The sequence below is a fragment of the Lentzea rhizosphaerae genome, assembly GCF_042649515.1.
GTDB lineage: Bacteria > Actinomycetota > Actinomycetes > Mycobacteriales > Pseudonocardiaceae > Lentzea > Lentzea aerocolonigenes.
Genome location: NZ_JBHRZI010000052.1, coordinates 1 through 55,725, shown reverse-complemented (window position 1 = coordinate 55,725; position 55,725 = coordinate 1). Strand labels below are relative to the sequence as shown.

The following is a 55,725-nucleotide window of genomic DNA, read 5'->3' as shown; positions in this document are numbered from 1 at the left end:
GGAGCCGCGGTGCACGTGCTCGGCGGCCGCCGGATCCACTGCCGCCACCAGCGCGGTGAAGGCCGGGACCAGCGCCACCACGGGGTTCGCCGCCGCTCGTGCGGCCCGTGCCAGCGCGACGACGTCGAGACCACCCGCCGCGGCGACCTCGGTGATCACCTCGGCGTGCTCGGCGGGCATCAGCCCCAGCCGGGCCTGGCTGCGGGCCAGCGCCGCCTCCACCTCCAGCATCGCGCTCAGCCACGCCTCGTCGCACGTGGCGGCCTCGACCGGCGTACCGGCCCACGTCGGGGCGAGCAGGCCGGAATCGGTGCGGCTCATGCGTTCACGCTCCTGTGCTGGGAGTGGACGGTCAGCACTGCTCTGGCGATGGCGTCGGCGTCCTCCAGCGTCACCGAGCCGACGCCGGGACGGATGCCCGCCGCCGTCACCCAGTGCACGCCCTCGGTGGGCACGCCGAACGCGAACCTGGTGGGGTGCGCGAGACCGGCGCGGTCGATCAGCCGGTACGGGCGTTCGGTCACGGCCAGGCCACCGCTCTCGTAGCCGCCGACGCGGTAGGGCTGGGACTGGCCGGTGGTGAGCAGGTAGCGCAGCAACGGGTTGGCGCTGCGCCGCAGGTCGATGTCCGGCAGCCGGGCCTCGATGAGGCCGCGGCAGCGCACGGGCGGGCCGGGAACCGCCTCGGAATCCACCAGGAACACGCCTTCGGTGGTGTGGCGGCGGATCCGGATCCGCGGACCGACCACGTGTAGCACGCCCGCCTCGACCAGCGCGATCATCTCCTCGATCCGCCGCACCGGTGGGCCGATCGAGGTGAACGCGTTGAGCGGGTTGTACCAGCCCTCCAGTTCGTGACGGTAGGAGTCGCCGCTGATCCCGCTGTGGTCGACCACGAGCCGGATCTCGTTGCGCAGGTCCCGCAGCACGTCCAGCGCCGACTTGAGCGGGCTGGACAGGTTGCCCCGCCTCGCCTCCCGCACGTCGTCGCGCAGGTGGTCGAGCAGCCAGCCGCAGAACTCGGCGCGGTCGGCGAACACCCGGTCGCCCTGAGGCCGCTCGATGCGGTCCCAGTCCCACCGCTCGGTGACCCCGTACTGGTCCAGCAGCCGTTCGTCGTCGTCCGGGATGCCTTGCACGAACGACTGGAGGAACGCCTGCGACGCCGTCTCGCCGCGCCCGGCCTTGACGACCAGGCTGTAGTAGACGGCGCGGACCTCTCGATCCACCAACGGCCACACCGCTTCGCGGAAGCCGACCGGTTCGCCGGAGTCGGCGCGCTTGCGCAGGTTCGCGATGACCATGTCGGTGAGGAAGTACGGGTGGTGCCTGCCGTGCGCGCCCTTCTGGTTCTCGCCGCGTGCGTGGTACGGCATGCCGCGGCGGGAACCCGCGTACAGCACCGGTTCCAGGCCGGACGGGAGGTAGCGCAGACCTTCCTCGGCCTGTTCGAACGTGCCACCACGGCCAATCGTGAGCAGCGCCAGGTAGTCGAAGAAGTTCAGGCCGACGCCGCGGACCGCGACGGCCGTGCCCGGCGCGATCGGGCTCAGGTCGACGTCGGCCGGGTTGGCGGGCTCGATGTGGCAGAGCCTGTGCCGCAACGCGAACCGGCGGTTCTCGCCCTGCTCGCGGCTGCGCGCGAGCGGACCGTGGCCGAGTGCCAGCACGACCGCGTCCATCCCGGTCAGGCGGGTGCCGTCGAGCAGCGTGACGGTCTGCTGTCCGTCGGCGTCGTCCAGGGCGACAGCAGTGCCGGTGTGCACGACAACGCTGATCGACTCCGGCGCGGTGGTGACCAGCCGGTGGAACACCCAGCGCAGGTACCGGCCGTAGAACGCCCTGGTCGGGTAGTCGTCCGGACCGAGGACCAGGGCCTCGTCGCGGCCTGTCGTCTGCGCCCACTCGTACAGGCTGGGCCCCGGTACCACGGGCCCCTCGCACGGCACGCTGTCGTCGGTGAACAGGCTGATCTGCGAGGCGACCGTGTTCATCAGCAGATGGCCGGACTGCCCGGTGCGCCACACCCCGCCCGGTCCCGGCGGGAACGGATCCACGACGTGCACCTCGACCGCGCGGCCGTCGGCGTTGGCGCAGATCCGTTCCAGCACGGAGGTTCCCCGCGGCCCGGCCCCGACCAGGCAGATCCGCAGGGCGCTCACCCGGAGGCCAGGCCGTGGCGCCAGGACACCGTCGGCTTCCAGCCCAGTTCCGTGCGCGCCCGGTCCGTTCGCGCGCCGCGCATGGCGGTGAGCTGGTAGTTCGCGAACCACCCCAACACCTTCTCGGCCAGGTCGGACGGAATCGGGCGCGGTGGCGGGCCGCCGAGCAGACGCGCGTACTCGGGCAGCCACGTCGCACCCTCCGCCGGTTCGTCGTCGGCGATGTTGAACACACCCGTGACGTCACTGTCCACAGCGGACAGAGCGGCCAGTGCGGCGTCCTGGACGTGCAGGAACGACGTCACTCCCGTGGCGGTCGACGGGATCGGCAGCTGGCCCCTGCGGATCACGGCACCGAACGGGCCGGCGGGGTCGTACTGCGTCTGCGCGCCGAACAGCGTGCCGTAGCGCAGGATCGTGCCCGCGATGTCCGGTGTGCCGAGCACCAGGCGTTCCATCTCGGCCACGGCCTGAACGGTCCTCGACCACCCCGGATCCGGTGCGTCCAGGTACAGCGGCGCGTCCTCGGACAGGACGGGGTCGCCGAGTGGGGCCGTGGCGAAGGAAATGCTCTGCACCACCAGCTTCGCGGCCCCGGCCTCCCTGGCCGCCGTGATCAGGTTCGCGGTGCCCTCGGTACGCAGCCGCGCCGTGGTCTCGAACGCTTCCGCGCTCATCTGCCGCAGCGCGGTCAGCTGGTGCACCACGACGTCCGGCCGGGCGGCGAGCAGCGCGTCGCGCACGGCTGCCGGGTCGAGCGCGTCCGCGACGACGGTGTCGGCGGACACCGTCTTCGACTCGTCACGTACGAGTGCGGTCACGTGGTGGCCCCTGGCCTGCAGCAGCGGAAGCAGTGCGGTCCCGATGAGTCCGGTGGCACCGGCGACGACGACCCTCAAGACTGGACTCCTTCTGGCTTGAAGCGGATTAGCAGACGGCATGCCGGGTCGCCGAAGCGCAGGCATCCGGTCGAGCAGTTCTCCACGAGCGGCACGCCCAGCCCGTCCGACCATCCGGCGTGCACCTCGGTGCACGGGCACTCGTAGTCCTCCAGCGAACCCGCCATCCGGACCATCGTGACCGCGAAGTTCTGCCGCATGACGACCTCGATCACGTCGTCGTCGAGCACCACCGCCTGGAGGTCCCGCAGCTCGCGCGGGAACGTCCGGTCGGCGCACATCTCGTAGCGCTGCCGCAGTTCTTCCACGTCCCGCGCGGGTTTTCCGCCGAACTGGCGCGCGACCTTCCGGCCGATGCTCGTCGCCACGAACCGCAGCGCTTCCGCGTTGATCTCGTTCGCGACGGCCGATCCGAACCGCTTCGCCACCCCCTGGTACCAGCGGGCGTCATGCAGCCACCACGAGCGGTAGACGTCCATCAGCTCCGCGCGGGTCGTGGTGTCCGGGTCGTTCATCGTGGTCATCCGCGTCCTCCGGCGAGCTGTTCGGAGAACCGCTCGCGCATGAGCCGCTTGAGCACCTTGCCGGTCGCTCCCTTGATCACGTCGGCCGCGTCCATCCGCAGTGCTCGCGTGACGGGCGGGAAACCCCTGGCGCGCAACGCATCGTTGACCAGCTCCGTCCACTTGGCATCGTCCGGGCCGTCGTCCGTGACCTGAAGGAGCGCGTACGCGTCCGCCAGGCCGTCGCCCTCCCAGTCCGCACGCACACCCTCCGGCGCCACGCCGACCACCGTGCAGTCGGCCAGCTCGGGGAGTTCGGCCAGCAGCAACTCCTCGGTGCAGGTGCTGAAGACGATGCCCTCACTCGTCCGGATCGCGTCCGGCACGCGGTCGAGGTGGTAGAAGTTGCCCTCCTCGTCCCGCACGGCCAGGTCACCGGTCAGCCAGTAGCCTCCGAGCCGCAGCTGGTAGAACGTCAACGAGTCGTTCCAGTAGCCCGGTGTCAGCGTGGGGGAGCGCACCCCGAGCCTGCCGACGACCCCGGCGGGCAGCGGCTGCCCGTCCTCGGACAGCACGGCGGCCTCGGCGAAGCTGATCGGCTTGCCGACGCACCGGCCGTAGGTCGAACTTCCCGTCCGGTGGCCGATGTGGAACATCGAGTAGCCGGCTTCCGACGAGCCGAGGCCGTCGGTGAACACCGAGCCCGGCACCCGGACGCGTTGGAAGTCCTCGTTCACGGTCACGTGGCTGCCCCGCGTGACCAGCTCGCGCACATACGCCTCATGGATCGCGTCGCCGCTGTTGTACCAGGCTTCCACGCTCTCCAGGTCGCGCGCGTCCAGGTCCTCGGCGACGATCTCGCCGTACGTCCCGGCGAATGCGAAAACGGTCGTGGGCCGGAACTCCTCGATCGCGTCCAGCACGTCGGCACCGCGTTGACTCGAGAGCAGCAACATCGGCGAGCGCAGCAGGAAGCCGAACAACATCACCGACACCGCCGAGTTGTGCGAGCCGGGCATCGCCACGAGCAGCCTGCCCATCGCGTCGCCGATCGACAGCTTCAGCCGGTACAACTGGGCGTACAGCAGGGTTTCGTGGGTGTGCGGCACGCCTTTCGGCATCCCCGTCGTGCCGGACGAGTGCGAGATGATGATCGGGTCGGTGGAGTGGTGCCGGTACGGGTAGTTCTCCGGCAGCGGTCCCGCCTCGGCGATGTCCGCCGCGGTGACCAGGAACCCGAGTTCCAGGTCGCCGCCGGCCAGGGTCCTGGCGTGCTCGTCGTCGGCCACCGCGCCGACCACGCGCTGGCGGCGGATGTACTCGCGGGCGATCTCGGGGCGCAGGTTGCCGTTCACCAGCGACGGGATCGCGCCCAGCGAGGTCAGCGCCAGGTAGTTGACGGCGAACTCGGTGCTGGACCGGGTCTGGACGGCCACGATGTCACGTGGCTTCACCCCTCGGGCGTGGAACCACGACGCGTAGACCTCGACGGCGGCGTGCAGGTCGCCGAGCGTCAGCGCCGCCGGGTGGCTGCCGTCGGGCGCCTGCCACGTGCCGTCGGTCCGCAGGACCTCCTCGTCCAACGGCCGGCCGTAGGCCTTCAACCGGTGGATCACGTTGCCCGCGCCGAGCGTCGCGTCCGCCAGCACCTGCGCGCGTTCCGCTTTGCTGATCATCGTGTTGGTCCTTCAGCCAGTCGTCGGAGGTCGTACCCATCGGAGTCTTCGAACGAGGTGTCCCGGTCGACCAGCAGGGCGACCGCGAAGTCCTCGGTGGGCGGCGCCAGCCCCAGCTCCCGGCAGAACGCGGCGGTGCGGTCGCTCCCTGCCAGTTCGACGCCGACGAGAAGAACCCTGTCCAGTTCCTCGTCGTCCAGCAGGACGTGCGCGGTGTCGAGCAGCGCGGAACCGAGGTCGGTCAGCGCGGACATCGCGATCAGCGGCCCGGTGATCCCGAACTCCTTGCTCACGTAGCCGAGGATCGCGTTCGCGGTGGCCTGCATGAACAGCAGCGGGTTGCTCACCTGCCCGCTGATCAGCAACCTGCTCGCCAGGTCCGTCGTGCCCGAGTCGCCGACCGTGCTGCCCACCAGCAGCGCGGTCCGCGTGCCGTCGCCCGGCCGTTCGGTCAGGCAGCGCCGTGCGACCTCGTGGATCAGCGGGTTGAACGGGGACTCCACGAACCCCGGTACCGGGTCCGCGCGGGTGGCGGTGATCATCTGAGGTCCTCCGAGGAGACCGGTCCTTCAGGGCGGGGAGGAAGCGGACCCCTGCGGGGCAGAGCAGGGACAGCTGTGTCGCCGTCACGGCGTCCACGACCCACCCACCTAAGGCCACACAGTGGTTCGGTATTTTGTGAACTGTGAACGGGCAGGTGAAGCGGGCGTTCCGGTACCGCTTCTATCCGAGTGAGGTGCAGGCGGCGGAGTTGTCGCGCACGTTCGGGTGTGTCCGCAAGGTGTACAACCTGGCGTTGCAGGCCCGTGCGGAGGCGTGGACGCGTGGGGAGCGGGTCGGCTATGAGGCCACGTCGGCGTTGCTGACCGTGTGGAAGCGCACCGAGGAGCTGGCGTTTCTGGCCGAGGTGTCGGCGGTGCCGTTGCAACAGGCGTTGCGGCATCTGCAGACGGCGTTCGGCAACTTCTGGGCGAAGCGTGCGCGGTTTCCGCGGTTCAAGTCGCGGAAGAAGTCGCGCGCTTCGGCGGAGTACACGCGGTCTGCGTTCCGGTGGCGTGACGGGGTGTTGACGCTGGCGAAGATGGCCGAGCCGCTGGACATCCGCTGGTCGCGGCCACTGCCCGAGGGCGTGGTGCCGTCGACGGTGACCGTGTCGCGGGACGCGGCCGGTCGCTGGTTCGTGTCCTTGCTGTGCGAGGACCCGAGCGTGACGCCGTTGCCCGTCACGGATGCGGTGGTGTGCATCGATGTCGGGCTCGATCACCTGCTGGTGCTGTCGTCCGGGGAGAAGATCGGCAATCCCCGGCACGAGCGCCGGGATCGGGAACGCCTGGCCAGGGCGCAGCGGGCGTTGTGCCGCAAGCAGAAAGGCAGCAACAACCGGGCCAAGGCCCGTGTCAGGGTCGCTCGTCTGCACGCTCGGATCGCCGACCGCCGTACCGATTTCCTGCACAAGGTCACCACTCGGCTCGTGCGCGAAAACCAAACGCTCGTGATCGAGGATCTCGCGGTGTCGAACATGGTCGGCAACCACCGCCTCGCCCGCGCCATCAATGACGCGGGCTGGCGGCAGTTCCGGCAGCAGCTGGAGTACAAAGCGGGCTGGCACGGACGGGACGTGATTGTGATCGATCGCTGGTTCCCGTCGTCCAAGCTGTGCTCGGCCTGTGGCGCACTCGCGGCGGCGATGCCGCTGCACCTGCGCACGTGGACGTGTGGCTGCGGCACGACCCATGATCGGGATGTGAACGCGGCACGCAACATTCTGGCCGCCGGGCTGGCGGCGTCGGTCTGTGGAGCCGGTGTAAGACCTCAACGGAACACTCCGGGCGGGCAGTCGGTGACGAAGCAGAAAACCCTGCGGCGCGAGCTGTAGGAATCCCTTCGTTCACGAGAGGAGGAAGTCAACTGCGCTCCAGCACGAGTGCGGTGTTGACCCCGCCGAACGCCGCGTTGACGTTCAGCGCGCGGCGCACGTCGGCGTCGCGGGCCACGTTGGGCACGTAGTCGAGGTCGCAGTCCGGGTCGGCCTCGGTGAAGTTCGCCGTCGGCGGCAGCACGCCGTCGGTGAGCGCCAGCAAGGTGATCACGAACTCCACGACCCCGGCGGCTTCCAGCATGTGCCCGGTCGTGCTCTTCGTGGAGCTGACCGGTACGTGGTCGGCCCGTGTGCCGAACACCCTGTGCAGGCCACGGGTCTCCGCGGGATCGTTGAACTTGGTGGCGGTGCCGTGCGCGTTCACGTAGTCGATGCGCAGTCCGTCCGGGTCGTCCGCGCGGCGCAGTGCCCGCAGGGCCGCGGCGGCCAGTCCGGCACCGTCCGGATGCGGCCGGGAGACGTGAAACGCGTCCGAGCCCGCGCCCCAGCCCACGACCGCGGCGAGCGGCCGTCCACCCCGGCGTCTCACCGCCTCCGCGGACTCCAGCACCACGGTCGCGACACCGTCGCCCAGCAGCATTCCGCCGCGGTCCGCGCTGAACGGCCGGACGAAGCCGTCGCGCGACATGGCCCGGCCCGAGTCGAACTTGGCGAAGACCTCCTCCTCCACGAGGTAGGCCCCCGCGCAGACGGCCGACTCCACCCGGCCGGACGCGATCAGCCCGCAGGCGTGGATGATCGCCGCCGCCGAGGCGACGCACGCGTTGGTGAACGCCAGCCGCCGCCCGGAGGAGGCGCCGATCCGCGCGGCGAGCAGGTCGGCCTGCCACGCGGGGATCGTGTCGGCCGCCTCGACGCCGGCCTCGCCGCGCCAGAACCGGGTCAGCACCGCGAAGTCACCAGACGTCCCGACCAGCACGGCAGTGTCGTCGCGCGCGGTGAACCCGGCCATCTCCACGGCTTCGTCGGTGCACTCGCCGAGCACGTCCCGCATCAGGTCGGGTTTGTCGGTCCCGGTGGTGGCGGCGAACGGCGTCCGGTACGGGCCGGTGTCGAACCGCGTGGTGGGCGCGAACGCCGGCACACCACCGAAAACTCCGCGGCGGAGGGCGTCCGCACCCCGGCCGAACGCCGTCCGCACCCCGAACCCGGTCACCACCACCTCACTCATCGCCGGATTCACCCGCCTGCACCCGGCTGAGGTACTCGGTGATGCCGCGCAGCGATCCGAACTCGGTGAGGTGCTCGTCGTCCGGCTCGACCACCAGGTCGTACCTGGTGCCGAGCTGGTGCAGGAACCACACCAGCGCCAACGAGTCCAGCGCCAGCTCGGCGTCCTCGTCGAGGTCCGCCGGCAGGTCGGGGAAGATCTTGGGATCGGAGAGCAGTTCCCGCACGACCGCGGTCGTGATCTCCACGCGCGTGGTCATGCCGTGGCGCCCCGCTCCACGGTGACGGCGGCCAGCTCGCCCAGCGTCATCGCACTGAGCGGCTCGATGTCGGTCTCCGGGAACTGCACGTTGAACCGGCGTTCCAGGCGCATGGTCAGCTCGATCAGGCTCAGCGAGTCCAGGTCGATCCCACCGCTGCCCAGAGGGCTCTCGCTGGTCATCTGGTCGGGCTCGATCGGGTGGTTCATCTCCTCCACGACCGTGGTGAGGATGAAGTCGCGGATCTCTTTCTCCAGCGTCGGCATGGGCCAACCCTTCTGCGTCGGGAAATCAGGACGGTTGGGAAACGGCTTCGCGCAGGGCCTGCGTGCGCCGGATCAACTTCCCGTTGGAGGTGCGGGGCAGTTCCGGCAGCACCCGGATCAGCCTCGGGACCTTGTAGGCGGCCAGCCGGTCGCGGCACCAGCCCGCCAGTTCCCCGGCGGCGGGGCCGTCCTCCGCCGCGGCCACGTACGCCTCGATGGACTCGACGTGGATCACCACCACGTCGGTGATCCGGGGATGCTGACGCAGCACGGACTCGACCTCGATCAGGTCGACCTTCAGCCCGCCGATCACCACCAGAGAGTCGCTGCGGCCGAGCAGTCGCACGATCCCGTGCTCGTCCTGCTCGGCCCTGTCGCACGTCCGCAGCCAGCCGGCGGAGTATCTGTCCACATCGGACCCCCGAAGGTAGGGGGTGCCGTCGGGCAGCTCCACCTCCAGCTCGCCGTGGTTGACCCGCACCACGATGCCGGGGGCGGCGGGACCGACCGCCGGCCGGGACGTTCCGCTGACGTCCATCGCGATCACACCGGTCTCGGTGGTGCCGTAGGAGTCGCCGAGGCGGAAGCCGAAGCGTTCCAGGAACGCCTCGGCGAGCCCATCGCTCATCAGCTCTCCACCCGACACCGCCGCCCGCAGGGAGGGCAGGGCGGGCACGGACTTCGCCGTGGTCAGCAGTTCGTAGTGGAAGGGGGTGCCGAAGATGACGTGCACGTCGTGTTCCTCGGCGGTGGTGAAGACGTCCTTCGCGGACAGTCGTCGGGTGAACACCACGGCCACGCCGGCCCTGAGCGAGTGCAGCAGCCCGGCTATCAGCCCGAAGCTGTGCGCGGTCGAGCTGAGCAACAGCAGCCGTTCGCCCGCCTCGGGCATCCCGTCGATCCGGGTGAACCGCTCGACCTCCGCGGCCAGCGACGCAGGTGTCCGGCCGATCACCTTCGGTTGCCCGGTCGAGCCCGAGCTGAACTGGATCAGCCGGTGCCCGGTCGTCGCCCGCTCACCGTCGCGGTGGTGCTCGGTGACCACCTCGTAGGCGGGCTGGAACGCCATCGCGAACCGCCCGCCGGCCATGGCTCGGACGGTGAACTCCGGACGGCACAACGAACGCAGCGCGTCGACTTCGGCCGGCGCCAGCCGGTGGTCCACCAGCATCACCTGCGCGCCCAGCGACCACAGCGCGAACACCACCTCGACCTGGGTGCGGCTCGGCGGCACCTGCACCAGGACGGTCGAGCCGTCCCCGATGCCGAAACCGCAGAACACCTTGGCTTCCTCGGCGACGGCCGACCGGACCTCGGCACGGGACACGACATGTCCGCCGTGCACCAGGTAGGGCAGCCCGCCGGGGTGAGCGTCGAACAGCTCTTCGAGAAGACCCCGCATCTCACTGCTCCTTGCAGAACTCGCCGATCGGGATGCCCACGTGCCGCTGGTCGGTCGCCAGGTAGCCGAGCAGCTCGTCACCCCGCTGGAGCTCGGTGACGTTGCGGACCTTGCCACCGGGGCCGAGCAGCCGGACGTGCCAGTCGTCCTGCACGGTCAGGCTGATCTCGGTGCCATCAACGGAATGCGCGGTGATGCTGAGCAGCGGTCGGGACTCCAGCTTGGACCGGCCGACCACGACCCGGCGGGTGCGGCCCTCGGAGTTGACCGCGAGGACCGTGCTGCCGGAGCGCAGTTCGCTCAGGTAGTTGGTCCGGTTGTCCGGCCCGAGCACGTAGGAGTGCAACGCGCCCGCGTTGACCCGGAACGGCCGGGTCGGCATGTAGGGCAGTGGGTGGGTTTCGCTGCAGCTCAACAGGAATCCGGTCGAAAACGAGCCGACCAGGATGCCTTCGTCCTCCTCGAAGTGCGTGCAGGTGTCGACGCACACCCGGTCGCCGAGGCCGTGGTGCTCGATGCGGTCGACGACGAGCGTCGCCAGTTCCAGCTTCGGGCTGGCCGTCTCCAGCATCCGGCTCAGCGCGAAGACCTCGGTCGCGTCCTTCGGTGCGAGCAGCACGCCCTCGGAACCGCGCTCCAGCACGTCGACGACGATCGACGCTTCTTCGAGGTCGCCGCAGACCGTGAACAGCTTGCCGGGAGCGCGGTCGGCGGAGGCCAGCACGATCTCCAGAGGGATCTTGGTCGGGTCGGCGAACCGCACCACGCTGTAGGGCAGCGCGACGGCGGCGGCGCACGCGAGTTGGAGCGTGCGGTCGTCGTGCACGTCCACCCAGGCCGCGACGTTCTCGCGGTCGCCCGCCGTCAGCACGAGCGCGTCCAGTTCGGCCTGGTCCGCGACGACGGTCGTGGTGATGCCGGTGTGGTCCTCGGCCGCGCCGACCAGGATGCTCGCGATGGTCGGGGGCAGGGTCGCGAGGGCGGCGGGGTCGTCGGACAGGATGCCGTGCAACCGGGAGTGGATGGCGGCGTCCACGACGCCTTCGACGTGTTGCGGGGCCACGGTCCGGAGATCGATCCAAGCGAGCGTCATCGAGCACCTGTCGTCATCGTCGGGATTCGGGAGAGGTCGGTCTGGTGCGCTGCCTGGTGTGCCGCCGAATTCGGCACGGTGGCATGCGGTCCGTGCACCACGGCGGCCAGCCTGGCCACCAGCGATGCCGGGTTGGAGGAGGTGAAGACCTTGCGGCCCACCGCGAGGCCCGCGCAGCCCGCCGCCATCAGTTCGGTGGCGCAGGCGATCAGGTCGGAGCCGTCGATCGGCCCGCCCGCGGCGAGCACCGGGATCGGTGAGTTCGCCACGACCTCCGCCATCCGCCGCACCGGCAGGGTGACCGAGGTCTTCACCAGGTCCGCGCCCAGATCGGCGGCGATGTTGACGACGTGGGCGAGCAGCGCCGGGTCCTTCGGGTCGATGATCCGCGGTCCCCTCGGGTAGATCATCGCGATCAGCGGTAGTCCCCAGGCCTCGCACGCCGTCGCGACCGCGCCGAGGTCGGCGAGTTGCCGCGCCTCGGTGTCGGAACCGATGTTCACGTGCACGCTGACCGCATCGGCGCCCAGCCGCAGCGCGTCCTCTGCCATGCCGACGAGCACCTTGGCGTTGGTGTCGGCGGCGTGGGCGGTGCCCGCGCTGAGGTGCACCACCAGAGCGCAGGAAGCCAGGATGGACGGAGGCACCAGCCGTGCTCGTCCTTTGTGGACGATGAGTGCGTCCGCTCCTCCCGTCACCAGGTTCCGGAGCAGGTCGTGCCATCGGTCGTAGGGCGCGATCGGACCGTCGGACACGCTGTGGTCCAGCGGGACGAACAGGTGCCTCCCGTCGTTCGCCGAGGACAACCGGCGGAGTCGGAATAGCTTTCCGGTATTCGTCATGCCGTCTGAACCCTCCTTTTCGAAAGCTGGTTCAGCGAAGAATATGAATGAAAACCTTCAAGTCGGCAGGCTAGTCACGGTCGCTGGCCGCGAACAAATAACTCTTGCGCATAACTCGGGAGTTATGCCGGTTCAGGCTCAAACAGCACTATTTTTGGCGTGGGCCGTGCGGACGCGTCGTGCCACCCGTTCGGACGGTAGGCGAACATGTCGGTGCTCTAAGAACTTTCTCATTTTCTTGTGACAGATTCTGCGGTGCCGCAGTCTCGATGAAGAGCAGGAGGTCTTGTTGAACGAGCCGACGGATCCGGTGCGCCTGGTCGTGGCGTGTCATGACGGGCGCGGGCACACCGGCAAGCTCGCCGCGGCGGTGCGGCAGGGAGCCCAGGGCGTGGCCGGTGTCGATGTCGCGGCCATCGCAGTCGACGAGATCACCTCTGAGCAGTGGTTCCAGCTCGACGAAGCGCACGCCGTGATCTTCGGCGCCCCGACGTACATGGGGTCCGCGTCGGCCGCGTTCCACCAGTTCGCGGAGGCCAGCAGTCGTCGTTGGCTGACCCGGCGCTGGCAGGACAAGCTGGCGGCGGGCTTCACGAACTCCGGTGCGAAGGCCGGCGACAAGTCCGGCACCCTCGGGTACTTCACCACGTTCGCCGCCCAGCACGGAATGGTGTGGATCAACCTGGGCCTGCGTTCCGGATGGTGTTCCTCCAACGGCAGTGAGTACGACCTGAACCGACTGGGCTTCTCGCACGGTGCCGCCGCGCAGTCCAACATCGACGAAGGCCCCGAACTGATGCACAAGGCCGATCTCGAGACCGCCGAATACCTGGGCAGAAGGGTTGCCGAGTACGCGCGGATCGTCGTCGCGGGCAAGAGGGCGCTTTCACTGTGAAAAGGGTTCCCGACGTGTCGCAGGCCGTGGCGAGGAACTGGGGGAGCACCCGGACCTGGGCGGTCGTCGCGGTCGCGGGCGCGGCACAGACGTTGCTCTGGCTGGACAACTCCATCCTCGACATCGCCGTGGAGACGCTCGCCGATCCGGTGCGCGGCCTCGGCGCGAACGCGGGGGAACTGGCTTGGGCAAGCAGTTCGTACTCGCTGGTCCTCGCCGCGGCCGTGTTCGCGGGCGGCGTGCTCGGCGACCGCTGCGAGGGAGTGATCAGTGCGCCGATCACCACCGCGATGATGGCCGTACTGCCACCGCAGACGAGCAGCGCGGGTGCGGCGATCAACAGCGCCATCCGGCGGGTGGGTGGCGCGCTCGGCACCGCCGCGCTCGGCTCCCTGCTGGCCGCGAACCACCACCGGCACATCGCGCCGTCGCTGTCGCGGCTGCCGCAAGCGGCCACTCGCGAACCGTGGCTGGTCGACGCCGCGAACCACACATTCCTGCAGGCGAGGTACACCTCCTCGATCTGGGCCACGCTGCTGTCCCTGATCGGGGTCGCGTTCGTGCTCAGATGTTTCCGATCGGACAGGTGAGGGCGTCATGGAGTTGGGACTTCGGCATCTGCAGGTCGTCGTGGCGGTGGCCGAGGCGGGCAGCGTCAGCCGGGCCGCGGCCACGTTGCAGATCGCGCAGTCCGGCCTCACCGCGCAGCTCGGCCGGATCGAGCGGGAGTTCGGCGCACCGCTGTTCCTGCGCCGCCCGCACGGGGTCGAGCCGACCGAACTGGGCACCCACGTCCTGCTCGGGGCGCGGGTGCTGATCGGTCAGTTCGAGGACCTGATCGCCGCGGCGCGCGCCCGTGCGCACGGCGGCGGGGCGGCGACGGTCCGGCTGGGAGGAGTGGACAGCCCGTGGATCTCCACCGTCGCCGCGGCGTTGCGCGGCCTGCTACCGGACCACGAGCAGATCACCTACGTGGAGGAGCACTCCGAGGCGGTCGTGGAACTGGTGCGCACCTCGCGCCTCGACCTCGCGGTGATCACCGAGCATCCGGATGCCCCGGCGCCGAAACCACGACGGCTGGTCTTCCGCGACCTCGGCGTCGAGCCGCTGCTGGTCGGCCTGCGGTTCGACCACCCGGAGGCCGACCGCGACCGGATCCACCTGGCGCAGCTCGCCGAGTACGACTGGATCGCGCCGGCCGACAAGGAGGGCGGCCTGCGGCAGAGCCTGCGCACCGCCTGCGAGCGGGCCGGGTTCGTGCCGCGGTTCCGCCACTTCGGAGCCGACCACGGCACCGCGGCCGCCATCGTCGGCTCCGGCACCACCGTCGGCCTGTTCCCCCCGACCTCGGCTTCCGTGACCGACGTGGTGTTCCGTCCCCTCGCCGACGAACCGCTCTGGCGCCGCACCATGCTGGTCTGGCAGCCCAGCTCACCGCTGGCCGGCGTCGCGACCGACCTCGTCACGATGGCGTCCGACGAGGTTTTCCGCTCTCGCAAGCCGCATCTCGTGCTGGAGGCCGATCCGGTCGACTACCGGCGCTACGTGAACTCCCCGAGGCCCACTGCAACACCTGCGTCATCGAGGCGGACGTGATGGCGGTCAACCCGATCGCGGGTCCCACGGCGGGCAGGTCCACTGTGAACACCGCGCCCGCGCCGGACCTGCCCTCGGCGGAAATCGTGCCGTGGTGAGCTTCCACGACCTCGCGGACCAGCGACAGGCCGATGCCGAACCGCTTCCCCCGCCCGGCCGTGCCGTGGTGGAAGCGCTCGAACAGCGATCGCCCGTTCGCCTGGTCGAAGCCGACCCCGTTGTCGCGCACCGACAACCGGACCGTGTCCGGGGTCGGCATCTCCAGCACGACGACGACGGTGCCGCCGGCCGGCGTGTGGCCGATCGCGTTGTCCACCAACGCGGTCACCACCCGGCGCAGCGCGGAGACCTCGCCGGACACGAGGAACGGACCCGCGTCGTGCTGAACCTCCAGCACCAGTCCCGCTTCGGTGGCTCGCACGTCCTCCGCCGCGACCACCTCGTCGGCCAGTTCCGCCAGGTCCACCAGATCCGGCTGCGACTGTTCGGCGGAGATCGCGGAGTGGAGGATGTCATCGACCAGGTCACCGAGCTGGCGGGTGCCGTTCACCAGCCGGCGCATGTCGGCGGCCAGGGCTTCCGGACATTCCATCTTGTCCGCCTTGCGTGCCAGCAGTTGCGCTTGCGTGTGCAGCCGGGTCAGTGGGGCACGCAGCTCGTGGCTCGCGTCGGCGACGAACCTCCGTTGCCGTGCCAGGGCTTCGTTCAGCGGCGCTATCGACCGCTTGTAGAGGAAACGGCTCCCAGCGGGGACGACGACGCCCACTGTCAGGGTGGTCAGCAGCAGCGCCACACCGAACGCGATCAACAGATTCTGCCGCTCCAGCAAGTGGAACCGCTCGTCGAGGACGACCTGCACGGCCTCCGCGCCGCGCCGCTGCGTGAGGACGCGGTAGTCCTGCCCGTCGAGGCGGACCCGCTCGAACAGCGGCGCACCGGCGTTGCGCAGGCTCCCCGCCAGCGGGAACCCCGCAGGCAGCCCGGTCGTTCCGGTGACCACGCCGTCGCGTGCGACGACCAGCCACGTGCACGCGGGTGGTCTGGAGATCGACGAGTTCTCCATCGCCCACATCAGGTCGCCGCGGATGTCGTTCTCGCGCATGTTCGCCGTGATGACGTAGATGACGCACTCGATGAGCAGCACGATCATCATGGTCAGCAGCGTCAGCCGAGCGGTGGTGGCGGCCATCAGACGGACCCAGCGCGGTAGCCGAGACCGTGCACGGTGCGGATGGCCTCGCGCCCGAGCTTGCGGCGCAGGTAGTGCACGTACGTGTCCACTATGGACTCCGAGGTGGCTTCCGGGAACACCTGTGTGAGCAGATCCGTGCGCCGGCAGATGACGTTGGGCGCCACGGCGAGCGTGCGGAGCAGGTCACATTCGCGGGCGGACAGCTCGACCGAACCTCCCTGCGAGGTCAGCACCTCGCGTTGACGCAGGTCGAGGTAACCCTGGCCCAGGGGGAGCAGATCGGTGTGCTCCAGGTGCCTGCGGTGCAGCGCCCGCACTCTGGCGATCAGCTCGTCCACGTCGAACGGCTTGCCGAGGTAGTCCTCCGCCCCGGCGTTCAACCCCCGCACCCGTTCGGCGACGTCGGAGCGACCGGTCAGCATCAGGATCTTCGCGGTCACCCCCACCCGCCGCAGCCGGACCATGAGATCCAGTCCATCGATCGCGGGCAGCCCCCGGTCCAACACCATGATGTCCGGCTTGCGGCTCAACGCGAGATGCACCCCCTCCTGCCCGTCCAGCGCCACGTCGACCTCGTAGCCCTCGCTCACGAACAGCTCGGCCAGCATCGCCGCCATCTCCCGGTCGTCCTCGACGACGAGCAGTCGGATCGGCTCCGGCGCCTGTGCAGGATTCGACACGGTGACACTTTGTCAGTTTCGCGCCACGCCCACATCCCCCAATCTCACGTGGAGTCGCACCGGCGGCACACACCGCGACGAGCCGGTGCGGCAGCCTTGTTGAACCTGTGGGACAGCAAAGGTCGGCCAGACGGTCTGACCTGCGTATCAGGCTGCTGCGGATTCGTACTCGTTGATCAGGCCTCTGGCAGGAGAGACTCGCGGCTTGACCTGCACGGACGCCGTTTTCGGCACGCACAACGTCGTCGGCCGGTGGTGGGAGAACCTGCTGCACAACCAGCGTGCCGTGGCAGTTGACGTCCACCACCCGTCGAGACCCTGATCGCGTGGTGCACAGCCCAGGTGAAGCGCGAAGGGGAATCGGCGCTACGAAGCGGATCCCTGCCGAGAAGGAACCGGTGTAGTGCGCGGGTACGACATCCGGCGCACCAGCACCTCCATCGGTCCGCGCTGCCCTGTGCGGCGCATCCATTCCGCCAGCAGCACCGACACGGCGAAGATGGCGGCAGCGATGCCGTAGCTGCCGGCCAAGCTCACCTCGTCGCGCAGATCGAAGGTGAACGGGTAGAACAGCGCCAGCCACACCGCGGACTGGAACAGGTAGAAGGTCAGTGACCGCTGACCCAGCGCAGCCAGTGCGGTGGTGAGCCGGCCTGGCCTGGTCCCGATCCGAGCCGACGCCAGGCCGACCGCGGCGGCCAGGCCGATGCCGCCCGCGAACCCGGTGAGGTCGTGCGCGACGGCGACCGTCCACTGCAGACTCGTGGAGTCGGTGTGCCACACCCCGGCGGCCAGCAGGGCGGCCGGCAGCCGACCGATCAACGCCAGGGTGAGCAGTCCGAGAGCGGCACGGCGCAGCGTCGAGCGGTGCTCGGCTGGCCGGTCCAGGAACCCGCGGCGGGCGGCCCAGATCCCGAGCAGCATTCCGGGCAGCACCATCACGACACCGAGCACAGCCTGCGCCGGCTTGGTCGCGTTGGCGAGCACATGCGCACCGTAGTTGGGCTCCATGAACTGCGCGAAGGTGACCGGTGTGCCGGCTTCGAGGCCGAGTTGCGCGTTGACGCTCTGCCAGGCGAGCAGCAGCGTGGCCGGCACCAGGGTCAGGGCGGCGGTCCAGCCGAGTGTCTTGTCCGTGGCGCGCACCAGCGGGGTGAACAGCAGCAGTGCGAGTCCGTAGATGGCGACGATGTCGATGGGCACGAGCAGGATGGTGTGGGCGAATCCGATCAGGACGAGCCAGATGCTGCGGCGTCGCAGCAGCGTGCGCAGCCCCGGCCAGTCGCCGCCGCGAGCGTGGTGCCGGTGGGCGAGCTGGCCCATGCCGTAGCCGAACAGGAACACGAACATCGCACGGGCCTGGTTGTCGGCGACCAGCGACTTGACCAGCAGCGTGACGTCGTCGAGCCACGGCGTCCCGGACCGCCAGGAGCTCAGGAACCCCGGCGCGTGCGCCAGCGCGATGAGCAACAGCATCAGGCCGCGCGCGAGGTCCGGGGCCAGTGAACGGCCAGCTGGGGCAGGTTCGGTTGTCATGTCGGGTCCTGTTCGGCTCGATCTTCACGTCCTGCGAAAGCTATGCAGCCTTCACAGATCGGTCAACGAGCCTGACGACCGCACATGGCCGTTTGAACTGGTCAAAGTCTTGCGATCCGTGCTTTGGTGCTGCCGATGAACGCAACGACTTGGTGTTGCGATGACCGCGTACAGTCGGGACATGTCCGAAGGCAGGCTGAGTCAGCAGGACCGGCAGCGCATCGCCGCCGGGCTGGCCGCGGGGCGTGGGTACGCCGAGATCGCCAGGAGTCTGGGGCGGTCCACCTCGACGATCTCCCGGGAGGTGGCCAGAAACGGCGGTCCCGCCGGCTACCGGCCGGGGGAGGCGCAGCGGGCTTCCGTCCGACGCGCGCGCAGGCCGAAGAACGCCTCGACGCGCTCGGCACCGGTGCCCGCAGACCCGTACGGACGCGATCCCGACGCGGTGGCCGAAGCGTTCGAGGAGCTGACCACCATGCTGGCGCAGACAGGCCTGCCGCAGATGGCAGCGAACGTGTTCGCCTGCCTGTACGTCACCGACTCCGGCGCCCTCACCGTCGCCGAACTGGTGCGGCAGCTGCGGGTCAGCCCGGCTTCGATCTCCAAGGCCGTGGCTTTCCTGGAGTCGCAAGGACTCGTCCGGCGAGAGCGCGATGCGTCGAGCCGGCGAGAGCAGTACGTCCTGGGCGGCGACCTCTGGTACCGGTCGCTGCTCGCGACCGCTCAGCGCAACACCGCGCTGGCCGAGAGCGCCCGTCGCACCGTCGCCGTCCTCGGCTCCGCCACTCCAGCGGGCGCTCGCGTCGCCGAGGCGGCGGAGTTCCTCGACCGCATCGGTGAGGAACTCGTCCAGGCGGTCGAGCGCTGGTGGCACGATCGCCCAGGGCACCAGTCCTAGCCGAGTGCCGGCAACCCGAGCACGATGCCCGAGCCCCGCCAGGCTCTCCTCGATCCGCACCCGATGGTATCGATCTTGCCCAACCTGGGCGTTCGTACCTGCCTCACGGCGATGACACCACGATCAGTCTCAGGTGCCGTGCCACTTCCTCGGATACCGCTCGACTCTGCGGTTCGGCAAGCGTGCCCGGCTGCGGGTGGGCGTGACAGGCCCGCGTCCGCAGATGTCGATTGCCGAGCGGGAACGCTCACAGCCCACCTCGGTCTGTTCCATCGAGCAGTCCTGCACGCCAGCGGCATCAGAACCGGCCGGTTACTGCATCAGGACCACCGACCGCGCATCGAACGATCGCTTGCTCCTCGCTCGATGTGAAGGCGGCCAGCAACTCGGCGGTGACCCGCTCGATCTCCGGACGCAGGGTTTGAATGCGGCGCGGTGTGAACTCCTTGCTGGACAAGCTCCTCGCGCTCGGCGTCGACTCGTGCGGTGCTCACGACCTGATGTTTCCGCCGGATCTCGCGATCCGGGCCTGGCCGGACCGTTCGGCTACGACGTCGTAACCGCGCGTCCCCGCCACCGCAACATCGCGTACCTAGCGTTGCCCCCTGGATACAGGCCTGTATCCAGCAGCTCAGAGGCGGCTTTCGACGAGCTCCGCGCTGCCTCGGCCTTCGTGAAAGGCGCATGCGGATGAACATCTCACTAGCCCGGCGGCTGGTCGCCGCGGCAACGGTGTCGGCGATGGGACTGCTCGTCGGCTGCGGCGCTCGTGTGTCCGACGACCCGTCGACCAGTGCGGCGGGTGCCGGCTGCGTCGACACCTCGGGGTCGTCGGTCAAGATCGGTTTCCTCAACTCGCGCTCGGGCACGATGGCGATCAGCGAGAACACCGTCTACAACTCGCTGAAGCTCGCGGCTGACCAGATCAACGCCGCCGGCGGTGTCGCGGGGAAGCAGCTCGCGATCGTCGCCGAGGACGGTGCGTCCGAGCCGACGACGTTCGCGGAGAAGGCCGAGAAGCTGATCCGCGGTGACTGCGTGGCCGCGGTGTTCGGCGGCTGGACCTCGTCGTCGCGCAAGGCGATGCTGCCGGTCTTCGAGTCCAACAACGCCCTGCTGTTCTACCCGGTGCAGTACGAGGGCCTGGAGTCGTCGAAGAACATCTTCTACACCGGCGCCACCACCAACCAGCAGATCGTGCCGGCGCTCGACTACCTCAAGGAGAAGGGCGCGAAGAGCCTCTTCCTGGTGGGCAGCGACTACGTCTTCCCGCAGACCGCCAACAAGATCATCAAGGCGTACGCGAAGGCGAACGGCATCGAGGTCAAAGGCGAGGAGTACGCGCCGCTCGGGCACACCGACTTCTCCACCATCGTCTCGAAGGTCAAGGCGGCCGATGCGGACGCGGTGTTCAACACCCTCAACGGCGACTCGAACGTCGCGTTCTTCAAGGAGTACAAGAACGCGGGCCTGACGGCGGACGCGATGCCGGTGCTGTCGGTGTCGATCGCCGAGGAGGAGGTCGGCGGCATCGGCGTCGGCAACATCGTCGGCCAGCCGGTGGCGTGGAACTACTACCAGACCATCGACAGCGCGCAGAACAAGAAGTTCGTCGCCGACTTCAAGGCCGCCTACGGGCCGACGAAGGTCACCTCCGACCCGATGGAGGCCGCCTACACCTCGTTGTACCTGTGGAAGGGCATGGTCGAGAAGGCGAAGTCCTTCGCGGTGGCGGACATCCAGAAGGCCGCGGGCGGGGTCACCTTCGACGCTCCCGAAGGGAAGGTGACGGTCAACGGGGAGAACCACCACATCGCCAAGACCGCGCTCATCGGCAAGATCGGCCAGGACGGCCTGATCCACACCGACTGGACCTCGGGCAAGCCGATCGAGCCGGACCCCTACCTCAAGTCCTACCCCTGGGCCACCGGTCTGTCCGGCTGAGCATCCACACTCCGACACCGGCCGGGGACCACCCGGCCGGTGACCTGCCGGTCCGATCTCACGGAGGCATGTCGTGGAAATCCTGCTGAGCCAGCTGTTCAACGGCCTGTCGGGAGGGTCGATCCTCCTGCTGGCCGCGCTGGGCCTCGCTCTGACGTTCGGGCAGATGGGCGTCATCAACATGGCGCACGGCGAGTTCATCATGGCCGGCGCCTACACCGCGTTCGTCGTGCAGAACCTGCTCGGTGACGCCGGGTTGTCGTTGCTGGTGTCGCTGCCCGCGGCCTTCGTGGTGGGCGGCCTGCTCGGTCTCGCCCTGGAGGCGTTGCTGCTGCGGCGGATGTACCACCGTCCACTTGACACGCTGCTGGTCACCTTCGGTGTTTCCCTGGTGCTGCAACAACTCGCTCGCGACGTGTTCGGCACCGCCGGCGTCGACGTCGCTGCTCCGGGGTGGCTGTCCGGTCCGGTGGAGGTCTTCGGGGTCGCGTTCCCGAAGACCCGGTTGTTCATCCTGGTGCTCGCGATCGTGGCCGTGGTCGTGCTCTCGGCGTTGCTCGCGTTCACACCGCTGGGCCGCCGGATCCGCGCCACGGTGCAGAACCGGTCGCTCGCGGAGAGCTCGGGCATCTCCACCCGGCGCACCGACCGCATCACGTTCTTCGTCGGTTCGGGGCTGGCGGGAGTCGCCGGGGTGGCGCTCACGTTGATGGGCTCGATCTCGTCGAACCTCGGCACCAACTACATCGTCGACGCCTTCCTCGTGGTCGTGGTCGGCGGAGTCGGCCAGATCAAGGGCGCGGTGATCGCGGCGTTCGTGCTCGGCGTCGCGCAGTCGTGGATCGAGTACTCCACCACCGCGTCGATCGCCAAGGTCGTGGTGCTGGCGCTCATCGTGGCGTTCCTCCAGGCACGCCCCCAGGGCATCTTCGTCGTGCGGACCCGGAGTCTCGTATGAACCTCAAGTCGTTCCTCACCAACAGGTGGGCGGTGGCGGCCGGGTTCGCCGTCGCGGCGGTCCTGCTGCTCGTCGTGGCGCCGGCGCTGCTCTCGTCGTTCCGGCTCGGGTTGCTGGGCAAGTACCTCTGCTACGCCATGGTCGCGGTCGGCATCGGCCTGGCGTGGGGGCGTGGCGGGATGCTCGTGCTCGGGCAGGGCGTGTTCTTCGGGCTCGGCGCCTACATCATGGCGATGCACCTGAAACTGGCCGACGCCCCGCCGAGCACCGGCGTGCCCGACTTCATGGCGCTGATCTCCTCGGACGGAGTGCCCGTCTGGTGGGAGCCGTTCCGGTCCGGGGTGGTCACGCTCATCGCGATCGTGGTGGTGCCGACGGCGGTAGCGGTCCTCTTGGGACTCGCGACGTTCCGGCGCAGGGTGCGCGGCGCGTACTTCGCGATCCTGTCGCAGGCGCTCGCGGCGGCGTTCGCGATCCTGCTGATCGGCAACCCGCGCAGCACCGGTGGATCGACGGGTCTCAACAACTTCAAGGGGTTCTTCGGGTTCTCGCTGCGCGACCCGGCGAACCGGATGACCCTCTACGTCATCGCCGTGGTCGCCCTGCTCGCGATGGTCGCGGTGGCGCGCCAGCTGATGGTGAGCCGCTACGGCGAGTTGCTCGTGGCGTGCCGTGACGCGGAGGAACGGGTGCGGTTCCTCGGGTACGACCCGGCGGCGATCAAGACGTTCGCCTACGCCGTCGCCGCGGTGATGGCGGGGGTGGCCGGGGCGTTGTTCGTGCCGATCGTGGGCATCGTGTCGCCCAACGACGTCGGCATCGTCCCGTCGATCGGGCTGCTCATCGGTGTCGCGATCGGCGGCCGCACGACGTTGCTCGGACCGGTGCTCGGCGCGATCGCCGTGGCCTGGGCCGAGACGTCGCTGTCGGAACGCTTCCCGTCGGGCTGGACCTACGCGCAGGGCCTGCTGTTCATGCTGGTCGTGGCGTTCCTGCCAGGCGGGCTCGCGTCGCTGCGGCCGATCGTGCGCGGATGGCGGGAACGGCTGCGGCCCTCCCACACCGCCGATTCGGCTCCTGTCCCGTCGCTCTCGGGGAGCTCGCGATGAACGCCGACTACCTGGAACTGACCAACCTGACCGTGAGCTTCGACGGGTTCGTGGCGGTGGACCGCGTGAACATGTCGGTGCTGCCGGGCGACCTGCGCTTCCTCATCGGTCCCAACGGTGCGGGCAAGACCACGCTGATCGACGCGGTGTCCGGACTGGTGCCCGCCACCGGCACGGCGCGGTGGGCGGGCGAGAACCTCGTCGGCCGCAAGGTGCACCGCATCGCCCGGCTCGGCGTGGGCCGCACGTTCCAGACCGCCACCGTGTTCGAGGAGCTCACGGTCGCGCAGAACCTCGACATCGCGGCCGGTGCGCGTCGTGGCCTGCTCACGCTGGCCCGGCGCCGTACGAGTCTGCCCGAGGTCGTCGTCAAGGCGATGGAAACGATCGGACTCACCGACCTCGCGGACGCCCTCGCCGGCACGTTGTCGCACGGTCAGAAGCAGTGGCTGGAGATCGGCATGGTGCTGGTGCAGGACGCCCGGCTGATCATGCTCGACGAGCCGGTGGCCGGTATGAGCGCCGAGGAGAAGGACGAGACGGGGCGGCTGCTGCAACGCATCGCCGCTGATCTGACCGTCGTCGTGGTCGAGCACGACATGGACTTCATGCGGGCCTTCGCCACGTCCGTGACCGTGCTGCACGCCGGGAAGGTGCTCGCGGAGGGGTCGGTCGCGCAGGTGCAGGCCGATCCGCGGGTGCAGGAGGTCTACCTCGGTCCCGGCGAGCACTCGAAGGCCGTGGCCGAGGCCGTGCTGGGGGAGGGGGCGTAGATGCTGCAACTCGTCGACGTGGAGGTCGCCTACGGGCGGACCTCCGTGGTGCACGGCGTCACCGTCGAGGTACCGGCCGGTGGTGTCACCGCGATCATGGGCCACAACGGCGCGGGCAAGACCACGCTGTTGCGGGCGGCGGTCGGCACCCTGCCCGCACGGTCCGGGCGGGTGCTCCTCGACGGAGAGGACGTCACCGCGCTCGCGCCGCACAAGCGGGTCGCGCGCGGTCTGGGGTACGTGCCGCAGGGACAGCAGTCGTTCGGGCAGATGACCACGATGGAGAACCTGCGCGTGGTCGCCGACGGGCGCCCGCGCGGCGGGGCGTTGATCGACGAGGCCCTCGACCTCTTCCCGGCGCTGCGGGGGCTGCTCGGCCGCCGCGCGGGCCTGCTCTCCGGCGGGCAGCGCCAACAGCTCGCGATCGCCCGCGCGCTGGTCGCCCAGCCGCGGGTGCTGATCCTCGACGAACCCACCGAGGGCATCCAGCCGTCGGTGGTCGCCGAGATCGAGGAGATCATCCTCGGCCTGACCAGGCGCGGAGACCTGTCCGTGCTGCTGGTGGAACAGCACGTGGGCTTCGCGTTGTCGGCCGCGCACTCGTACTACGTGCTCGCGTCCGGCCGGGTCACCTCGTCCGGTTCCGGTGGAGAGACAGCGCTCACCGACGTTCGCGCTGCGATGGCCATCTGAGAGCAGCTGCACAGTGTCCACGAACGAGATCAACGCCCCCACCTCGCTCCGTGAGCGCGTCTACCTGGAACTGCGCGACGAGGTGCTGGCCGGGCGGATCGGTCCTACCGAACGGCTGACCGAACCACGCCTGTCCAAGCGGTTCGGGGTGTCGCGCACGCCGGTTCGCGACGCCCTGACCCGGCTCGTGGGCGACGGTCTGCTCGCCCGTGAGGAGTGGGGTTACTCGGTCGTCGTGCCGAGCATGGCCCGCGTCCGCGACATCTACGAGGTGCGCATCGCGGTCGAGCTGCGCGGGATCAGCCGCAGCATCGAGAACCCGCAGGTGCGGCACGACGTCGACGCGCTGGGTACCGAACTGGAGCACTGGTACGCGCTGAGGGCCGCCCCGCCTGAGCCGTCACCGGAGTTCGTGCTCGAGGACGAACGCTTCCACACCGCGCTGCTCGCCTCGTCCGGCAACGCCGAGCTCGTCGCGGTGCTGGCGGACGTGACCCGCCGCATCCGGCGCGTCCGCATGTACGACTTCATGATCACCGGCCGCATCGAGACCTCGATCGACGAGCACATCGAGATCGCCGAACGGGTGGCCGAGGGCCATCTGGAAACCGCGCACCGCCTGCTGCACGAGCACATCGGGGCCTCGCTGGAGATCGTCGTCGAACGCGCCACCCGCTCGCTCGCCGCGATGAACGCGCTCGCCGGCCCCACTCCCATCTACCTCGGGTCGCCCTGACGAAAGGTCCGCCGGTGTCCGACACCCGACGCCGACGCCCCGCACGTTCTGTCGCCCCGAGGGCGTGATCGCGGGCGCTGCGACTGCTGCACCTCGCGGTTGGATTGGGCTGACCGCGCTGTGCTGGCCGCGTTGGTGCGGGCGGTATCCAGGGCGAGCTGCTCGAGCTTGGCCACCGGACGGCCGCGTCGACTGTTCGTCGTGTGCCACGACACCAGCCAGGTGTCCGAGATCGCGGCCGCCTCGTCCACCAACTGCGAGGACGTGGGAAATTCCAACCCGGAAGTAAAGGTGAATCCTTGCGGACCAGCCCCTGTGACACTGCTCCGATCGGTTGATGTCGCTTGACCGGCGCGAGGAGGATGGATAAGGGTTGGTGTTGCGGGAGAGATCATATTGACCACGACATTGTTCGATTCGTTTGACGAGTTGTCGTTCGGCGCTTGTGATCACCGCCGCATCGAGTCCAGGGGGCCTCATGGGGGAAAGACGTTCGTCGAAATCCGGGATTACGTCATGCCACTGGCTGGACGTTCCTGTGAGTCGATCAACATCGACCGATCGTGCCTCTCGTTCGCCGACCTCACCAAAACCAGGCTCGGCGGCGTGCAGAACAAATAATTCCGCCTGTTCGAACCGGTAAAATTGGGGCGGGTGAGGCTGCCGACGGCGTTGCCGGAGTTCTGGTCCCTGCGCCACCGCGCCGATCTCTCCGACAGTCCTGTCACCACGGCCGCGCGACCAGGCGGACACTGGTCCGAGTACAACCCGGCGACCTTCACCAGGAGCGGGGGGATCTGGCCACCGCAGCCGAGGACGCCCCGCTGCACGTGACCATCCACCACCGGCCCGGCGGCAAGACTGGCGAAGAATCCTCGAAGGCGTGGAACTGGCCGTGGACGAGGGGTGCAACCTCTATCCGGCGATCGGCCGCGCGGACAATGGGCTTGCTTGATGTTCGAGCTGTCCCGGACATCACCGAAACTGCCGCTGCGGTTGGCGGTTCGTCCCTTCATCGGACCTGCGAAATCCGTCAGAACCGGCGAAACCTCCCTCGGATCGACAACGAGGACGATGTGCCATCGCTGCGTCGGAGCGACTGTTCCAGGAAAAGACGGGCTGTCTTGTCTGGACAGCCAAGGCGCGAGGTCCCGGACCGGCTGACTCGCCTGCCGTCATCGAGGGAGGAATCGATGAGATTGGCCGTTCCCAGGTCTACCAGCCGTGCCTATGACGCAGTGTGTGGATCGCTTGAAGAATTGTTGGCACCACCAGAACCCATCGTGATGCCCGATCTGCGGGCGTTGACGCGCACCGTCACCCCGGAGCTGGACGTCCTGTTCTGCCGGGGCGCCGACGTGTCCGCGATCATCTCCGCGGGTGCGGCCGAGATCGGTCTCGCGGGCTGCGACGTGGAGAGCACCTGCTCCGGCTGCGCAGACCGAACGATGACCTGGCCGGTGACTCTCTCGGCGCTCTGCTCGACTCGGGGCGAGTGCCGTTCCACCGCCCGGACCTCGTGGTCCGCCCACTGCTGGTGAGGTGGTGGAACCCGTTGAGCGTCGAGTGCTTCCACCCGTCCAACAAGATCCTCCAACACCGTGCGCGGTGACAGACGACCCGACCCGACCGCTCCTGGAGGATTTCGTGAAGGTGACACTCGCGTTCGTCGCGGAACCCGAGCGGGTCGGGTTCCCCCTGTGGACCGCGCCGCTGACCACACCGCTGCTGGCCTCGTGCCTGATCGCCGCCGGACACGAGGTGGACCTGCTGGACACCCGGCTCCGCGAGACGCCACTCGCCGAGCAACTCGCGGCCACGAGCGGAGACGTGGTGGCGATCAGTTTCATGTCCCACTCGCGCGACGAGGCGTTCGAGGTGGCGGAACGGTGTCGCGCGGACGGCCGGATCACCATCGGCGGCGGCGCACACCCCACGGTGCTCCCGGGGGAACTCGTGGACAGCGGGTTGTTCGACCACGTCGTGTGCGGTGAGGGCGAGCGGACACTGCCTGGCCTCGTCACGGACATCGAGCGAGGACGCCGCCTGGACGAGCAGGTCCTGCAAGGCGAGCCGTTCGATCTGCTGGACTACCCGCAGCTGCGGGACTACCCCATTTACCAGGACGTGTACCGGCCACCTGCCGCCGTGCCGGCGTCGAGGGCAGCCGGCTTGACCGGCATGACGGTGGAGGCGCTGGCTGAACTGACGCGCCGCGATGACGGCCTGGTCGACGTGGACGCGCTGCGCGGCCTGCCCGCCGAACACTTCCCCGCCACCCGCGAGTTCCGGTCCATCTACCTGGAACTGGGACGGGGATGCCCGTTCCGCTGCCTGTACTGCACCATCCAGAACGAGTGGTTCGCGCCCAAGGCGGGCCGTGCCAGGCCGTTCGAGGACGTGGTGGCGGAGGTGCGTTACTTCGTCGAGCGCTACGACACCAACTACATCGTCCTGGTCGACTCCATCGCGCCCGCCTATCCGGAGTTCACGCGGTTCGCCGAGTTCATGAGAACCGAGCTGCCCGACGTGGAGTTCAGCTTCAACTGCACGGCCACGCACTTCACCCCGACGGTGGCCGAGTCCCTGGCAGGCGCGAACTGTCTGGTGTGGTTCGGTTTCGAGACCGCATCGCCGAGGTTGTTGCGCGCACTGCGCAAGCCCGGTAACGCACGGACGCAGTACCGGGCCGCGAAGCTGTGCGCCGACCACGGCATCCGCTTCGGCGCCAACCTCCTGCTGGGCGTCCCGGAGGAGACGACCGAGGACTACGAGCTGACGATGGAGTTCCTGACCGAGACCCGGCCTCACAGCCCGAACCCGAACATCCTCACCCCGCTGCCGGGCACCGACATGTACAGCCGGTGTCTTGACCGAGGACTGCTGCGCGACCCCGGCGACTACCGGTCGTGGACCGCGGAAGAAGTCAGGGCCAAGGGCCACGGTCCGCTGTTCGGCGTCGACTACGAGCAGGTGCTGTCGTACCACGCCGAGATGCTCCGACTGGATCGCACCGGTGAAGTCGTGCACGTGGAGCGGGGGTGCCACCTCAAGCCGCACGGCTGATCTTCAGTCCGACCACCGGAAGATCCGCGCTGCCAACGCGAAGCTGCCCACCGCCCACGCCAGCATCACCAGCACCCCGCCCGCGACGGCGGACAGTCCCGCACCCTCGATCACGACCGCGCGGAGCACGTTGTTGACCGTGGTCAGCGGAAGCACCTCCAGCAGCGGCCGGAGCACCTCGGGGTAACGGGACGACGGGAAGAAGATCCCCGACCCCAGGTACATCGGCATGGTGGCGGCGCTGAGCAGCCCGCTGACCGTCTGCAGGCTGCGGACCCGTGCCGCGATGAGCAGGCCGACACCCGCGAACACCAGTGCGCCCAACGCCGTCACCGCCACCAACAGCACGAGCGAGCCCCGGACGGGGAGGTCGAACACCAGCACGCCGAACACCAGCAGGATCGGCAGTTCCAGCAGCATCACCAAGGAGCGCACCACGACGAAGCTGAACAGGAACGCCGATTTGTTCATCGGTGTGGCGACCATCCGCTTGACCAGCTTGCGAATGCGCATGTCGGCGATGGAGTAGCCGACGCCCCACAGTCCACTGGTCATCAAACCCATGCCGATCAGGCCGGGGATCAGGAAGTGGATGTACTGCTCGTCGCGCCCGGAACCGGACTCGACGCCCCGGAACGCGATGCCCAGCACCAGTGCCAGCAGCACCGGCGAGGCGAAGGTCCAGAACACGCTGCCAGGCTCGCGGTAGTAAGTGCGCAGCCGCGCGAGGACCAGTTGACCGGACTGGTGCAGGTAGAAGCTCATGGCGTGGTGAATGGTAACCTCGCGGGATCATGTCGTCACTCGCGGTGCGGTGCCGGAACCTGGTCAAACACTACGGATCGGTGACCGCACTCGACGGCCTGCACCTCGACGTGCGCGAGGGTGAGTGTTTCGGCGTGCTCGGTCCCAACGGCGCCGGCAAGACGACCACCATGGAGATCATCGCCGGCTTGCGCCAAGCGGACGACGGCGAGGTCGTGGTGCTCGACGGCCGATGGCGCAAGGACAAGCGGCTGCGAGCCGAGGTGGGCATCGCGTTGCAGGAGACGCATCTGCCCGACCACCTCACCGTCCGCGAACTGCTCCGGCTGTTCCGGTCCTTCTACCGGCGAGGCCCTTCGGTCGACTCGTTGATCGAGCTGCTGGCTCTGTCCGACCAGCAGGACGCCCTGTTCGCACATCTGTCGGGTGGGCAGAAGCAGCGTGTCGCCGTGGGATGCGCGCTCGTCGGCGATCCGCGGTTGTTGTTGCTGGACGAGCCGACGGCGGGGCTGGACCCGCAGGCGCGCCGCCGGATCTGGGAAGTGCTGGAGCGGTTGCGCGCGCAGGGATGCACGGTGCTGCTGAGCACCCACTACATCGAAGAGGCCGAGCGGTTGTGCGACCGGGTCGCGGTGATCGACCACGGCAGGGTCATCGCCGAGGGCACCCCCGCCGAACTGATCTCGTTGCTGGGCGGCACGAGCGTCGTCGAGTTCGCGGCCGACGGCGAGCACGATCTCGCACAGCTTCCCGCAGTGCACTCGGTGCACCGGCTGGCCGACGGCTACGCGCTCACCGTCACCGAGGTCCACACAGCGGTCGAGGCGCTGTTCGCCGTGGCCGCGTCGGCCGGGTTCCGGATCGGCCGCCTCGTCACGCGGCAAGCGACCCTCGAAGACGTGTTCGTCACCTTGACCGGACGGCAACTGCGCGACTGACTTCGATTCCGGACGGCGCGGAATCGTCCCGGCACCTGGTGCCGGTTAATACGTCAGACGGAGCAATCCGGATTCGAGGTGGACAGGTAGCGTCGAACCAACGGTGCGGCGACCGTGGGGGGATGCCGGCGTTTCGAGCACCTAGGGGTGGTGTGGTGCCGGGAATTTCGCGTAAAGGTGTCGCGGCGGTGCTCGCGGTGGGACTCTTGATCGGCTCGTGCGGTGCGCCTCCGGCCGAGCCCGTGAAACCCTCGGCGACGGCGGGCTTTCCGGTCACCATCGGTTCGGTGACGCTGCAGGAACGGCCCGAGCGGATCGTGGTGCTGGCTCCTACCGCGACCGAGATGCTCTTCGCCATCGGCGCGGGCGCACAGGTGACCGCGGTGGACGACCAGTCCACCTATCCCGCCGACGCGCCCAAGTCGGCCCTGTCGGGATTCCAGCCCAACGCTGAGGCCATCGCGGCCCACGAACCGGACCTGGTCGTGATCTCCAGCGACATCAACCAGATCGCGAACCAGCTCACCACCCTGAAGATCCCGGTGTACCTGGCGGGCCCGGCCAGGACCCTGGACGACAGCTACACGCAACTGCAGGATCTGGGGCGGCTGACCGGACACACCTCCGAGGCGGCCGACGTCGTGACCCGGATGAGGGGCGACATCGCCCAGATCGTGGAGAACGTGCCCCAGCGGCAAGTGAAACCCACCTACTACTACGAGTTGGACCAAGCGCTGTACACCGTGACCGGCACGACGTTCATCGGGGCGCTGTTCGACCGCATCGGGTTGGTCAACGTGGCGGACCGGGCGGAACTGCGCAACGCCAACGCCGGCTATCCGCAGCTGTCCGCCGAGTTCGTGATCCAGGCCGACCCGGACCTGATCTTCCTCGCCGACACCAAGTGCTGCGGGCAGACCGCGGACACCGTCAAGGCACGTCCGGGCTGGAGCGCCATCACGGCTGTGAGCACCGGCCGCATCATCGCCCTGGACGACGACATCGCCTCGCGGTGGGGCCCCCGCGTCGTGGAGTTGGTCCGGACCATTGCGACCGCGGCGAGCAAGGCCGGATGAGGGGCCGGTGGTGAGGCCGGTCCGGAGCGACACGCCGCAGCGGGAGGCGGCCGATCCGGTGCGGTTGCGGCCTGCGCGGTTGCGGCCGGTGTGGCTCGGTGTCGGCTTGCTGACGGTGCTCGTCGCGGCGGTCGTGGGCGTGAGCAGCGGGCCGGTCGCTCTTCCCGTGTCGGCCGTGACGGCGGAGCTGCTCGACTTGCTGCCCGGCGTCGACCTGGACAGCGGGCTTTCGGAGCGGGAACGAGCGCTGCTCGTGGAACTGCGGTTGCCCAGGGTCGTGCTGGGGCTGCTGGTCGGCGGACTGCTGGCCCTGGCGGGTGGCTGCTACCAGGGCGTGTTCCGCAACCCGCTGGCCGATCCGCACCTGCTGGGCGTGGCGGCGGGAGCGGGTCTGGGGGTCACCGCGGTGATCACGTTGCGCCGCGGTGCGGGCACCGACGTGACCGCGGCGCTGCCCATGGCCACTCCCTTGGCCGCGTTCGTCGGCGCGATCACCGCCGTGATCATGACCTACGTCCTCGCCTCGCGGGGCGGTGGTGACCGCTCGCCGTCCACCCTCGTCCTGGCAGGCGTCGCGGTGTCCGCTTTCCTGGCGGCCGTTCAGACGTTCCTGATGCAGCGCGATGCCGACGCCATCCGCGAGATCTACTCGTGGCTGCTGGGCAGGCTCGGGACCGCGGGCTGGCGCGACGTCCTGCTGGTGCTGCCTTACGCGGTGGTGACCGTGGTGGTCATGTTGCTGCACCGGCGGGACCTGGACGTGCTGTCGGTGGGCGACGCGGAGGCGGCTGGGCTGGGGCTGAACCCGCAGCGCACGCGGTACGTCTTGGCCGCCGCGGCGTCGCTGGGCACGGCGGCGGCGGTGTCGGTCTCGGGGCTGATCGGGTTCCTGGGCATCATCGTCCCGCACACCGTGCGCCTGCTCGCGGGCGCCGGCTACCGCACGATCCTCCCGTTGTCGATGTTGTTCGGCGGCGCCTTCCTGGTACTGGCCGACCTGCTCGCGCGCACCGCCGCGGCTCCCTCCGAGATCCCGATCGGCGTGGTCACCGCGTTCCTGGGCGCGCCGTTCTTCATCCTGGTGCTGCGCACCAGCACCAGGATGCGGCTGTGACCGCGCCGCATCCGGTGATCACCACCCGCGGCCTGCGGGTGGAGCTGGGCGGTGGTGTGATCCTCCACGGAGTGGACCTGACCGTCGAGGCAGGGGAATGGGTGGCCGTCATCGGTCCCAACGGTGCGGGCAAGTCCACCTTGCTCAACGCGGTCACCGGTCTGGTACCCGCCACCGGTGTCGCGTCGCTGTTCGGCCGCGACGTGCGGCGGATGCGGCACCGGGAGCGGGCCCGCGTGGTGGCCATGGTCGTCCAGTCGCCGGTCGTGCCACCGGGTGTCACGGTCCTCGACTACGTCCTGCTCGGCCGCACCCCGTACATCCCGAGGTTCGGCCGCGAGTCGGCCGCCGATCTCGACGTGGTCCGCGAGGTCCTGGTCCGCCTGGAACTGCGGGACTTCACCGACCGCGTGTTGCCGACGCTGTCCGGTGGCGAGCTGCAACGGGTGTTCCTGGCCCGCGCCCTCGCACAGGAAGCGCGGCTGTTGCTGCTCGACGAGCCGACCAGCGCCCTGGACATCGGCCACCAGCAAGAGGTGCTCGACCTCGTGGACACCCTGCGCCGCGATCGCGAGCTGACCGTGCTCACGACCATGCACGACTTGTCGATCGCCGGCGCGTACGCCGACAGGGTCGTCCTGTTGGCAGGCGGGCGTGTGGTCGCCAGCGGGACGCCGCGTGAGGTGATCACCGAATCCATGATCGCCACCCACTACCAGGCGCGGGTTCGGGTGGTCGACGCCGAGGACGGGCCGCTGGTGGTGCCGATCCGAACCCCTTGAGCCGACGGTACGCACAGGAGGCCGCTGTGGAACACCATCACTACACCGACTCCACGCCGTTGCTCGGCGAAACCTCCCGCCTGGCCGACCGGCTGGCCGAGGACGGTTACGTCTTCCTGCGCGGCGTGCTGCCTGCCCAGGAGGTGAAGCGGGTACGCGATCGCGTTCTCGCCCTCGCCGCGGTCGCGGGGTGGCTGCGGCCCGCGGAAGCTGCGGACGAGGATCTGCCGGAGATCGACGTCCGGACGATGACGCGATGCGACGACACGACTCGCCAGGCCGTCCGCGGCGAGATGTGGAGCCTGCGGGAGTTCCACGCCCTGATGCACTCGCCCGAGCTGCTGGACGTGCTGGAGGGCCTGCTCGGTGAACCGGTCTTCGTCCACCCCCGCAAGGTGTTGCGCTTCGTGCCGCCGGAGTCCTCCGCGGACTCGTACGTCAGCGGATGGCACCAGGACCACCCCGGCGTGCAGGGCTCGGCGCGCACGCTCACCGTCTGGACCCCGCTCGCCCCGGTCACCGCCGGATCGGGTGGGCTGGCGATCGTGCCGGCGTCCCATCGCAGCGGGATCCTGCCGCTGAGGCTGTCCGCCGGGACGATCGTCGGCTGGGAGATCGACACCACCATCCGGGCAGTCCACAGTGGACCAATGCGGCCGGGCGACATCCTGATCTTCACCGCGCACACGGTGCACGGTGGCAGCCCGAACACCGGCAGGAGCCCGCGACTGTCCGCCGACTGCCGCTACCAGCCGTTGCACGACCCGGTTTGCCGCGACTCGATCGAACTGGACGACGGCTCGTGGGACGAGATCTACCGAACCTGGCCCGGCCGGGGCGTGGACGACTCGCTGGCTCACTACTGGAAAGCGCTGCCGCTCGACATCGTCGACTACGACCTGCGCGCCGACACGATCAGAGAACGCGAGGTGATCGCTGCCGGCAGGAACCGCGACCCCCTTGCTGCCCGCGCGTTGCAGATCACTGCCGCGTGCAGTGCCGACCCGATGATCGCAGCCGAGGCCGCCGCGCTGCTGAGCTCGCTGGGCCGAACACTCCCCGAGCGCTCCACCACCGATTAGCGGACCACGTCGGGAGAACACCGCGGGATAGCGCCCGCCAGCGGTGAACGGAAGGAGGGAGGGAACGTCGTGAAACCGGAACACCACCAGGTGGCAGGCCGGTCGGTGTTGCTGTGGCGGACCGACCGGCCGTGGCTCGCGATTTCGTCCGCGGTCCACGGCGGAGGCATGGGCGAGCGGGAATGGGTGCTCAACGCCACGGTGCCGTCGGACTACGAATGCGACGATCCGGGCGCCGACGTGGTCGAACTCGCTGCCGCGTGCGGTCTGACCGGAACCGGCACCGGCATGCTGACGGCCCTGGACGTGCGCCAGGAGGTCACCGTGACCGACCAGGAGGTGACCGTCACCGCGACAACCGGCATCGGCGCCCACCCGACCTGGGCGGCCGGCGACGAGACGTTGGCGTGGCTGCCGGGCACGATCAACGTGGTGGGGTGGTTCCCCGTGCGGCTGACACCGGCGGCGTTGGTCAACGCCGTGGCCACCGCCGCGGAGGCCAAGGCCCAGGCCTTGGTGGAGGGCGGAGTGCCCGGCACCGGAACGCCCACCGACGCCACGATCCTGTTGTGTCCGACAACTGGTCCGGCGGAGGCGTACGGCGGACCGCGTTCCGTGTACGGCGCAAGGCTGGCGCGCGCCGTGCACGCGGCCGTGCGGGCAGGTCTGCGGACCTCACCCATGACCTGGTCCACCTACCGTGGAGCCGACTGATCGCCGCCGGTCGTCCGGAAGTCGTCACCAGGCGGTGTTGTCGTCGAGCACCAGCAATTCGACGTCCTCGGCCGAGCAGGACCAGCCTGTCATGTCATCGGGGCTGGCGTACTTGGCCTTCAGGGCGAACCGGGCCGGTTCTGATGCATCGCGGCAAATCCTGGTAGCACCCTTGTCTTGCTGTGCGACGCCGGAGGTTGTTCCGTCAATTGCTTCTGGGCGCGCGGGCGTGTGGAGATGAGATCCAGTCGCCGGACCAGCGGGTGATGAGGGGGCCGATCGTGGCGAGAAGCAGCACGTACGCCGTGACCACAGGTCCGAGTTCGGGGCTCGTGGCGCTGGCCAGGCTCATGATCACGACGGAGAACTCGCCGCGTGCCACCAGCGCGGTGCCGGCGCGGAGTCGGCCGCGTGGGGCGATGCCGTCGCGGCGTGCGGCGTACCAGCCGGTGGCGATCTTCGTGGCGATGCCTGCCAGGGCGAGGGCGAGTGCGGCGGGCAGCGCCGGGACCAGCTGGGCCGGGCTGACCGCGAACCCGATGGCGAGGAAGAACGCCGCGGCGAACAGGTCGCGCAGGGGTGCGAGTACGGCGCGTGCCCGTTCGGCGGTGGCACCGGTGAGGGTGAGTCCGACGAGGAACGCTCCGACCGCGGCCGAGACCGACACCAACTCGGCGAGTGCCGCGACGACGAGGGTGGTGCCGAGGACGCGGAGCATGAGCTGTTCGTCGTCGGGGTGGGCGAGCCAGCGGTTGACGTGGTGGCCCCAGCGGTGGGAGGCGGCGAAGGCCGCGGTCACGCTGGCGATCGCGATGACCACTCCGATGAGGGCCTGCCACCAGGTGCCGCCGGAGGCGAGCACCACGAGTACCGGCAGGTAGATCGCCATGGCGAAGTCCTCCATCACCAGGATGGAGAGGATGGCCGGTGTCTCGCGGTTGCCGAGCCGGCGCAGGTCGGTGAGCAACCGGGAGATGATGCCGGAGGAGGAGACCCAGGTGGCGCCGGCGAGCGCGAGGACACCGGGCCACGGCAGGCCGAGCAGCCATCCCGCGACCAGGCCTGGTGTCGCGTTGAGGACGAGGTCGAGCAGCGCGGACGGGACGTGGCGGCGCAGGCTGTGGGTGAGTTCGGCGGTGTTGAACTCGAGTCCGAGGGTGAGCAGGAGCAGCACGACGCCGATGGAGGCACCGACCTCGACGAAGTCACCGGCGGCGGGCACCGGTGCGATACCGCCGTTGCCGAGTGCGAGACCAGCGAGCAGGTAGAGCGGGACGGGGGAGAAGGACCACCGTCTCGCCGCCGCGCCGAGCACGCTGAGCCCGACGAGGATGACACCGAGTTCGAGCAGCAGCGCGAGAGACGTGTGCACCGTCAGGCCTCGATGATCCGGCGCACGCCGTTGATGCCGTCGTGCGTGCCGATCACCACGAGCACGTCGCCCGCGCGCAGCTCTTCGTCGGACATGGGGGAGGCGATCACGTCCTCGCCGCGCACGATCGCGACGATCGACGCCCCGGTGCGGGTGCGGGCTCGCGTGTGGCCGAGCGGTTTGCCCGCGTGCGCGGACGCTGCGGGTATGACGACCTGTCCGGCGCTGAGTCCCGGCACCTCCCTGGTCAGGTCCGCGAACCGCTCGGCGATGCGCGGCGCGCCGAGGATCTCGGCGACGGTGTCGGCCTCGGCGGTGGTGAGCCGGAACAGCGGCTGCGCCTCGTCCGGATCATCCGCCGCGTAGCTGATCACCTCGAAGTTGCCCTCGCGGCGCGCGACGATGCCGATGCGGTCACCGTCGGCGTTGGTGAACTCGTAGCGCAGGCCGACACCGGGCAGCAGAACCTCGTTCACGTCCATCCGGTCATCATGACAAGCCAGGCCGAACCTTGGTCTCTGCCGTTCGAGACGGAGGCCTCCCGCCCTGGCCACCACGATCCGCCGATGGCGAGAGCGCAATCTGGCGGACCCGGTCAGGACGGCGTGTGGAACGTGATGAGCGGCACGGCCGAAGTGGTGGTGACAGTTGAGAGACCAACGTCCTCATCTCGCCGCAGCCGTTGGGTTCAGTTCCAGAGGGACGGACGAAGCCACCCAGGAGCTGGCGGTCCGAGTTCACGGGCGCCGCGCCACAGGACGGTCGTGCACACGGTGATCATCACGGCGAACAGGCCCGCGACCGCCCAGTTGGGCTGCTGGCCGTTGATGAGCAACGCGATCGCCATCGCCCAGATGGCGAGGCCCATGGTCAACACCTTGATCAGAACCACGGCACCGAGGACCGGTGCGGCCACATGGCCACGGACCAGCGCGACACCGGTGGCGACGACGGCGGGCAGCGCGAACGCCAGGTCGACGACGTAGACCGGATACGGCAGCTCACCCACGTTGAGCGTGCCGGGAAGGCCGCCGCCGATGGTCGGCACGATGTCGGACAACCACAAGCCTGCGAACGCGAGCCCGATCACGATCAGGAACCAGCCGACGCCCGCGTGGGCGTGGAGAGGAATCCGCCGCACGTTGATCCGTGCGATGCCGTCGATGAGAGCGGCAATCGAGAGCGTCAGTGCCGCGACGTAGAGCAGGAATGCGGAGTTGTGCGGCACGCCGAAGGCGTAGACCAGGTAGGTGTACGCGATGTAGCCGAGCAGTCCGAGCCACAGCAGGTGTCCGCGCAGCGATCCCGCGCTGCTGCGACGGCCTGCCCAGATGAGGACCGGCACGATCGCCAACGTCAGAACGTCTTGCGCCATCGACTCCAGGTGCACCGTGCGGTCCAGCCGGTATGCGCGTTCGGAGAGCAGGCCGTACAGCGTTGCGGCCACGAGAACGGGCGCCAGCAGCCATGTGACGCCTGTGGTCCACCGTGCCCGCAACAGGCCGATCGTGTTGGCTGGAGAAGCCTTGAGTGCGCTCATGGCTCCACGTTGGGCTGTCAACGGCTCGGAATGCAGGGACCAAGGTCCTCGGGAATCAGTGCTGTGTCAGCGGGACCACCGCGACCGGGCAGTGCGCGTGGTGGATCAGCGCCTGGCTGGTCGATCCGAGCAGCAGTCCGCGGAAGCCGCCGCGGCCTCGTGTACCGACGACGACCAACTGGGCTTTCGCAGACTGCTCGACCAGGGTGTGCGCAGGCCGGTCACGGGTGAGCGCCTGGTGCACCTGAACATCGGGATGCGCCGCGGCACAGGCGGCCAGTTGTTCGGTCAGCAACCGCTGTTCCGCGGCCTCGATCGATGCGAGGTTCGTCGCGGTCAGCCCGCGTTGCCACGCGGTTTCGGCGGTCAGGTCCCACCACGTGCGCACCGCGTGCACGGCGACACCGCGCAGCGCGGCTGCCTGGAACGCGAACGCCAGGGCGGCGTCGCTGGAGGGCGAGCCGTCCAGGCCCACCACTACGGGCGCGTCGCGGTCAGGGACTGCATCGGGCGACGGATCCCGCACGACAACTGTCGGGCAGTGCGCATGGGTCGTGACAGCGACCGCGACGGAACCGACGAGCAGGCCGGTGAACCCGCCCAGACCACGCGAGCCCAGCACCACCAGCTGGGCCGACGCGGACCGTCCGACGAGCTGCTCGGCCGCACCGCCGCTGTTCAACTCGGTGTCCACCTCGACTCCCGCGCCTGCCTCCTTCGCCACGGCGGTGGCCTCGGCGAGCAGCACACGGCCGTGGTCGAACACGGCATCGGCATAGGCCTCGGATGATCCCGCCACGTGTAGCCCGTGGACCGGGACCACCATGCAGGCGTGCATGATCACCAGTCCTGTGTTGCGCCTGGCCGCTTCCTCGGCGGCCCAGCGCACCGCGTGCGACGCCGACGTCGATCCGTCCACTCCTACGATCACCGGCCTGGTCGAGCCTGTCATCGCGTCCTCCTGTCCATTGCGTTCAGCAGCGTGCGGGTCTGCGCTGCGATCTCCACGTCCTCCCGCGCCTCGACGACCCAGACCTCGACAGCAGATGCGGTCCGGCTGATGCGGGTGTCCTCCGAGACCTCGGAGTTGCGCTCGACGTCGAGGTCGACGCCGAGGAAAGCAAGGCCTGCGGCGGTGTCCGAGCGGAGCACGGCGTCGTGTTCGCCGACCCCGCCGGTGAACACGAGCAGGTCGATCCCGCCCAGCGACGCCGTCATGGCGGCGATGCTCTGGCGCAGCCGGTGCACGTACACCTGCAGCGCGAGCACGGCGTTCTCGTCTCTGTTCTCGGCTGCCGCGCGCACGTCGCGCAGGTCCCCGCCGATCTCGGACAGGCCGGCGAGACCGGAGTGGTGTTCGAGGCCGTCTTCGAGGTCGTCGAGGGAGAGCCCAGCTCGCTGCAGCCACAACAGCAGACCGGGGTCGACGTCGCCGCTGCGGGTGGCCATCACCAGGCCCGCCAACGGGGTGAAACCCATCGTCGTGTCGACGGACCGTCCATTTGCGACGGCGGCCAGTGACGCTCCGGAGCCCAGGTGGCAGCTCACCACGCGAGCGCCGGTCTTTCCCGCCAGGCCGGTTGCCCGGCGGGAGACGTAGGCGTGGGACAGGCCGTGGAAGCCGTACCTGCGAAGGTTCCACTTGCGCCGCCACGACGCGGGCACGGCGTAGGTGGCGGCGGACGCGGGCATGGTGGTGTGGAACGAGGTGTCGAAGCACGCGACCTGGGGCACGTCAGGCAGCAGTTGCCGTGCCGCGTCGATGCCGGCGAGTGCGCGGGGCTGGTGCAGCGGTGCCAGGCCGGTGAGTGCTTCGATCCGGACACGCGTGTCGTCGTCGATCGTGGCGGCGCTGGTGAAGTCGGACCCGCCGTGCACGACCCGGTGCCCGACCGCGTGCACGGACGGCGCGCTGCTCAGGAAGTCCTCCAGCGGTTCGGTTTCGTCGCCGCCGGACCAGCGTTCGACGGTGTGCTCGGCGAGGACGGTGTCGTCCTCGCCGAGCACGCGGAGCTTGAGGCTGGAGGAGCCCGCGTTCACCACGAGCACGTTCACTGCCAGCTCCAGTCGCGGACCTCGGGCAGATCCTCGCCGTGCTCACGGATCCAGTGGTGGTGGCGGGTGCGCTGGTCCTGCATCAACTGCCGGAGCCGGGCGGCCTTGGGGCCGAGCCCGGGAACCCGATCGATCACGTCGATGACGAGCCGATAGCGGTCCATGTCGTTGAGCACCAGCATGTCGAACGGTGTCGTGGTGGTGCCCTCCTCCTTGTAACCGCGGACGTGGAGGTTCCGGTGGTTGGTGCGGCGGTACGTCAGCCGGTGGATGAGCCACGGGTAGCCGTGGTAGGCGAAGATGACGGGCTTGTCGGTCGTGAACAGCGCGTCGAACTCGCGGTCGGGCATGCCGTGCGGGTGCTCGGTGTCGGGCTGCAGCCGCATGAGGTCCACGACGTTCACCACGCGCACCCGCAGTGACGGAAGTTGCTGGCGCAGCAGCGATGTCGCGGCCAGCACTTCCACGGTGGGGGCATCGCCCGCGCACGCGAGCACCACGTCCGGCTCGTCCTCGTCGTTGCTCGCCCACTCCCAGATTCCAGCGCCGCGCGCGCAGTGCAACGCGGCTTCGTCGATCGAGAGCCAGTCCGGGGTGTCGTTCTTGCCGGCGACGATGACGTTGACGTGGTCCTTGCTGCGCAGGCAGTGGTCGGCGACCGACAGCAGCGTGTTGGTGTCCGGTGGCAGGTAGACGCGCACGACCTCGGCCTTCTTGTTCATCACGTGGTCGATGAAGCCGGGGTCCTGGTGGGAGAAGCCGTTGTGGTCCTGCCGCCACACGTGCGAGCTCAGCAGGTAGTTGAGCGACGCGATCGGCCGGCGCCACTCCAGCTTCCGGTGCGTCTTGAGCCACTTGGCGTGCTGGTTGAACATCGAGTCGACGATGTGGATGAACGCCTCGTAGCAGTTGAACAGGCCATGCCTGCCGGTCAGCAGGTAGCCCTCCAGCATGCCCTGGCACAGGTGCTCCGACAGCACCTCCACCACACGCCCGTCGTGAACCAGGTGCTCGTCCACCGGCAGGGTTTCGGCCTGCCACTGTTTGCCGGTCACGTCGTACACCGCGTCAAGGCGGTTGGACGCGGTCTCGTCCGGTCCGAAGATCCGGAAGGAGCGGGCGTCGGCGTTGAGCGAGACGACGTCGCGCAACATCCGGCCGAGCACCCTGGTCGGCTCGGAGTGCGTGCTCCCGTTCTTGACCACGTCGACGGCGTGAGCGCGGATGCCGGGCATCTTCAGCTCGCGCAACACCAATCCGCCGTTGGCGTGTGGCGTGGAGCCCATCCGGTGCGAACCAGCCGGTACCAGCCCGGCAAGCTCCGGTCGGGGGGTTCCTCGTTCGTCGAACAGTTCGTCGGGCCGGTAGCCGCGCAACCACTCTTCCAGCTGCCTGAGGTGTTCGGGGTTGTCCCGCACGCCCGCGAGCGGCACCTGGTGCGCCCGCCAGGTGTTCGCGACCGGCTTGCCGTCCACTTCGGACGGACCTGTCCACCCCTTGGGGCTTCGCAGCACGATCATCGGCCAGACGGGCCGCTCGGCGGTGCTCTTGATCCGGTGGATCTCGTCGACGACCTGGTCGAGCACTTCCGTCATCCTGGCGTGCATGGCCTCCGGTTCGTCGCCTTCGACGTAGAACGGTGTGTAGCCGTAACCGCGGAGCAGTGAGTCGAGCTCGTCGTGCGGAATGCGTGCCAGCAGGCTCGGGTTCGCGATCTTGTAGCCGTTGAGGTGCAGGATCGGCAGCACTGCGCCGTCGCGCTGCGGGTTGAGGAACTTGCCGGCGTGCCAGCTGGTCGCGAGCGGGCCGGTCTCCGCCTCACCGTCGCCGACGACGCAGGCGACGATCAGGTCCGGGTTGTCGAAGGCCGCACCGAACGCGTGCGCCAGCGAGTACCCCAGCTCCCCGCCCTCGTGGATCGAACCGGGCACCTCTGGCGCCACGTGGCTCGGCACGCCACCGGGGAAGGAGAACTGCCGGAACAGCTTGCGCATGCCGTCGGCGTCACGTGGCACGTCCGGGTAAGTCTCGCTGTAGGTGCCTTCCAGCCACGTGTTCGCGAGCAACGCGGGTCCGCCGTGGCCTGGGCCGGTCACGAACAGCATGTCGAGATCGCGGTCGCGGATGATCCGGTTCAGGTGCGCGTAGATGAAGTTCAGGCCCGGTGTGGTGCCCCAGTGGCCCAGCAGGCGCGGCTTGATGTGCTCAGGTGCCAGTGGTTCGGTCAGCAGAGGGTTGTCCATCAGGTAGATCTGGCCGGCCGACAGGTAGTTTGCGGCTCGCCAGTACGCGTCGACCAGCTCCAGGTCGGCGTTCGGCATCTCGCGCTCCTCACTCGGGTTTCGTGCCTCCCACACTGCCGTCCGTATCGATCACGAAACAGGGCGCGGGGTCCGCACAGGCCAGGCCTGAGGTCCCGTCGGCACGAGTCCTTCAGGCTCTGTGACCGGGTACCCGTGCTGGGCGGGAGCACGCCACTAGCCGCGCTTCGGGCCGAGAACGAGGACGCGCACCAGCACCACCAGCTGCACCAGCAGGGCGATGGAGACCACGACGATGATCGAAACGAGGGTCAGGCGGGTGATGGTGGCCCAGTCGGTGGTCGAATCGGCGAAGGTGAACGGGAACACCTGCAACACCCGCGCCACGGCCACCAATCCGGCAGTCGTGCTGACGACGTCGCCCACAGCGGTCAGCGGCTGCCGTGGGTGGGCCAGGCAGAGCAGGTTGACGACGAGTGCGACGGCCAAGGCGATGTCCACCGCGACGACCACGTCGGCTGCCGCGCTGGTCAACACCGGTACGGCTGTCCACCCCGGTGACACGTTGATCAGCACGAGCAGAGTCAGGTCGAGCAGCGCCCCTGCCAGGTAGCTGCCGCGACGTGCCGTTGTGCGGGACCTCTGTGCCGTGTCGGTCACGACGACCTCCTGTCGTGGTGCCTCGTCGATGCGGATTCCGCAGAACCTGGCGCTGGACGCTGTTCACCGGCCAGGCGCTCTCGCACCCTCTCGATCGCCGCGTCCGAGGTGCGTCCCACGCCACGAACGCGGCACACGCCATCAGTGGTCAACACGGCGATGTCAGCGAGCACCGCGCCGGGCATCGCGGGATGGTTGACGCGGCTGATCGTCAGGTCCACGGTTTCCGCGCCGCGGAAGCGGCGCAGGTGCTTGAGGAGCTGGCTCAGCCGATCAGCGGGCACACTGGCGTCGAGATGGAAGTGGATCACCGGCTGCGACAGCGCATCGCGGCGGCGTTGTTCAGGAAGCTGATCGGTCACGCATCAACGATGCGGCTGCGCCTGCGCCTCGAACCAGGGACTCCGGGCCCGAGCTGACCGGCACTTTCGGCTCAGCCGAGGGGCTGTCGAAGGTGGGCGCGGGCATGGCGGCGAAGGTTTTCCGTTGTACGACGGCGGGGTAGACGAAATGCATGGTTACTGGACAGGACGGCGAGTCACGACGGGACACCTCGGCGTTCGAAGAACCGGTGACCGGTTTGGGTGATCTGGCCGGGTTGCGACTGGGATGAGGTGACTGACCGGTCACCGGGTCAGCACCACCTTGAGCGCACCGGTGTCGACGGCGTTCTCGAACACCTGGTACGCCTGCTCCATCTCGTCGAGCGCGAAGCGGTGCGAGATGAAGCGCTCGCCGTCGATCCGGCCCGCCGCGACCATCCGCAGCAAGGTGGGCGTCGAGGCGGTGTCCACCAGCCCGGTGGTGATGGTGACGTTGCGGATCCAGAGGTTCTCCAGGTGCAGCGTGGCGGGTTTGCCGTGCACGCCGACGTTCGCGACGTGCCCGCCGGGGCGCACGAGCTTCGCGCACAGCTCGAAGGTCTCCGGCACGCCGACCGCCTCGATCGCCACGTCCGCGCCGAGACCACCGGTCAGCTCGCCGACGATCCGCTCGGCCTCCTCCGGGGTGGCCGCGGTGACGTCCGCACCGAACTGCTTCGCGGCGTCCAACCGGGAGGCCGCGAGGTCGACCGCGACGACGTGGCTCGGGCTGTACAGCTGGGCGGTCTGGATCGCGGCGAGGCCGATCGGCCCGGCGCCCACGATCACGACCGTGTCCGCCGGCTTGACCTGTCCGTTGAGGACGCCCACCTCGTAGGAGGTCGGCAGGATGTCAGCCAGCACAACCGCGGCGGTGTCGGTGACGTCGTCGGGCAGCAGGTGCGTCGAGGTGTCCGCGAAGGGCACGCGCACGTACTCCGCCTGCACGCCGTCGGTCGTGTGGCCGAGGATCCAGCCACCGCCGCCCAGGCACTGGCCGTAGCTACCGACGCGGCAGTACTGGCAACGGCCGCACGACGTGATGCACGAGATCAGCACCCGGTCACCCGGCTTCACACCGGTGACCGAGGCGCCCACCTGCTCCACGACGCCGACCGCCTCGTGGCCGAGGATGCGGCCGTGCTCGACCTCGGGCACGTCGCCTTTGAGGATGTGCAGGTCGGTGCCGCAGATCGTCACCGCGGTGACGCGGACGATCGCGTCGGTGGGTTCCTTGATCTCCGGCTTGGGCACGTCTTCCCACGCGCGCTTGCCGGGACCGTGGTAGACCAGCGCCTTCATCGGGGTTCCTCCTCGTCGGTTCGTCGTTTCCCAGGCTTCTCGGGCCGGGAGGCGCGGCGCAGAGCCCGTGGTCCCGCGCGGCGGGGGACCTTCGAATCTCCTGTGCCACGACGTGGTGGGCCTAGCGTCGAGGTAGACGGACGTGGGAGACGGCATGGAGGCAGGGCGGATCGGAGAACCAGGACGGGCAGGACTGGTGTCCGCGCTCGTCGCGGTGCTGATGATCGTGTCGTCGGTGGCGGGACTGTGGATTCCGGGCCTGTACCAGGATCCGCTCGAGGTCGGCGCGATGCTGCGTGCGTACGACCTGGTCACGCTGGCTCTGGCGGCGCCGCTGCTGGTGGGCTCCCTGGTGATGTCGCGCCGTGGATCCGTTGGTGCGCAACTGATCTGGCTCGGCGTGCTGATGTACTCGGTCTACAACTACGCCATCTACGTCTTCGGGTCCGCGTTCAACGACGTGTTCCTGGTGCACGTGACCGTCCTGCCCCTGTCGATCGCCGCCGCGGTGCTCCTGCTGCTGAACCTGGACGCCGACGAGGTACGCGGGAGGTTCCGGCCAGGTACGCCGGTGCGCTCGATCAGCGTGGCGTTACTGCTGGTCGGACTGGGCCTCGCGGGAATGTGGGTGTTCCACTCGCTCCGCTTCGCTTTCACCGGGGCGCCGCCGGGGGAGAGCGAACTGGTGCTTCCGATGCAGGCGGTGCACCTCGCGTACGCATTGGACTTGGCGTTGTTCGTGCCGGCGTGTGTGCTGGCCTCCGTTTTGTTGTGGCGCCGCAACTGCTGGGGATACGTGCTCGCGCCGGCGGTACTCGTGTTCGGCGCGCTGTACCAGGTGAACTACATGGTGGCGCTGGTGTTCCAGGCTGAGGCCGGGGTGCCGGGAGCGCCGGGATTCGATCCGGCCGAGCCGTTCATCGCCGGGGTGTTCCTGGTCGCAGTGGTGATCATGGGCGTCAGCATGCGGCCGGCCCGTGTCTCTGTGACGAAGTGAGTGAGGTGGCGAAGATGAAGCAAGCGCTCGTCGTGTTCGAGTCGATGTTCGGCAACACCGAGCTGGTCGCCGAGGCGGTCGCCGAGGGCCTGCGGAGCGGGATGGCTGTCGACGTCGTCGAGGTCGGTTCGGCCCCGCCCGTGCTCGGCGACGAGGTCGAGCTCCTGGTGGTCGGCGGTCCGACGCACGCCTTCAGCATGAGCAGGCCGGGCACGCGGGCCGACGCTGCCAAGCAGGGGGCTGACGCACAGGTGGCGGCCGGTACTGGTCTGCGTGAATGGGTGGACCAGGTCGGCAAGGGCTCGGCACGCCCTGCGGTGGTCGCGTTCGACACGAAGGTCAAGCGACCGAGGCTGCCCGGTTCCGCCGCCCGCGCCGCCCTCACGCGGCTACGGCGAGCAGGCTTCCGGGCACTGGAGCCGGCGGAGAACTTCTACGTCGACGGGACGAAGGGCCCGTTGGTGGACGGCGAGCTCGACCGAGCCCGGAACTGGGGCACCAAGTGCGCCGCCGAGATGGTGTGACGGTGGTCTTGTCTTCGCGCATCGTGATCGCCGGCGGGGACTGAGCGGCCTCAGCCTCGCCACGCCCCTCGCGGTGGCGCCTGTACCTCGCCGCTGCGGCGCGGCGCGTCAACTCCTGATGCCGCCGGTCTCCGCTTTGTGCTTCACCGTTCGCAGCACGGCACGGCTGATGACCGACAACGCCGGTGTGCTGATCCGCCAGTAGCGGCGGAAGTTCAGCCATGCCCGGGGGTCGGTGAGCGTCACCCGGATTTCGGAGGACACCAGCGTGCGGCGTTCACCGTAGGGGTGTGCAGTGAACGACCAGACGACCTTGCCGTAGCCGGGCTCGGTGAAGTCGGGGAAGTCGCGTGGTTCGCACGGAACCCACTTCACCACCGGTCGCCAGAACTTGCCCACCGCGCCGAGCGCGATCTCCTGGCCGGGGTTCTCGCCGAGGATCATCCAGTCCGTACCGGCATCGAGGTCGTTCCACGTCAACCTGGTGCGCTCGCGAGCGCCACCCTCGCTGCGAGCACGCCACCGCTCCGGCACGTCGCGGAACCACACGGCGAACGCCGCGAGCCCACCGCGCAGTTCGGTGAGGTCCAGCTCGCGCAACGACTTCCACGTGGTGGTGGGATCCGCGTCCACGAGCAGGTGGTCGGTGCGACCGAACTCAGGCCTGGGCGCGAACCGGTCGGCGAGGAGCGGGGACGGCGACTCGGCCATGGTGTTCCTCCAGAACCGGTTGGTGCACCACGAGAACGGGGCACAGCGCGTGGTGAAGTGCTGCCGTGCCTGACGGTACCGCTCTCCTGTGTGTCACCGGAACCGACGATGATCAGTTCCGTGTCGGTGCACCGGGCGATCGCCTTGTGCGGGCGAACCCGACAGCGCGACCGCGATGGCCGAGCGGCTCGGAACCGAACGCGGCGACACCGCTGTGGTGATGGCGAGCGGGTGTTGATCTGAAGTGTGGGCCCTGCTAGCGGTGCGACACACCGCTGGCAGGCGCGTGCTCGTCGGACTCCATCAGCAGTTCGGAGACGGGGCGGCGTGGTGTGGCAGGCACGGGCGTGCTGTAGCCGAGGCGCAGCACCGTCTGTGGCACGAGCATGCCGCCGAGTGCACGTCGCAGGTCTTCGCGCACCCGCCGGACCTCGACCGGCTGGGACAGGAACGACGCGGACAGCCCGCGGGTGGCCGCGGTGAGCAGGACCCTCTGCATCGCCTGTCCTGCCTGCAGGTCACCGAGCGGGCCGTCGTAGAACGAGCAGAGAACGACCACGAGGGGGTCGGACTCGTAGTCCTTGCCCGGCTGGCGTTCGGGGCCCTGGAAGTCGCGGAACGTCCACTCGTCCTGCATCTCCGGGCGCACGCCCGCCGATGCTGGTGGAACGCCGTCCGTGGCGCCAGGCCGATGGCCGGTGAATGCCGCCAGCTCCGCCTGCACGCCCTCGTCACCGAGCTGGATCTGGTGGGCCTCCTGGACGAACCGCTTGAGCTGCGCCCGTTCCTGTGGTGTCGTGACGACGTGCAGCCATGAGCGTTCCAGTTCCGCCGCGCGCACCAGCGCGTGGCGCTGGCGGGGGTCGACGGGTGATTCGAGGAACGGGTTGCGGTTGGTGCGGCGCCGGGGCACCGCATTGAGCAGCGCGCGGTGCTCGTCGTCGATCTTGATCGTGCCGCCGCGGCGCACCACGGCGAGCGCTCCGGGCGCGTCGAGGCCGGGCAGCAGCGAGACCAGTGGGCGCACTCCCGTGCTCTGCAGGGCCAGCCGCAGGTTGAACAGGGCCGCGCCGCAGGACAGCCGCAGTTCGCGGTCTTCCGGGTCGCTTGCCGTCAGTTTGCGGCTGGGGTCCGGGTGCAGTTCGATGCGGTCGCGCCGGACCCGGAAGCGCCAGGGCTGGGTGTTGTGCACGGACGGAGCGAGCGAGGCGGCCGTGAGCGCGCGCTCGATCTGTTCGGGCCCCAGCCCCAGAGCCGCCGCTACGTGAGCCATGTCTTTCACTCCGTCGTGTTGCCAGGTCCAACCTCTTGTAACTCCACTGTGCGTGTTGCTGCCGGATGGCCCCACCATCGAAGGTCCCGACGTGACCGGGACAGCTCGGCGGCGCCGCACCCGCGTGAAAAGCTTGATCCACGGGTGGACAGGAGGAGTCCCCGGCGCGGATCTTGCTGGGTCGACAACGGCCTGGGCATGCCGCCCGAGGTCGCCCGCAGCGGCCTGCGCAACCTCGAGCAGCGTGCGACCGCACTCAACGGTGCTCTCATCGTCGCCGACGAGCCGGATGGCGGCACGCGGGTGACGTGGCGGGTTCCGCTGGACTGAGCCTCACCCGGTCTCGTTGTCGTGGGTGGGCTTGTTGCGCAGCTGTGAGGAGAGCACGGCGGCCTGGGTGCGGCGTTCGAGGCCGAGCTTCGCGAGCAGGTGCGAGACGTAGTTCTTCACGGTCTTCTCCGCGAGGAACATCTTCTCCGCGATCTGCCGGTTCGTCAGGCCGTCGCCGATGTAGTCGAACACCGTTCGTTCCTGCTCGGTGAGCGCGCGCACCGGATCGCCCTGCTCGCGTTCCCTGCGGATGCGGTTGAGCAGTGCCGCTGTGGAGCGGGCGTCCAAAAGGGACTGTCCGGCCGCGACGGTCTTCACCGCGGAGGTGAGGTCGGTGCCGAGGATGCGCTTGAGCACGAACCCGGACGCGCCGGCCATGATGGCATCGAACAGTGCCTCGTCGTCGGTGAACGACGTCAGCATCAGGACGTTCAGCTCGGGCATGCGTGAGCGCAGCTCGCGGCAGAGCTCGATGCCGTTGCCGTCGGGCAGCCGCACGTCCAGCACCGCCACGTCCGGCTTGGTCGCCGGGACCATCGTGAGCGCCTCGGTCACCGACGACGCCTCGCCGACGACTTCCAGGTCGGGGGAGGCGCTCAGCAGTTCCCTGATCCCGACCCGGACGACCTCGTGATCGTCCACCAGAAACACCCGCGACACCACGTGCAACCACCTCTCCTTGATCGTTCCGCGTTCACGATCTCTCGGCTGACAAGCGCCACAGAGAGCCCAATGACCCAGTCATCGGGAATCGAGGGTCCTGTGCACCCGGTCGAACTCCTCGGTGTCGATCTCACCTCTGGCCAGCCGCTCCTCCAGTATGCGGGTCGCGGAGCCGATCTGCGGGGCGAGCGGGTGCCGGCGCAGCAGCACGACGACCAGGGCCACGAGCCCGCCCCAGAACAACACCGTGGTCAGCGCCATCATCGCGAACCCGCACGGTGCGGAGAGTCCAAGTGCCTCCTCCAGGCGGGTACGTCCGCTCTGTCCGCGTCGCGTGGTGCGGCGGAATCGTCGGGGCATGCGTTGGAACCCAGCAGAGGCTGCGGAAATCATCGATGCGGCCGGCAAGGCGCCTGTGTACAGCGAGGACCGGCCGTGGGCGCTGGAGCTGCACAACAGGTCGGTCTACCTCTTCGCGAGGGGCCACCCGTCGGAGCACGACCCGCTCGGTTTCGACCGGCTGCTCTCGTGTGGCGCGGCACTGGAGAACGTCGTTCTCGCCATCCGGCACGGCGGATGGCACCCGCACGTCGTGTTCCCGACCGATCAGGCCAGTCCCGACCTGCTCGCCGTCGTCCGTGCGGACCGCCGCGAGCCACCGGACCCGCAGGACATCGACCTGCACCGGGCCATCCGTCTTGCCGAGGCGTCCGGTGAAGGTGACGCCCGTGCACTCGGGTGGGCGAACCACTGGGCGGGGACCGAGCTGCGCGCCCTCGGCGAGCACGAGCTCGTCGTGATCACCACCGATGACCGGCGACCCGACCACGTCCGCGGTGGCGCGGCGCTGCAGGCCGCGGTGCTCGCCGGGCGCAGTGCCGGTGTGGCGGTGCGTCCGGTGGTGCACCTGGTGCACCGGCGCGAGTGGCGGGCGGGACTGATCGAACGGCACGAGCTCGCCGGCTTCCCGCAGGCCCTGGCGATCGTCGGTGCCAAGGGCCCGGCCGGCACGGGACCAAGGACAGCGTCCGCCGGCCGTTCCGGTTCCTAGCGTTGATCGCAGAGAGGAGTTCCGCCATGCGCGCTCGCGACATCATGACCAGCCCGGTGATCACTGTGACAGCGGCCGTGCCGCTCAAGGGCGCGGCCGCGCTGATGGTCTCGCACGGGTTCACCGCGCTTCCCGTCGTGGACGGCGACAAGCGCCTCGTCGGCATCGTGACCGAAGCCGACCTGGTGCGCGGCAAGTACCTCGAAGACGGTCATGCCGTGGTCTCCGACGTGATGACCACCCCGGCCGTGTCGATGGACGCCGCCGCACCCGCCGAGATGCTGGCCCGCGTCATGATCGACGACCGCAGGCGGTGTGTCCCGATCGTCGACGGCTCGGCCGTGATCGGTGTCGTCACCCGCCGCGATCTGGTACGCGTGCTCGCGAGGGCCGACACGGCGGTGACGGCGGAAGTCCAGCGCGTGCTCGACTTGTACGGCGGCGGTCGCAAGTGGACGGTCACGGTCAACGACGGCGAAGCCGTGATCGACGCCGAGACCACCGACGAGGACACCGAACGGATCCTCGTCGCACTCGCCGACGCGGTGCCTGGAGTACTCCGCGCCCGCGTTCTGACTGGAGGACAACGATGAAAGCCCCATCCGCCCCGATCGTCGTCGGTGTCGACGGCTCCACCTCGGCCCTGACCGCCGTCACCTGGGCCGCGCAGGAGTGCGCCCGCCACAAGGCACCACTGCGCCTGGTGCACGCCTATGTCCTGCCGGCCCGTGGTTATCCCGGGATCATCCTCACCGGCAACGAGATCCGGCAGGCGATGGAGAACCTGGGCCGCGACAAGCTGGAGGAGGCCACCGCTGCGGCTCGGGCGGCGGCGCCGGACGTCGAGGTGACGACGGAGATCGTGTGCTGCGGCTCCACCGCGCTGCTGATCGAGGAGTCGAAGTCCGCACGCCTCGTCGTTGTCGGCTCGCAGGGTCTCGGCACGGTGACCGGCATGATCGTCGGATCGACCGCGCTTGCGTTGGCAGCGCATGGGAAGAGCCCGGTTGTCGTGGTGCGCGGCACGGCCGTCGCCGATGGCCCGGTGGTGGTCGGTGTCGACGGGTCGCCGACGAGCGAGGCGGCGCTGGCGTTCGCGTTCGAGACGGCGTCGATGCGCTCTGCTCCGCTCACCGTCGTGATGTGCTGGCAGGACTTCATGGTCGAGAGCGCGTACAGCGCCTCGCGGTTCACGGTGGACTGGGGTCAGGTGGAGGCCGATGAGCGAAGGCTGCTCTCGGAGCGCTTGGCGGGGTGGCAGGAGAAGTACCCGGACGTGCAGGTGCACCCGGTGGTCGTGCGTGATCGGCCTGTCCGGGCGTTGATGCGGTACGGGGCTGAGGCTCAGCTCGTGGTGGTGGGAAGCCACGGGCACGGAGGGTTCGCCGGCATGCTGCTCGGCTCGACGAGTCAGGCACTCGTCTACAACGCGCCGTGCCCGTTGGCGATCGTGCGGCCCGACTAGGCCGCGTTACCGGCCGACTTCCCCTTCGTCTTCGCGATGAAGGGGATGTCGGCGAACTGCAGCTCGATGCCGAGGTTGCGCAGCTCGTGGCTCAGCCGCAGCAGGCTCACCTGGGACAGAGTGAACAGCGTGTCGACGTGCCACGCGCGTCCAGCGATTGCCAGGACGACCCTGGTCGGGCGCTCGGTGACGTCCCGCGTGCTGTCGAGCACGCGGACCTTGCTCCGCAGCTGCTGCATCGCCTGCGGCTCGAAGTACTGCGCCCAGGCCGACACCTGTGCCTGCGTGTACAGGTGGCTCGCTGCCGTCGCACGACCGAGCCACTTGATGTGCACGATCTCGTCACCGGGGCCGAAGATGTCGCAGATCTCGAAGCCCCGCAGGTGCATCGGGGTGTAGGCGAGGCCACGGTCCATGCACAGGTAGCCGGGCTGCTTGGCCACCTTCTCGGCGAAGCGGTGCTCGTCGTCGCGCTCGCCGGTCGGTATCCACACCGGGAACGTGAGCGAACTCTTGTTCTCCAGCAGCGCGCGAACCTGCTCCTTGACGCGCGCGACCGCACCTTCGCCGATCTCGTACCACTTGCCCTGGTGCAGGGCGTAAGTCTTGCCCTCCACCACGGTCTGGAAAGCCACCCACTTGATCATGGAGATCGGCCGGGTGAGCGGTTCCGCTCCCAGTTCGTCCTCGCAGGGCGCGAGTCCTGCTTTCCGCAGCACTTCCAGCCGACGTGACGGGTCGACGTCTGCGAACGGTCCGACCAGCTCCTGGATCTCGAACCCCGGCTCCAACACCCGCGCGGCGGCCCGGCAGACCCGGCTCGACGCGAACGACTGGGCCTGCCCGATCTCCCGAATCGCAGAGGACGGCCAACAGACGCCCAGCGGCCCGAACTGGTCGTCGCCGCCGAGTGCTGCGGCGAACCGGTTCTCCAAGTCCGGCATCACCGGGTCGTTGGAGCTGACCGGACGGATCTCCACGATGTGGCGCAGAGGTGCGCCGGCGACGTCCTCATCGACGATCGCGCAGATCTTGCGCAGGTCGGCGATGAACGTCTCAGGTGTGCGGCCGAGCTGAATGTTCAGCGCCCGTCCTGCTCTGATGTTCCAAGTCCTGCCGTCGGTGGCGGTGTCGTAGGTCAGGCCGGCCAGGTCCGCCGGCCCCTCGATACCGGTGACGAGCTCACCTGCGGGCTCCAGCGGGAAGCCGGACAGCGAGCTGCCAGACGGGAACGAGACCTCCATGCCGCGTGCGGACACGTCGAGCAGATTGCTGCGGATCACGCGGACCTTGTCCGGGTCGATCCGCCTGATCCCGAAGTTCAGGCCGAAGTCGTCGTCGAGCAGCAGCTCGTCGAGCATGAACCGGCTCGACGCACCCCACGTGACGGCGCAGACCCACTCGTCGTCGATCTCGACGACGATGAGCGCGAACGGGGAGCTGCCCACGAGGTTCAGCTCGAGGTCCGTCACCCCGGTGAGGTGCCGCACCCAGTTCGGCTCGCGGCTGCTGCGAACGCCGGCGAGGACGAGGGTGCGGGTTCCAGCGATCAGGAGCTCGCCGTGGTACCTCAGGTCGACGCCCTCGACCTTCTTGAGGTACTCGCTGAGGTTCTCTTGCGTGTTGGGAAGGCGGTAGACCGTTGCGGCCCCGGAGGGAATTGCCCTTGCCAAAGTAGGAACTTCCTGTCGTTCAAGGGCGACGCGCAGGTGGCGGGTGCGCGTCACCGGACTGATTCGGGCTGCGCGGGGGAACGCGCGCAGCCGGACAGCCCGTGCGGCAGGCCTGTGACGGTCCGATGTGGACACATTGCGACGTCGAACGTTTGGACGACGACGTCACACGATCGTGACTGGTCCTGCGCGCCTGTGAAGCCCTAGACTCGGCGCGCGTTCTCCCGACTGGTTCTGGTTTCTGAGGCCAGGTTCTTGCCGGTGGAACATCACGCGGCCTCCTGCTGGAACAGGGGGTCGCGTTCGCACGTCCAGGGCAGGTAAGCCTTGGACGTGATCCAAGAGTGACACGTCTCGACGTGTGAACACGGCCACCGACACGCCCAAGACCCTTGAGCGGTCGGCGTCCGTCGCCAAGCGGCTAGCGGTGTTTGGCAGGACTGAACTTCGCGCCTATCAGGCCAATTCTGCGGAATGCTGACAGTAAGAACTGTCCACTTTCTTTCCGGATCGTGCTGACAACCTTGTCGAAGGCTGACTTATTGACAAAAAGTGGTCAATTTGAGGTATGGAATTCGCGCGGTGTTGCACAGAGTGACCGATCTGCTGCGCCTCGCTATGTGCGACGGCTGGTCGGACGACCGTTCGTCGCAGATGAGGCGTTTGACGCTCCGAGAGAGTTCGTCTGGATCAGCTCGGTTGTTACAGGCCGTTAGTCGACGCTTAGGCGGTGCGACGTGGAAAAACTGGGCGTCTGAAATCGATTTCTCGTGCCGCTCGACCCGGCCCAGTCGCTACCGGGTTGCCGTCGGAGGAATGACCACGACCGGACGCTCGGGCGTGCGCAGGCAATTCGCGGCAACGCCGTGCGAGAGGAGTCCGCGCACAGCGCCGCAGCCGCGCGTTGGGGGTTTGGTGGTAGCCGGGTTCGCCGGCGGCTTCGTGTCCGGATCGGCGACCACCGCGATTATGGCGCGCAAGTATCGGACCGTTGGCCCCTGGTGCGGTAGCGGTGAACCTGGCCACGCTCGCGCAGATCGTCGCGTCGTGAAGCTCGTTCTGGCCACGGTGGCCGGTGGACCGCGGTTCGCGCTCCGGCTCGCCGCGTGGCTCGTGCCCGTGGTCGTGGCGGTCGGACTGGGTATGGCCTGGTAGGCCGGGACGAAGGTCCCGAACGGCGCGGGACGGCGGGCACTCACCGGCCGCGGCGCTGACCGCGAGGCTGAAGTGCATGAGCGAGAACGAGTCCCGGCCCGTGGTGGTCGGAGTTGATGGATCACCCGCGTCGCAGGCCGCGTTGCGGTGGGCCGTGGAGGACGCCCGGAGGCGTGGCTGCGCAGTTGACGCGGTGTCTGCATGGCACGCCGACTACGGCGTGATGATCGGGCCGTTGCCCGCAGAGGTTTTCGCGGAGGTCACGCCGCAGGCGTTGAAGGCCGCTGCGCAGAAGGTCCTCGACCGGGCGGTGCAGGGGTTCGAGGGCGTGGAGATTCGCCGGATCCTCGTCGAGGGAGACCCTCGTGACGTGCTCTTCAACGCGTCAGAGAACGCGGCGCTGCTCGTGGTGGGCAACCGCGGACACAGCCGCCTCGTCGAGGCGATCCTCGGATCGGTCAGCGCCTACTGCGTCCACCACGCGTCGTGTCCGGTCGTGGTGGTCCGCGAGTTGAAGGTCGAGCAGGAACGTCCCGCCGCGGAGCCCGCTGTCTCGCTGACTCCCGGACCGTTGCTGTGAACGCGACGGCGCTGCTGACGGACGGCTCGGTCGTCACGGTGCGCGAGCTGGGACCGGACGACGTCTGCGCACTGCTCGAGTTGCACCGGGGCCTGCCGGTCGAGGACCAGTACCTCCGCTTCTTCAGCACGTCGCCCCATCAGCTGGAGGACTTCGTCGCGCGGATGGTCTCGCCGGACGCGCCCCGGCACGTGGTGCTCGGCGCGTTCCGCGAGGACCGGCTGCTGGGCGCGGCGAGCTACGTCGTGGTGCGCGAGACCGACTTCGCGGAGGTCGCGCTGGTCGTCTCGCACGCCGAACAGACTCACGGCGTCGGCACTCTGCTGTTGGAGCACCTCGTGTCGCTGGCGCGCGGCCGGGGCGTGCGCCGGTTCACCGCCGAGGTGCTCACGATCAACGGCCGGATGCTGCGCGTGTTCACCGACATGGGCCTGGTCACCTCGATCGTGCCCGACGGCGAGGTCGTCTACGTCGAGCTCGTGCTGGAACCCGGCGACAGGTACCTCGACGCCGTGGGTGAACGCGAGTCGGTCGCCGACGTCGCGAGCCTTCGCCACGTGCTGCGCCCTGCCTCGATCGCCGTCGTCGGCGCGGGCAGGTCGGCGGACTCCGTGGGGCACGCGGTGCTGCGCAACCTCGTGAAGGGCTGCTACACCGGCGACCTGTACGCGGTGAACCCGCACGCCAAGTCCGTGGCCGGCGTCGACTGCTACGGCTCGGTCAGCGAGCTGCCGGAAGCACCGGAACTCGCGGTGTTGTGCGTGCCCGCGAAGGCCGTCCCCACCGTCGCCGAGGAGTGCGGTCGCCGCGGAGTCCGGGCGCTGGTCGTCATCTCGTCCGGAGTGAACGCGGAGGACCTGCTGAAGGCGGTTCGCGCGCACGGCATGCGCCTGGTCGGTCCGAACTGCCTCGGGGTGTCGACGAGTTCGCCTGGTGTGCGGATGAACGCCACGTTTGCCGCCCAGCGCAGCCTCGCGGGCGGCATCGGGCTGGTCACCCAGTCCGGCGGGGTCGCGATCGGCGTGCAGGAGGAGCTGCGGCGGCTCGGCCTC

The 55,725-nt window shown here is 69.0% G+C and carries 57 protein-coding genes and 1 pseudogene (1 of these 58 only partly in view); 27 read left to right on the top strand and 31 right to left on the bottom strand.

The genetic code is table 11. The annotated features are described in order from the left end of the window. The 6 genes in view from ACFOWZ_RS43730 to ACFOWZ_RS43705 are tightly spaced (each overlapping or abutting the next) and all read right to left on the bottom strand, a layout consistent with a single transcriptional unit that may run on beyond the window. On the bottom strand, positions 1-321 hold the 5' portion of the coding sequence (locus ACFOWZ_RS43730; RefSeq protein ID WP_382379912.1) for a class-II fumarase/aspartase family protein. Its footprint begins 1,041 nt before the window's first position; only the first 321 of its 1,362 coding nucleotides appear in the window; it begins with the start codon at positions 319-321; its stop codon lies beyond the left edge, outside the window. Further along, a complete protein-coding gene (locus ACFOWZ_RS43725) occupies positions 318-2,162 on the bottom strand; it encodes an FAD/NAD(P)-binding protein (RefSeq protein ID WP_382379910.1) in 1,845 nt (614 codons plus the stop codon). The genes ACFOWZ_RS43730 and ACFOWZ_RS43725 overlap by 4 nt, the downstream gene beginning before the upstream one ends. Then, positions 2,159-3,061 (bottom strand): NAD-dependent epimerase/dehydratase family protein, encoded by a 903-nt coding sequence (locus ACFOWZ_RS43720; RefSeq protein WP_382379908.1) that lies wholly within the window; start codon positions 3,059-3,061, stop codon positions 2,159-2,161. The genes ACFOWZ_RS43725 and ACFOWZ_RS43720 overlap by 4 nt, the downstream gene beginning before the upstream one ends. Next, positions 3,058-3,585, bottom strand: coding sequence for a hypothetical protein (locus ACFOWZ_RS43715; RefSeq protein WP_382379906.1), 528 nt, complete (start codon positions 3,583-3,585; stop codon positions 3,058-3,060). The genes ACFOWZ_RS43720 and ACFOWZ_RS43715 overlap by 4 nt, the downstream gene beginning before the upstream one ends. Further along, complete coding sequence (locus tag ACFOWZ_RS43710) at positions 3,582-5,240, bottom strand: class I adenylate-forming enzyme family protein (RefSeq protein ID WP_382379904.1); 1,659 nt, start codon at positions 5,238-5,240, stop codon at positions 3,582-3,584. The genes ACFOWZ_RS43715 and ACFOWZ_RS43710 overlap by 4 nt, the downstream gene beginning before the upstream one ends. Further along, on the bottom strand, positions 5,237-5,782 hold the full coding sequence (locus tag ACFOWZ_RS43705; protein WP_382379902.1) for a beta-ketoacyl synthase N-terminal-like domain-containing protein: 546 nt from the start codon (positions 5,780-5,782) through the stop codon (positions 5,237-5,239). The genes ACFOWZ_RS43710 and ACFOWZ_RS43705 overlap by 4 nt, the downstream gene beginning before the upstream one ends. 143 nt (positions 5,783-5,925) lie before the next feature. Between ACFOWZ_RS43705 and ACFOWZ_RS43700 the strand changes: the two genes are divergently transcribed. Further along, complete coding sequence (locus tag ACFOWZ_RS43700; protein ID WP_382379900.1) at positions 5,926-7,116, top strand: RNA-guided endonuclease InsQ/TnpB family protein; 1,191 nt, start codon at positions 5,926-5,928, stop codon at positions 7,114-7,116. Positions 7,117-7,144: 28 nt separating this feature from the next. On the opposite strand, the gene ACFOWZ_RS43695 is transcribed toward ACFOWZ_RS43700, so the two are convergent. From ACFOWZ_RS43695 to ACFOWZ_RS43670, 6 genes are read right to left on the bottom strand one after another with little or no spacing between them, the layout of a single operon-like run. Further along, positions 7,145-8,290 carry a beta-ketoacyl-[acyl-carrier-protein] synthase family protein gene (locus ACFOWZ_RS43695; protein WP_382379898.1) on the bottom strand — a complete coding sequence of 382 codons (1,146 nt, stop codon included), beginning with the start codon at positions 8,288-8,290 and terminating at the stop codon, positions 7,145-7,147. Then, on the bottom strand, positions 8,283-8,549 hold the full coding sequence (locus tag ACFOWZ_RS43690) for a hypothetical protein (RefSeq protein ID WP_382379896.1): 267 nt from the start codon (positions 8,547-8,549) through the stop codon (positions 8,283-8,285). Before ACFOWZ_RS43690 ends, ACFOWZ_RS43695 begins: the two co-directional genes overlap by 8 nt. Further along, entirely contained in the window at positions 8,546-8,815 is a 270-nt protein-coding gene (locus tag ACFOWZ_RS43685) for an acyl carrier protein (protein WP_204764482.1), read from the bottom strand. Before ACFOWZ_RS43685 ends, ACFOWZ_RS43690 begins: the two co-directional genes overlap by 4 nt. Before the next feature lie 25 nt (positions 8,816-8,840). After that, positions 8,841-10,217: a class I adenylate-forming enzyme family protein gene (locus ACFOWZ_RS43680; RefSeq protein ID WP_382379894.1), complete on the bottom strand. Its 1,377-nt coding sequence runs from the start codon at positions 10,215-10,217 to the stop codon at positions 8,841-8,843. A gap of 1 nt (position 10,218) precedes the next feature. Then, the gene (locus tag ACFOWZ_RS43675) at positions 10,219-11,310 is read right to left on the bottom strand and encodes a 3-dehydroquinate synthase II family protein (RefSeq protein ID WP_382379892.1); all 1,092 of its coding nucleotides are present in this window, start codon (positions 11,308-11,310) and stop codon (positions 10,219-10,221) included. Further along, the gene (locus ACFOWZ_RS43670) at positions 11,307-12,152 is read right to left on the bottom strand and encodes a 2-amino-3,7-dideoxy-D-threo-hept-6-ulosonate synthase (protein ID WP_382379890.1); all 846 of its coding nucleotides are present in this window, start codon (positions 12,150-12,152) and stop codon (positions 11,307-11,309) included. The genes ACFOWZ_RS43675 and ACFOWZ_RS43670 overlap by 4 nt, the downstream gene beginning before the upstream one ends. 289 nt (positions 12,153-12,441) lie before the next feature. Between ACFOWZ_RS43670 and ACFOWZ_RS43665 the strand changes: the two genes are divergently transcribed. From ACFOWZ_RS43665 to ACFOWZ_RS43655, 3 genes and pseudogenes are all read left to right on the top strand, one after another. Next, positions 12,442-13,047: a flavodoxin family protein gene (locus ACFOWZ_RS43665; protein ID WP_382379888.1), complete on the top strand. Its 606-nt coding sequence runs from the start codon at positions 12,442-12,444 to the stop codon at positions 13,045-13,047. Between the two features lie 14 nt (positions 13,048-13,061). Next, complete coding sequence (locus tag ACFOWZ_RS43660) at positions 13,062-13,637, top strand: hypothetical protein (protein ID WP_382379886.1); 576 nt, start codon at positions 13,062-13,064, stop codon at positions 13,635-13,637. 7 nt (positions 13,638-13,644) lie between these two features. Continuing rightward, positions 13,645-14,460 (top strand): annotated as a pseudogene (locus ACFOWZ_RS43655) (LysR family transcriptional regulator); the annotation flags it as partial. A 49-nt stretch (positions 14,461-14,509) separates the two neighbouring features. On the opposite strand, the gene ACFOWZ_RS43650 reads toward ACFOWZ_RS43655, so the two are convergent. From ACFOWZ_RS43650 to ACFOWZ_RS43640, 3 genes are all read right to left on the bottom strand, one after another. Continuing rightward, the gene (locus ACFOWZ_RS43650) at positions 14,510-15,832 is read right to left on the bottom strand and encodes a sensor histidine kinase (RefSeq protein WP_382379884.1); all 1,323 of its coding nucleotides are present in this window, start codon (positions 15,830-15,832) and stop codon (positions 14,510-14,512) included. Beyond that, complete coding sequence (locus ACFOWZ_RS43645; protein WP_382379882.1) at positions 15,832-16,515, bottom strand: response regulator transcription factor; 684 nt, start codon at positions 16,513-16,515, stop codon at positions 15,832-15,834. Before ACFOWZ_RS43645 ends, ACFOWZ_RS43650 begins: the two co-directional genes overlap by 1 nt. 366 nt (positions 16,516-16,881) lie before the next feature. Then, on the bottom strand, positions 16,882-18,051 hold the full coding sequence (locus ACFOWZ_RS43640; protein ID WP_382379880.1) for a DUF418 domain-containing protein: 1,170 nt from the start codon (positions 18,049-18,051) through the stop codon (positions 16,882-16,884). Between the two features lie 181 nt (positions 18,052-18,232). Here ACFOWZ_RS43640 and ACFOWZ_RS43635 point away from each other — a divergent pair, with 181 nt between their 5' ends. After that, positions 18,233-18,949: a helix-turn-helix domain-containing protein gene (locus tag ACFOWZ_RS43635; RefSeq protein WP_382379878.1), complete on the top strand. Its 717-nt coding sequence runs from the start codon at positions 18,233-18,235 to the stop codon at positions 18,947-18,949. A 298-nt stretch (positions 18,950-19,247) separates the two neighbouring features. Here the strand turns inward: ACFOWZ_RS43635 and ACFOWZ_RS43630 are convergent, their stop codons facing one another. Further along, positions 19,248-19,406, bottom strand: coding sequence for a hypothetical protein (locus ACFOWZ_RS43630; RefSeq protein WP_382379876.1), 159 nt, complete (start codon positions 19,404-19,406; stop codon positions 19,248-19,250). A 233-nt stretch (positions 19,407-19,639) separates the two neighbouring features. On the opposite strand from ACFOWZ_RS43630, the gene urtA reads away from it, so the two are divergent. The 8 genes from urtA to ACFOWZ_RS43590 all read left to right on the top strand — a co-directional run bounded on the left by urtA (position 19,640) and on the right by ACFOWZ_RS43590 (position 28,228). Then, positions 19,640-20,893, top strand: a complete 1,254-nt coding sequence (gene urtA, locus ACFOWZ_RS43625; protein ID WP_382379874.1) for an urea ABC transporter substrate-binding protein — start codon at positions 19,640-19,642, stop codon at positions 20,891-20,893. 73 nt (positions 20,894-20,966) lie between these two features. After that, the gene (urtB, locus tag ACFOWZ_RS43620) at positions 20,967-21,851 is read left to right on the top strand and encodes an urea ABC transporter permease subunit UrtB (protein ID WP_382379873.1); all 885 of its coding nucleotides are present in this window, start codon (positions 20,967-20,969) and stop codon (positions 21,849-21,851) included. Further along, positions 21,848-22,960, top strand: a complete 1,113-nt coding sequence (gene urtC / locus ACFOWZ_RS43615) for an urea ABC transporter permease subunit UrtC (protein ID WP_112267866.1) — start codon at positions 21,848-21,850, stop codon at positions 22,958-22,960. The genes urtB and urtC overlap by 4 nt, the downstream gene beginning before the upstream one ends. After that, a complete protein-coding gene (gene urtD / locus ACFOWZ_RS43610) occupies positions 22,957-23,733 on the top strand; it encodes an urea ABC transporter ATP-binding protein UrtD (RefSeq protein ID WP_382379872.1) in 777 nt (258 codons plus the stop codon). The genes urtC and urtD overlap by 4 nt, the downstream gene beginning before the upstream one ends. Then, positions 23,734-24,426 (top strand): urea ABC transporter ATP-binding subunit UrtE, encoded by a 693-nt coding sequence (gene urtE, locus ACFOWZ_RS43605; RefSeq protein WP_382379871.1) that lies wholly within the window; start codon positions 23,734-23,736, stop codon positions 24,424-24,426. Positions 24,427-24,439: 13 nt separating this feature from the next. After that, complete coding sequence (locus ACFOWZ_RS43600) at positions 24,440-25,162, top strand: GntR family transcriptional regulator (protein WP_382379870.1); 723 nt, start codon at positions 24,440-24,442, stop codon at positions 25,160-25,162. Between the two features lie 1,286 nt (positions 25,163-26,448). Next, positions 26,449-26,703: a hypothetical protein gene (locus ACFOWZ_RS43595; RefSeq protein WP_382379869.1), complete on the top strand. Its 255-nt coding sequence runs from the start codon at positions 26,449-26,451 to the stop codon at positions 26,701-26,703. Positions 26,704-26,809: 106 nt separating this feature from the next. Next, on the top strand, positions 26,810-28,228 hold the full coding sequence (locus ACFOWZ_RS43590; protein WP_382379868.1) for a B12-binding domain-containing radical SAM protein: 1,419 nt from the start codon (positions 26,810-26,812) through the stop codon (positions 28,226-28,228). A 3-nt stretch (positions 28,229-28,231) separates the two neighbouring features. Here the strand turns inward: ACFOWZ_RS43590 and ACFOWZ_RS43585 are convergent, their stop codons facing one another. Further along, a complete protein-coding gene (locus ACFOWZ_RS43585; protein WP_382379867.1) occupies positions 28,232-28,993 on the bottom strand; it encodes an ABC transporter permease in 762 nt (253 codons plus the stop codon). 80 nt (positions 28,994-29,073) lie between these two features. On the opposite strand from ACFOWZ_RS43585, the gene ACFOWZ_RS43580 reads away from it, so the two are divergent. From ACFOWZ_RS43580 to ACFOWZ_RS43555, 6 genes are all read left to right on the top strand, one after another. Then, positions 29,074-29,931: an ABC transporter ATP-binding protein gene (locus ACFOWZ_RS43580; RefSeq protein ID WP_382379866.1), complete on the top strand. Its 858-nt coding sequence runs from the start codon at positions 29,074-29,076 to the stop codon at positions 29,929-29,931. 197 nt (positions 29,932-30,128) lie between these two features. Further along, complete coding sequence (locus tag ACFOWZ_RS43575) at positions 30,129-31,007, top strand: ABC transporter substrate-binding protein (RefSeq protein WP_382379865.1); 879 nt, start codon at positions 30,129-30,131, stop codon at positions 31,005-31,007. 10 nt (positions 31,008-31,017) lie between these two features. Further along, positions 31,018-32,121, top strand: coding sequence for a FecCD family ABC transporter permease (locus tag ACFOWZ_RS43570; protein ID WP_382379864.1), 1,104 nt, complete (start codon positions 31,018-31,020; stop codon positions 32,119-32,121). Continuing rightward, positions 32,118-32,903 (top strand): ABC transporter ATP-binding protein, encoded by a 786-nt coding sequence (locus ACFOWZ_RS43565; protein WP_382379863.1) that lies wholly within the window; start codon positions 32,118-32,120, stop codon positions 32,901-32,903. Before ACFOWZ_RS43570 ends, ACFOWZ_RS43565 begins: the two co-directional genes overlap by 4 nt. A 26-nt stretch (positions 32,904-32,929) precedes the next feature. Further along, positions 32,930-33,985: a phytanoyl-CoA dioxygenase family protein gene (locus ACFOWZ_RS43560; protein ID WP_382379862.1), complete on the top strand. Its 1,056-nt coding sequence runs from the start codon at positions 32,930-32,932 to the stop codon at positions 33,983-33,985. A 69-nt stretch (positions 33,986-34,054) separates the two neighbouring features. Further along, positions 34,055-34,699 carry an adenosylcobinamide amidohydrolase gene (locus ACFOWZ_RS43555; RefSeq protein ID WP_382379861.1) on the top strand — a complete coding sequence of 215 codons (645 nt, stop codon included), beginning with the start codon at positions 34,055-34,057 and terminating at the stop codon, positions 34,697-34,699. Between the two features lie 205 nt (positions 34,700-34,904). Here ACFOWZ_RS43555 and ACFOWZ_RS43550 read toward each other — a convergent pair whose 3' ends face one another. The 9 genes from ACFOWZ_RS43550 to ACFOWZ_RS43510 all read right to left on the bottom strand — a co-directional run bounded on the left by ACFOWZ_RS43550 (position 34,905) and on the right by ACFOWZ_RS43510 (position 44,251). After that, positions 34,905-36,071, bottom strand: coding sequence for a cation:proton antiporter (locus tag ACFOWZ_RS43550; RefSeq protein WP_382379860.1), 1,167 nt, complete (start codon positions 36,069-36,071; stop codon positions 34,905-34,907). 2 nt (positions 36,072-36,073) lie between these two features. Further along, positions 36,074-36,553 carry a cation:proton antiporter regulatory subunit gene (locus tag ACFOWZ_RS43545; RefSeq protein WP_382379859.1) on the bottom strand — a complete coding sequence of 160 codons (480 nt, stop codon included), beginning with the start codon at positions 36,551-36,553 and terminating at the stop codon, positions 36,074-36,076. A 206-nt stretch (positions 36,554-36,759) separates the two neighbouring features. Next, entirely contained in the window at positions 36,760-37,611 is an 852-nt protein-coding gene (locus ACFOWZ_RS43540; protein ID WP_382379858.1) for a hypothetical protein, read from the bottom strand. 55 nt (positions 37,612-37,666) lie between these two features. Continuing rightward, positions 37,667-38,563, bottom strand: coding sequence for a universal stress protein (locus ACFOWZ_RS43535; RefSeq protein ID WP_382379857.1), 897 nt, complete (start codon positions 38,561-38,563; stop codon positions 37,667-37,669). After that, a complete protein-coding gene (locus tag ACFOWZ_RS43530) occupies positions 38,560-39,666 on the bottom strand; it encodes an acetate/propionate family kinase (RefSeq protein ID WP_382379856.1) in 1,107 nt (368 codons plus the stop codon). The genes ACFOWZ_RS43535 and ACFOWZ_RS43530 overlap by 4 nt, the downstream gene beginning before the upstream one ends. Then, positions 39,663-41,987, bottom strand: a complete 2,325-nt coding sequence (locus ACFOWZ_RS43525) for a phosphoketolase family protein (protein ID WP_382379855.1) — start codon at positions 41,985-41,987, stop codon at positions 39,663-39,665. The genes ACFOWZ_RS43530 and ACFOWZ_RS43525 overlap by 4 nt, the downstream gene beginning before the upstream one ends. A gap of 156 nt (positions 41,988-42,143) precedes the next feature. After that, the gene (locus ACFOWZ_RS43520; RefSeq protein WP_382379854.1) at positions 42,144-42,587 is read right to left on the bottom strand and encodes a hypothetical protein; all 444 of its coding nucleotides are present in this window, start codon (positions 42,585-42,587) and stop codon (positions 42,144-42,146) included. Further along, a complete protein-coding gene (locus tag ACFOWZ_RS43515; protein WP_382379853.1) occupies positions 42,584-42,949 on the bottom strand; it encodes a hypothetical protein in 366 nt (121 codons plus the stop codon). Before ACFOWZ_RS43515 ends, ACFOWZ_RS43520 begins: the two co-directional genes overlap by 4 nt. A gap of 264 nt (positions 42,950-43,213) precedes the next feature. Further along, the gene (locus ACFOWZ_RS43510; protein ID WP_382379852.1) at positions 43,214-44,251 is read right to left on the bottom strand and encodes a zinc-dependent alcohol dehydrogenase family protein; all 1,038 of its coding nucleotides are present in this window, start codon (positions 44,249-44,251) and stop codon (positions 43,214-43,216) included. A gap of 154 nt (positions 44,252-44,405) precedes the next feature. Between ACFOWZ_RS43510 and ACFOWZ_RS43505 the strand changes: the two genes are divergently transcribed. Together ACFOWZ_RS43505 and ACFOWZ_RS43500 are read left to right on the top strand one after the other, a co-directional pair. Further along, on the top strand, positions 44,406-45,248 hold the full coding sequence (locus tag ACFOWZ_RS43505; protein WP_382379851.1) for a hypothetical protein: 843 nt from the start codon (positions 44,406-44,408) through the stop codon (positions 45,246-45,248). Between the two features lie 14 nt (positions 45,249-45,262). Next, positions 45,263-45,772, top strand: coding sequence for a flavodoxin family protein (locus ACFOWZ_RS43500; protein ID WP_382379850.1), 510 nt, complete (start codon positions 45,263-45,265; stop codon positions 45,770-45,772). A 108-nt stretch (positions 45,773-45,880) separates the two neighbouring features. On the opposite strand, the gene ACFOWZ_RS43495 is transcribed toward ACFOWZ_RS43500, so the two are convergent. Continuing rightward, positions 45,881-46,483 (bottom strand): hypothetical protein, encoded by a 603-nt coding sequence (locus ACFOWZ_RS43495; RefSeq protein WP_382379849.1) that lies wholly within the window; start codon positions 46,481-46,483, stop codon positions 45,881-45,883. A 256-nt stretch (positions 46,484-46,739) separates the two neighbouring features. Beyond that, complete coding sequence (locus ACFOWZ_RS43490) at positions 46,740-47,756, bottom strand: Acg family FMN-binding oxidoreductase (RefSeq protein ID WP_382379848.1); 1,017 nt, start codon at positions 47,754-47,756, stop codon at positions 46,740-46,742. A 144-nt stretch (positions 47,757-47,900) separates the two neighbouring features. On the opposite strand from ACFOWZ_RS43490, the gene ACFOWZ_RS43485 reads away from it, so the two are divergent. Beyond that, on the top strand, positions 47,901-48,086 hold the full coding sequence (locus tag ACFOWZ_RS43485) for a hypothetical protein (protein ID WP_382379847.1): 186 nt from the start codon (positions 47,901-47,903) through the stop codon (positions 48,084-48,086). Between the two features lie 3 nt (positions 48,087-48,089). Here the strand turns inward: ACFOWZ_RS43485 and ACFOWZ_RS43480 are convergent, their stop codons facing one another. Both ACFOWZ_RS43480 and ACFOWZ_RS43475 read right to left on the bottom strand, forming a co-directional pair. Further along, the gene (locus ACFOWZ_RS43480; RefSeq protein ID WP_382379846.1) at positions 48,090-48,749 is read right to left on the bottom strand and encodes a response regulator; all 660 of its coding nucleotides are present in this window, start codon (positions 48,747-48,749) and stop codon (positions 48,090-48,092) included. Between the two features lie 78 nt (positions 48,750-48,827). Beyond that, positions 48,828-49,109 carry a hypothetical protein gene (locus tag ACFOWZ_RS43475; RefSeq protein ID WP_382379845.1) on the bottom strand — a complete coding sequence of 94 codons (282 nt, stop codon included), beginning with the start codon at positions 49,107-49,109 and terminating at the stop codon, positions 48,828-48,830. Between ACFOWZ_RS43475 and ACFOWZ_RS43470 the strand changes: the two genes are divergently transcribed. The 3 genes from ACFOWZ_RS43470 to ACFOWZ_RS43460 are packed head-to-tail and all read left to right on the top strand — an operon-like array spanning position 49,108 to position 51,265. Next, positions 49,108-49,800 (top strand): hypothetical protein, encoded by a 693-nt coding sequence (locus tag ACFOWZ_RS43470; protein WP_382379844.1) that lies wholly within the window; start codon positions 49,108-49,110, stop codon positions 49,798-49,800. The two genes, ACFOWZ_RS43475 and ACFOWZ_RS43470, sit on opposite strands and share 2 nt — an antisense overlap. Positions 49,801-49,826: 26 nt before the next feature. Further along, positions 49,827-50,393, top strand: a complete 567-nt coding sequence (locus tag ACFOWZ_RS43465) for a CBS domain-containing protein (protein ID WP_382379843.1) — start codon at positions 49,827-49,829, stop codon at positions 50,391-50,393. Then, the gene (locus ACFOWZ_RS43460) at positions 50,390-51,265 is read left to right on the top strand and encodes a universal stress protein (protein WP_382379842.1); all 876 of its coding nucleotides are present in this window, start codon (positions 50,390-50,392) and stop codon (positions 51,263-51,265) included. Before ACFOWZ_RS43465 ends, ACFOWZ_RS43460 begins: the two co-directional genes overlap by 4 nt. Here ACFOWZ_RS43460 and ACFOWZ_RS43455 read toward each other — a convergent pair. Beyond that, complete coding sequence (locus ACFOWZ_RS43455) at positions 51,262-52,938, bottom strand: TIGR04141 family sporadically distributed protein (protein WP_382379841.1); 1,677 nt, start codon at positions 52,936-52,938, stop codon at positions 51,262-51,264. The genes ACFOWZ_RS43460 and ACFOWZ_RS43455 overlap by 4 nt on opposite strands. Before the next feature lie 1,231 nt (positions 52,939-54,169). On the opposite strand from ACFOWZ_RS43455, the gene ACFOWZ_RS43450 reads away from it, so the two are divergent. Then, the gene (locus ACFOWZ_RS43450) at positions 54,170-54,673 is read left to right on the top strand and encodes a universal stress protein (protein ID WP_382379840.1); all 504 of its coding nucleotides are present in this window, start codon (positions 54,170-54,172) and stop codon (positions 54,671-54,673) included. After that, positions 54,670-55,725: GNAT family N-acetyltransferase (locus ACFOWZ_RS43445; protein ID WP_382379839.1), on the top strand; the 1,056-nt coding region annotated here is incomplete at its 3' end. The genes ACFOWZ_RS43450 and ACFOWZ_RS43445, both read left to right, overlap by 4 nt.

Excerpts from the sequence above, each read along its gene's own strand:
- ACFOWZ_RS43715 (WP_382379906.1), bottom strand. The coding sequence starts at position 3,585 with ATGACCACGATGAACGACCCGGACACCACGACCCGCGCGGAGCTGATG.
- ACFOWZ_RS43710 (WP_382379904.1), bottom strand. The coding sequence starts at position 5,240 with ATGATCAGCAAAGCGGAACGCGCGCAGGTGCTGGCGGACGCGACGCTC.
- ACFOWZ_RS43705 (WP_382379902.1), bottom strand. The coding sequence starts at position 5,782 with ATGATCACCGCCACCCGCGCGGACCCGGTACCGGGGTTCGTGGAGTCC.
- ACFOWZ_RS43695 (WP_382379898.1), bottom strand. The coding sequence starts at position 8,290 with ATGAGTGAGGTGGTGGTGACCGGGTTCGGGGTGCGGACGGCGTTCGGC.
- ACFOWZ_RS43690 (WP_382379896.1), bottom strand. The coding sequence starts at position 8,549 with ATGACCACGCGCGTGGAGATCACGACCGCGGTCGTGCGGGAACTGCTC.
- ACFOWZ_RS43685 (WP_204764482.1), bottom strand. The coding sequence starts at position 8,815 with ATGCCGACGCTGGAGAAAGAGATCCGCGACTTCATCCTCACCACGGTC.
- ACFOWZ_RS43680 (WP_382379894.1), bottom strand. The coding sequence starts at position 10,217 with ATGCGGGGTCTTCTCGAAGAGCTGTTCGACGCTCACCCCGGCGGGCTG.
- ACFOWZ_RS43675 (WP_382379892.1), bottom strand. The coding sequence starts at position 11,310 with ATGACGCTCGCTTGGATCGATCTCCGGACCGTGGCCCCGCAACACGTC.
- ACFOWZ_RS43670 (WP_382379890.1), bottom strand. The coding sequence starts at position 12,152 with ATGACGAATACCGGAAAGCTATTCCGACTCCGCCGGTTGTCCTCGGCG.
- ACFOWZ_RS43650 (WP_382379884.1), bottom strand. The coding sequence starts at position 15,832 with ATGGCCGCCACCACCGCTCGGCTGACGCTGCTGACCATGATGATCGTG.
- ACFOWZ_RS43640 (WP_382379880.1), bottom strand. The coding sequence starts at position 18,051 with ATGACAACCGAACCTGCCCCAGCTGGCCGTTCACTGGCCCCGGACCTC.
- ACFOWZ_RS43635 (WP_382379878.1), top strand. The coding sequence starts at position 18,233 with ATGTCCGAAGGCAGGCTGAGTCAGCAGGACCGGCAGCGCATCGCCGCC.
- urtA (WP_382379874.1), top strand. The coding sequence starts at position 19,640 with ATGAACATCTCACTAGCCCGGCGGCTGGTCGCCGCGGCAACGGTGTCG.
- urtC (WP_112267866.1), top strand. The coding sequence starts at position 21,848 with ATGAACCTCAAGTCGTTCCTCACCAACAGGTGGGCGGTGGCGGCCGGG.
- urtD (WP_382379872.1), top strand. The coding sequence starts at position 22,957 with ATGAACGCCGACTACCTGGAACTGACCAACCTGACCGTGAGCTTCGAC.
- urtE (WP_382379871.1), top strand. The coding sequence starts at position 23,734 with ATGCTGCAACTCGTCGACGTGGAGGTCGCCTACGGGCGGACCTCCGTG.
- ACFOWZ_RS43595 (WP_382379869.1), top strand. The coding sequence starts at position 26,449 with ATGCCCGATCTGCGGGCGTTGACGCGCACCGTCACCCCGGAGCTGGAC.
- ACFOWZ_RS43585 (WP_382379867.1), bottom strand. The coding sequence starts at position 28,993 with ATGAGCTTCTACCTGCACCAGTCCGGTCAACTGGTCCTCGCGCGGCTG.
- ACFOWZ_RS43545 (WP_382379859.1), bottom strand. The coding sequence starts at position 36,553 with ATGGACGTGAACGAGGTTCTGCTGCCCGGTGTCGGCCTGCGCTACGAG.
- ACFOWZ_RS43540 (WP_382379858.1), bottom strand. The coding sequence starts at position 37,611 with ATGAGCGCACTCAAGGCTTCTCCAGCCAACACGATCGGCCTGTTGCGG.
- ACFOWZ_RS43535 (WP_382379857.1), bottom strand. The coding sequence starts at position 38,563 with ATGACAGGCTCGACCAGGCCGGTGATCGTAGGAGTGGACGGATCGACG.
- ACFOWZ_RS43525 (WP_382379855.1), bottom strand. The coding sequence starts at position 41,987 with ATGCCGAACGCCGACCTGGAGCTGGTCGACGCGTACTGGCGAGCCGCA.
- ACFOWZ_RS43510 (WP_382379852.1), bottom strand. The coding sequence starts at position 44,251 with ATGAAGGCGCTGGTCTACCACGGTCCCGGCAAGCGCGCGTGGGAAGAC.
- ACFOWZ_RS43505 (WP_382379851.1), top strand. The coding sequence starts at position 44,406 with ATGGAGGCAGGGCGGATCGGAGAACCAGGACGGGCAGGACTGGTGTCC.
- ACFOWZ_RS43500 (WP_382379850.1), top strand. The coding sequence starts at position 45,263 with ATGAAGCAAGCGCTCGTCGTGTTCGAGTCGATGTTCGGCAACACCGAG.
- ACFOWZ_RS43495 (WP_382379849.1), bottom strand. The coding sequence starts at position 46,483 with ATGGCCGAGTCGCCGTCCCCGCTCCTCGCCGACCGGTTCGCGCCCAGG.
- ACFOWZ_RS43490 (WP_382379848.1), bottom strand. The coding sequence starts at position 47,756 with ATGGCTCACGTAGCGGCGGCTCTGGGGCTGGGGCCCGAACAGATCGAG.
- ACFOWZ_RS43470 (WP_382379844.1), top strand. The coding sequence starts at position 49,108 with ATGCGTTGGAACCCAGCAGAGGCTGCGGAAATCATCGATGCGGCCGGC.
- ACFOWZ_RS43475 (WP_382379845.1), bottom strand. The coding sequence starts at position 49,109 with ATGCCCCGACGATTCCGCCGCACCACGCGACGCGGACAGAGCGGACGT.
- ACFOWZ_RS43465 (WP_382379843.1), top strand. The coding sequence starts at position 49,827 with ATGCGCGCTCGCGACATCATGACCAGCCCGGTGATCACTGTGACAGCG.
- ACFOWZ_RS43460 (WP_382379842.1), top strand. The coding sequence starts at position 50,390 with ATGAAAGCCCCATCCGCCCCGATCGTCGTCGGTGTCGACGGCTCCACC.
- ACFOWZ_RS43450 (WP_382379840.1), top strand. The coding sequence starts at position 54,170 with ATGAGCGAGAACGAGTCCCGGCCCGTGGTGGTCGGAGTTGATGGATCA.